Genomic DNA, 57,671 nt, shown 5'->3' with positions numbered 1-57,671 from the left:
AAACCGCCCCGCACGATCCGAACAGAGAGCTCTGTCGATCACCTGAACCAGCCCGTCCCCAATGTCCAGGTGCAGAGGCTGCAGACGCGGAGCCTCCCCCTCTGCCACACGCATCAGCAGGCCCGTGAGCTCGTCGTCGTCGAAAGGAAAACGGCCACACGCCGCGCGATACAGAATCACACCCACGCTGTAGAGATCCGCGCGTCCATCGAGATCGCGTACGCCCCGGACTTGCTCGCGTGACATGTAGTGGGGAGTGCCCACCGTGTTTCCGGCGGCCGTGAGCCCCGCGTCGCCGGCCCATCCACTCGAGCGCGAAATGCCGAAGTCGAGAAGCTTGGGGATGATCGTATCGCCCTCGCGGGCCAAAAAGATGTTCTCGGGCTTGAGGTCGCGGTGAACGATGCCTCTTTCGTGAACGGCTGCCAGACCCGAGAGCACATCCGACAGGATCGAGACCAGCTCGCGCATGCCCATCAACGGAGGACGCGCCAGCCGCTCTGCGAGCGACTCGCCTTCGAGCCACTCCATGACCATGAAGAACTCGCCACCTTCAGTCTCGCCGAAGTCGAAGAGGTCCACCACGTTGGCGTGACGAACCGAGGCCGCGATCTTCGCCTCGCGCACGAACCGCTCCCGCTTGGCGGTGAGCGGGCCCGCTCCGGCACCGAGCAGCTTCACGGCGCAGGCGCGATCGAGGAGCAGGTGGCGGCCAAGCCATACGCTTCCCATACCGCCTTCGCCCACGAGCTGACACAGGCGGTATTTTCCGCCCAGGATCTCCCCCACTGAAAACCCTCTCGAGGACATGGGACGCGTCCGGCGTCTGCGTTATTATCGGCCCTCGACAGGTCACTCTTGAAGAAAAAAGTGATTGTTTCCGCGGGGAAAACTCGCAACGACGCCTCACCTCGGTCGCTCAAGGTCCCCCCCACGACGTCCGAAGCCCTTCTGCGACTCATGCTCGCCCGGCGCGCCTTCCGTCCGCGTCCTTGCGCCGCCCTGGCAACAGGTGCGCTGTGCTTGCTCCAGGCCTCGTCGGCCCGTGCCGCGTCCGGCGCGCCCGCGGCCCTGCCCTCTTTGGACGAGCTGTGGGTGCTCTTCGCCGCTGTCCTCGTGTTCTTCATGCAGGCCGGCTTCAAGTGCCTCGAGGTGGGGCTCACACAAAGAAAAAGCGGCACCTCGGTGGCGATGAAAAACCTCATCGACTGGGTGCTGACCACCCTTTTCTTTTTCCTCTTCGGCTTTGGCTTTCTCTTCGGCCGATCTCTGTCGGGCCTGCTCGGGACAGACCTCTTCGCGCTTGAAGGGTTCGAACGGCATCATCACGCCCTGGGCCTGACGTTCTTCTTGTTTCAAGCCGCCTTCGCAGGAACGTCGACCACGATCGTCTCAGGGGCCATGGCCGAGCGCACCAGCTTCATGGCGTACCTGGTCGGGTGTATTTGGCTCGCGGGGTTCGTTTACCCGGTGTTTGGTCATTGGGTCTGGAGTGGTGCTTTCGATCCGAATAACCCTGGGTGGCTCGAACAGCTGGGCTTCATGGATTTCGCGGGGTCGTCGGTGGTCCACTCCACGGGCGCGTGGTTCGCGCTCGTCGGCATGACCTTGGTGGGGCCTCGCCGTGGACGTTTCGACGCCCACGGTGCCCCGCGCCCCTTGCGCTCCCACAGCATCGCATATGCCGGACTGGGGGTGTTCATCCTGTGGATGGGCTGGTGGGGATTCAATGGAGGCAGCACCCTCGCGTTCAATGCCAGCGTGGCGCGGATCATCCTGAACACCAACCTGGCGGGCGCCATGGGGGGCTTCGTGGCCTTTGCGCATGCGCAAGCCTTTCCGGGTCGCAAGGACGTCGCCGAGAAGTTCCTGGGCGGCATCCTGGGCGGGCTCGTGGCGATCACCGCCGGTTGCCACGTCGTCACGCCGCTGGCCGCACTGGCGGTGGGAGCGGCCGCGGGCCTGGTGCATAATCTCAGTTACGACTGGATGCTTTACCGGCTGAGGATCGATGATCCCGTTGCGGCGGTTCCGGTACACGGGTTCTGCGGAGTCTGGGGCGTCTTGGCCGTGGCGCTCTTCGGACGGCCTGAACGCCTCAACCACCCGTGGCTGTATCAGCTCGGCATTCAGGCCTTGGGCGCGGCCGTCTGTCTGGTGTGGGCCGCGTTGAACGCCGCCTTCGTCTTTACGCTGGTGGGAAAGACCATTGGGTTGAGGGTCACGGCCACCGAGGAGGAGCTGGGCGTCGAGCTCACGCCGGACCTCATGGGCCGGGGCCCCTCCCCCCGTCCGCCTTCCTGACCGACCAACAGGGGCGTTGGAACCTGCCGGTGCGCCAGCCACGCTCGCCTCGCAAAATGGCGTGTGGGCGCTCTTGTTGTGCCTCGTAACAAACGTAACGAGCCCGCAACCATGACCTCCGCTCTGCCCGCTCGGGGTGGGGCCCATCGCGCGCAGCGGGCCTCGGAGCGGCTTCGGCAATTCGGCCGACCTTTGTCGGTTCGGCGGTTCCTTTCAAGCGGTTGGGTCGAGGCACGCGCCGTGTAGGGTCCGAAACGTTCGAACGACGCGCCCGTGCCGCAGGAGGTTGGCACGCCTCGTGCGTGAGGAGCACAGCAACGCCAACTCGAACCTCAGGAGACGAGCATGAAGACTTTCGCGATGATGAGTGCATCTGCAGGCCTGTTCTTTGCGAGCGCCGTCGCGTTCGCACAAGCCCAAGAGGGGCAGGGCTTGCAAGGAGCAGAAGACGACGACACGAACACCGCAAAGACCGGCTCGGCAGAAGACCAAGCCGAGGCCATCGACTCCTACCCTGCCGAAGAGGGTAAGCCCGATTTGGATCCACGCCCAGAGCCTCCGCGACCCGTGGGCGGTGAAGAGTCTCCAGGCATCATCAGGCAAGCGGGCATTGGCGGCCCCGTCGCCTATGCTCGTGCGGGCGTACTCGAGCTCGGTGGCTCGGTAGGCTTCACTGTGGCGAACGACGTTCAGAGCATCGACGTGTCACCTAGCATCGGGTGGTTCATCGCCGACAACCTGGAGCTGTCGGCCATCCTGGGCATCACTTACGTGAACGCCGATGATTCGGATGCCACGTTCGCCAAGCTGCTCTTCGAGCCCAGCTACCACCTGCCCTTCAACGACATGCTCTTTGGCTTCCTGGGCATCGGCTTGGGTGGCACATACTCGAGTGACGTCGACCTGGGCTTTGCCGTGGCGCCGCGCCTCGGAGTCAACGTCATGGTGGGCAGGTCAGGCATTTTGACGCCTGCGATTAGCTGGATCTACTCGACGAACGATGTGACGGACTCGGGTCAGGGTCAGCTGGTTCAAGTGAGCAACGCCTTGACGATGAACGTCGGCTACACGGTCATGTGGTAGCCGAGGCGCCGCTGGCACGAAGACCCGCCGCGGACGCGAACAACGGGCGTTGGCACCAACCTGGTGGCCAACGCCTTCTCTGAAGGTCGATGGGAGGAGGGGAGAGATGAAAACACTCGCATTCGCAACACTCGCCGTACTGGCAATCACGCCTGCCGTGGCACAGGCCCAAACCCAAGGGGGTGGCATGGACACTCAGGCTCCCACAGGGGGGCCCAGCGTCGAAGGGACAAGCGGCACAGGAACGATGCAAGCGCCGCCGAAGGCCAAGCCTGGGCGCTCATCCCGTGGGGCTGGCATGAAAACCGAGGCGTCCACGATCACCTTCGCGGCGGGCTCAGCGACGCTGGACGACGCCGCGAAGGACAAACTGAAGGACGTCGCGACGTGGCTCGAGGGCAATAGCCAAAGACAGGTTTACATCACCGCGAGCGGAACATCGCCCGAGGCCGAGTCCGAGGGAAGCGCTCTGGCAGCTCGTCGCGCCCAGGCCGCCGAGTCGTTCCTTGAAGGCCAACTCACCAACGGCAACGACGATCAGGTGAAGGTGGCCGGACCGGGAGAGGCCGTGCCCCGCAGTGGCGGTATGAACCAAAAGGTCCTCAAGGTCGCCACGGAGACCCAAGGCCTGAACCCCGGTGCCCCGAGGCGAAGCGGAGAGGCCCCTGATGTCATCGGCGTGTACAGAGAGACCGTGGTGATCCCTCTCGACCAAAGCGGCGCAGGCGCCCCGGCAACGAACGTCAGTCGCCAAACACAAGGCACCGGTGAGGTGGGACAGGTCTCTTCGCCTGGCAGCGAAGGGGAGCAAGCGGACGAGGAAGGCCCCCGGACCAGCGACACCGGCACACGTAGCCTGGCGGCCAGCACGACCCCCATGGACGGAGCCGACACCAGCGACAGCGACGGTGCGAGCGCCCTCGCCGAAGAGTCCTCCTCATCGGGCTACGGCCCCACCGCCCAGGCGGACACGGGCACGACGGGTGACCCCGACGTCACGGTACGCGTATACGACCCCTACGACTACGAAGGGTCTTCAGGCGAGACCATGCTGTGGAGGGAACGTCCCTCTCACCTCCTCACGCCTGCCGGTCTTGGAATCAGCGTGGGAGGGGGCATCACCAACTTCATCAACACCGACACGAGCGACGTAGCGGGCCTTGGGGGCCTGTGGGAGGCCCGTCTGACTTACGGCACCCGCTCCTTCGTGGCCGTCGAGGCGGCTTACGTGGGCTCAGCTCAACCCACTGACGTAACCGGCTTGTCGAGTGATGCGAATTTGATTGGCAACGGGGGCGAGGCCAACCTGCGCATCAACTTCACCCGCACCACCGTCCAGCCCTACATTTTCGGGGGCGGGGGGTGGACCCACTACCAACTCGTCAACGACGACGTGAACTTGTCCGGGGTCGACAGCCGTGACGACGTCTTCTTCGTCCCCGCAGGCGTCGGCCTCGGCATCCACGCAGGAGGCTTTCTGTTCGACATCCGGGGAACCGCTCGCTTCGCCTTCGACGAGCAATTGGTCGACAGCGCGGTCTCGGGCAACGGAGATCTCGACAGCTGGTCCGCCTCCGCGCGGCTCGGCTGGGAGCTATGAGCCCCGGCTCTCGATGACAGGAGCGTTCGCGGAGCCCTGTGGCTCCGCGTTTCGCTTTTCGGGTCCTGTCCGCCTACGGGCCCGAGGCTTCGGCGCCAAGCCGGTTCAAGGCCGCTGCGGCCCTCACCAATGAGACCAGACGCTCGATGAAATCCGAGTCATCGAGCGGGGTGGTCTCGGTGAGGCGCACATGCCTCATCTCCTGACCGCCCCCCACCAGCAAGCCCTCGCCTGGAAGCTCGGCGCCCCGCCAGAACCCGAAGTTCACGGTGCTTTTGAAGACCGCGATGTAGGAGAACGGGCCACCAAGCTCGTAGGTCGGTTGGCCCCACTTGATGGACTCGCGGGCTTCAGGAGCGGCCTCTGCGATGATGGCGCGCAAACGATTGACGGCCTTCGCCTTCCAGCCCACGAGAGCGGCGGCGTAGTCGGCAACTGTCAGGCCCCCATGGCGGGCAGGCCGTCTCCGGGTGCGTTCAAGGGGGCGTTCTGGGTCAGGCTCCGCGTCGCCGTCGGCAGCACCACCTGCATCGCCGCTGGACTCGGCGCCCTGCGGAGAGGAGGACTCGCCCGTCGGCTCGATCACTGGGGCAGATGCCACCGGCTTCGCAGCCCGCTTCGCCTTGCTGGCCTTCGGGGCGACCTTCTTGGCTGCCTTCTTGGCAGCGCGCTTGGACGCCTTCTTGGCGCCCCGGGGGCTTGCCGTTTTGGCCGCTTTTTTCCCGCCTTTTTTCCCGGCTTTTTTGGCCGTTTTCCTGCTCGCTTTTTTGGCGGCCTTTTTGCCTGCCCTCTTGCTTGTCTTTTTGGCCGCCTTTTTCGTGGCCTTTTTAGCCGCCTTTTTGGACTTCTTTGCGGCCTTCTTCACAGCCGAGCCCTTGGCCTTTTTCGAGGACTTTTTCGGGCGCCTCGATGGTCCACCAGCCTTCCGCTTCATCGCCATGGAAGCCGATGGTACCAGAAGTGCTGCGAAAACAAGAGTTTTTCGCAACATCGCTTACCTCGCACAGTGCCTTTCGGCGTGAACGTATGTGCGGTCTGCACGCGAACGAAGAACCGCCCGCATGACGAGACGATCGCGATTCCCTGCGTTCACGTCTCCGTTACACCTGAGTCGTCGGCCGTGACGCGTGCTGTGATATAGTCGCGACCCCCATGTTTACGGCCTTCGTCGCGGCTGCACTCGCCTACCCCACGGTCCTCTGGACGGTCGCCCTTGGCTTCGTCCTGCTCTACTGGCTGTTGGTGGCGGGCGGCTCGCTCGACGTGGAAGCGCTCGGGGGCGCGGACGGCGTGGGAGACGCGGCGGGCACACCGGCGGACGCAGGCCTCGGCGCAGCGGCGGGGCTGTTCAACTTCCTCGGCCTTCGCCACGTGCCCCTTACCGTTTACGGCACGGCCGTGGCGCTCTTCAACTTCGTCGCGTGCCACTTCACCCTCGCACTGACAGGGCCCGTCGCCCTCCTGCCGGGAGCGATCATCGCCTTTGGCCTGCTCGTGGTCTCGCTGCCTCTTTGTGGTGTCCTGGTACGACCGCTGCGGCCGCTCTTCAAGGTGCACGAAGCGCCCCGGCGTGCGCACCTCGTAGGCAAGTTGGGTGAGGTGGCCACGGGCCGTGTCGACGCGCGTTTCGGTCAGGCCCGCGTGGACGACGGCGGGGCTGGACTCATCGTGGAGATCCGATCCACGCCGGCCACCGCGCTCGCACGAGGTGAGCGGGTGGTGCTCGTCGCGTGGGATGTGAAGCGGGAGGCTTTCGAGGTCGAGCGCTTCGACGACGTACTCCCTGCCCGCGACTCCCCTGCGCCCCAGGGCGGGGAACCTCCCAACACCTGACGTTTCGGAAAACCATGTTCGAGGACCGGGCGTGACCCGCCTGGCAAACCTTCAGCCGGTCAGAACAGAACAACTCGAGGGCTCCGATGAGCGACATTCTAGACAATCAGACCTTGCAAATGGCCCTGCTGCTGGGCGGCGCGATGGCCGCGCTGCTCCTGGTCGTGGGCGTATTCATCTCTCGCTTCTACCGCAAGGTGGATCAGGGCCGCGCCTTGATCGTCAACACCCTGCGTACCGAGCCCACGGTTACGTTCACGGGCGCCGTGGTGATCCCGGTCATCCATCGCGCCGAGGTGATGGACATCTCCGTCCGCACGATCGAGATCGATCGGCGGGGCAAGGAGGGCCTCATCTGCAAGGACAATATCCGCGCCGACATCCGCGTGAACTTCTTCGTACGCGTCAACAAAACCGCCGAAGACGTTTTGAAGGTCGCTCAGGCGATCGGCTGCGCCCGTGCCTCCGATGCGGAGACGCTCGAACAGCTCTTCGTGGCGAAGTTCTCCGAAGCGCTCAAGACCGTGGGCAAGCGCCTCGAATTCGAGGAGCTCTACACGAAGCGCGACGATTTTCGCGACCAGATCATCGACGTCATCGGGAAAGACCTCAACGGCTACGTGCTCGACGATGCGGCGATTGACTTTCTCGAGCAGACCCCTCTCGAGATCCTCGATCCCAGCAACATCCTCGATGCGCAGGGGATCCGAAAAATCACCGAGATCACAGCGGGACAAAACGTCAGCACGAATGATCTCAAGCAAGAAGAGCTCAAGGCGATCACGAAGAAGAACGTCGAGGCCGCCGAGGCCATCATGGAGCTCGAGAAGCAGCGTGCGGACGCGGAGGCCCGCCAGCGGCGCGAGATCGCCAGCATCCAAGCGCGCGAGGGCGCCGAGACGTTGCGCGTTCAGGCCGAAGAGAAGCAGAAAGCCGAAGTGGCCCGCATCCGCCAAGAAGAAGAGGTTGCGATCGCCGACGAAAACCGCCGGCGGCAGGTCGAAGTGGCCCAGAAGAACCGCGAGCGTGTGGTGGCAGTCGAGAACGAACGGGTGTCGAAAGACCGCGACCTCGAGGCCATCTCGCGCGAACGTGAGGTCGAGCTGCAACGGATCGAGAAGGAAAAGGCCCTCGAGCTCGAACGCAAGCTCATCGCAGACGCGGTGGCGGGACGCATTGCGGTGGAAAAGCAGGTGGCAGAGGAAGAGGAGCGCATTCGCGACCTGCGCGTACTCGCTGAGGCCAAGAGACAAAAAGACGCTCACCTCATCACTGCCGAGGGCAAAGCTCAAGAGCAGGTCATCGCAAAGCTGAAGAACGCCGAAGCCGAAGCCGAGGTGGCCAAGTTCGTGGCGAAGCAAGCGGTGGTCAAGGCCGATGCGGATCTAGAAGCCGCCGACCGCGTGGCCCGGAGCAAGCTGCGGATCGCCGAGGGTGTTCAAGCCGAAGCCGCGGCCGACGGCCTGGCCCGCGTGCGGGTCAAGGAGGCCGATGCCCTGGCCACGGAGAAGGTGGGGCTGGCGCAAGCCCGCATCACCTTCGAGCAGCTCCAGGCCGAAGCCAAGGGCAAAGAGGTGCAAGCCAGCGCCATCGCAAAGGTGGGCCAGGCCGAGGCGCACGCCAAACAGCAGATGCTGCAAGCCGAGGCCGCGGGCGTGGAGGCGCAGGGCCTGGCCGAGATCAAGGTGAAGGAGGCGGACGCGGCGGCCATCGAGAAGGTCGGCGTGGCGCAGGCCACGGCCATTCGCGAGCGCATGGCCGCCGAGGCGCAGGGCCTTTCGCAGAAGGCAGAGGCCATGCAGCAGCTCAAGGGCGACGCGCGCGAACACGAGGAGTTCAGGATGCGCCTCGAAAAGCAGACCGAAGTCGCCCTCGAGTCGCTCAAGGCGCGGGTCTCGATCGCCGAGGAGCAGGCCACCGTCATGGGTAAGGCCGTATCCGAGGCGAAGATCAACATCGTGGGCGGCGACGGTGCGTTCCTCGACAAGTTCTTCAAGGCCGTTTCGCTCGGGCACGCGCTCGACGGCGCCGTGGGCAACAGCCAGCTGCTGGGCCAAATGGCAGATGAGTACACGAGCGGCGAAGCGAGCCTCCGCGAGGACCTCAAAGAGGTGCTGAGCCGGCCCGCGCTCACCACGGAGGCCCTGAAGAACCTGAGCGTGGTGGCGGCCTTGAATCACGTCATGAAGGCCGCGGACGGCACCAAGCGCATGGCGCTCGAGCGCCTGCTTGCGCAGGCCCAGGACCTGGGTCTCGAATAAACCGCGAGACCGCGGGGGGCGAAAGGTCGCCTTCCCGCGGCAGGTGCCGGCCATGGCTGAAACAATCGAAACGCAACGGCCCACGAGCGGCGTGGGTGATGGATACGAGGTCATTCGGGCGCGGCTCATCGAGCAGGCTCGGGCCCTGGCCGAGCGCGCCCAGGCGCTCAACGAAGCCCGCAAGGCTGCCTTCGGCAGCACGGAATGGGCGGTGTTATCGAGCCATCGCGCGCGCACCGAGAACAACTGCGTCCCGGCCGACATCCTGATGGTCCGAGGCGACCTGCTGTTCGGCTACAACGTGTTTCTCGGCCTCAAGACGGAAACCGCTGTGGGCGACGTCTTCGGGCTTCACCGGTTCGAGTCCGTGGATGGCGACATGGATCTCGTGCCGGTGCAGACCGGCGATCCGACCCTGTCCCTGCTGTCCGAGCCACGCTTCGTTGCCGATTTTCAAGAGCTCTACAGATACTACAAGCACGCACGTCTCACGAAGCTGTCGCGCACGGACACCAAGGTCCTGGCCATCTTTCGCATGGGGCCCAACCCGGGCGACCTGCGGGTGTTTCGGTGGGGTTTGGGTCGCGACGGAGCGCCCTCGTACATCGACAACCGGGGTGAGCGCGACTTCGTTTTTCCCCCGCAACACACCTTCGAGTGGATCGAAGCCACGCGCGACATGCACGTGGGCGGACGCTTTCCCCACGTCAACGTGCTCGACACGATCTTCGTCGAGACCACGGGCGGCACCCTCACGATCAAGGTCGAAAACAACACCGAAGACGGGCAAGGCATCTACAACGAGCCCGTCGATGATCCCCGGCAGGCACTCGACGACGCTGCCATCGCGTTCGCCCGGGTGGGCGCTCTCGTTCTGCTACGCATCCGCCCCTTCAACGAAAAGGTCACACGCTACCTGGTCTACGCAACACGGGCCCGTCACGTCAGCCGTATCGACGCCATCGGGCATGCGTGCGTCGAGCTTCCGGAAGACCACGGCATCATCTTTCCGGGCGGGTACTGCCTTCAGGATGGCCAGCACAAAGTCTTCGAGGGAGACTTTCAGGGCCTGGAATTCGAACGCAGCGTGCGCGCCCCGAACGGCGAGGACGTGCTTTACGTCTTTCACCGCAGATCCGACGGGCTGTACACCTTGCTCGTCTACAACCTCATCGAAAAACGTGTCTCGACGCCCTTGCGCTGCCATGGCTACAGCCTCTTCGAGGACGGACGCATGGTGGTGTTCCGCTCCGAGTCCGACGAGCCGACGCGCGTCCACCCCATGCAAGTCTGGCGAACGCCCTTTCTGAGCGACGAGCACGCCGCGCGGGCGCCGAAGGTCACTGGCCCCCTTGGCAAGGTGGGCAACTCACAGCTCGTGCGCGGCATCTCGGACGCGTTCGCGATCCGGCGCTTGGCGGAAGACACCTCGCCAAGCCGGCAGGTCTACGAAGACCTCATCGCACAGATTGGGCGCACCTTGGACCTTCATCACTGGTTGGGTGAGGCCTTGGCACCGGGGGGCAACCTGCTCGAGCCCCTGTCGGCGATCCGCCACACGGCGGAGCTGGTCGTCGACGAATTCGAGAAGGTCGAGGCGCTGCGGGCCCAGGCCGACAAGCAGCTGGCTGCCGCCAAGAGCACCCAGGCCGAGCTGCACAAGACCCTGAGACCAGACAGCTGGTCGGCCATCTCGCCGTACATGGAGGCCTTGAGCGCGCTGCGGGCCGAGCGAGGCCACCTGATTGGTCTCAAGGAGGTGCGCTACGTCGACGGCGCCACCGTCGACGCCCTCGAGGCGAAGACAGTCAAAGCGTTCGAGACGGTGAGCCAGGCTGCGGTGCAGTTCTTGCTCCGAGACGACGCCTTTGGGCCTGTCATGGGCGAACTCGCGGACCTGACGGCGCGGGTGGGCCAGATCGAGAAGACCCGTGAGCTTGCGCCCCTGGCCGGCAAGGTCGAGGCGCTCAATCAGGGGCTCAACGTTCTGTCGGAGGTGACGAGCGGCCTGGCCGTCGACGATCCCACGGTGCGCACCACGATCCTGGAGCGCATCGCGGAGGCGTACGGCCAGTGGGGGCGCCTGCGGGCCACCCTGGAGGCGCGACGGAAGACCCTGCTCCGCGCCGAGGGCGAGTCCGAGTTCGCGGCCCAATTCAAGCTCTTCGATCAGACCGTCACGAGCGCCGTGGGCTTCGCAGAGTCCCCGGAGTCGTGCGACGAGCAGCTGTCACGGCTCATGGTTCAGATGGAGGAGCTCGAGTCTCGCTTCTCCGAGTTCGACGAGTATCTCAGCACCCTGGCCGCCAAGCGCGAAGAGGTGTACGAGGCCTTCAGCCAAAAAAAACAGCGCCTGCTCGACGAGCGTCAGCGCCGCGCAACGCACCTGGTGGCGGCCGCCGAACGCATCCTCGAGGGGGTCAAGCGACGCACCCAGGGGCTGAAGAGCGTCGACGAGCTCAACGGCTACTTCGCCGCCGATCCGATGATCCTGAAAGTGCGGGAGTTGGCAGCTCGCCTCGCCGACCTCGGCGAAGGCCCCCGGGGCGACGAGCTGCTTGCCAAGGTCAAGAGCGCACAGCAGGACGCCCTGCGGAGCCTCAAGGACAAGCTCGACCTTTTCGAGGATGGCGACAATGTCCTTCGCCTCGGCAAACACCGCTTCACCGTCAACACGCAGCCTCTCGAGCTCACCCTCGTGCCCGACGCCACCCAAGAGACGATGGAGCTCGCCATCACGGGTACGGACTTTCGCGAGGCCGTGGCCGACGAGGCGTTCCTGGCAACCAAGCCCTATTGGTCGCAAACGCTCATCTCCGAGACCTCCGACGTCTACAGAGCCGAGCACCTGGCGGCGTGTCTGCTGTTGGACGCCGAAGCAGGCACGGACGGCGCCACGCTCGCTGCGCTCCACGAAGCCCGACGCAGCCCCGAAGGGCTCACGACGCTGGTGCGAAAAGCGGCGGCGGCACGCTACGAAGAGGGCTACGAACGGGGCGTGCACGACGCGGATGCAGCCCTGCTGCTGGATCGCCTGCTCGAGCTGCGTGACAGCGCGGGCCTTCTGCGCTTTGCCCCCTCGGCCCGCGCCTTGGCGGTCTTGTTTTGGGTCGAGGCCCCTTCCGACAGCCCACGCACATCCTGGCACCGACGCGCCGCCAGCCTCGCCCGGCTGCGCACGAGCCTCGGGCCGACGGGGGCGCACGAAGAGCTGGCCGCCGAGCTCGACGGGGCGCTGCGCGTCTTCGCCGAGGGGCTTGGCTTTGCGGGCCAGGGACTGACCGCGCAGGCAGCCCGTTATCTGGTTGAAGAACTGGGCACGGACGCCCCCCGCTTCGTGTGCAGCCATGAAGCCGTCGCCGTGCACACGGCCTTCGTGGCCCAGCTCGATCGGGACGGCCACCGTGTGGCGTTCGAGGAAGATCTGCGCCAGCTGCGAGGCGAGCTGCCCGCCCGTCTCGCCGTGGCGCGCGCCTGGGTGCAGGCGTTCGTCGGGCGGCCCGCGGCGGCGGACGCGGCGGCAGATCCCCGGTCCGGGCACTTCACGGACGAAGTGGTGGTGAGACTCCTCACCGAGGGCCGCGTCGACAGAAGCGAGACCGCGGCACGCACCGTGCTCGTCGTCGAGGGTCTCGTGGGGAGCCACGGGCGCATCGAAGGTGGCCGCTGTGAGCTGCGTCTCGACACCTTCCTGCCCCGCCTCGAACGCTTCCGTAGTGAACGCGTGCCTGGATTTCGTGCGTTTCGCGTGGCCCGGCAAGCGCTCGTCGAGCGGGAGCGTGCGCGGCTGCGCCTCGATGAGTACAAGCCCAAGGTGCTGACGTCCTTCGTACGCAACCGCCTGGTCAACGAGGTCTACTTACCTCTCGTGGGCGACAACCTCGCCAAACAAATGGGCGCGGCGGGCGAGAAAAAACGCACGGACCTCATGGGTCTTTTGCTGGTGATCTCCCCACCGGGATACGGCAAAACCACGTTGATGGAATACGTGGCCAGCCGGCTGGGTCTCGTGTTCATGAAGGTCAACGGCCCCTCTCTCGGGCACGACGTGCGTTCGCTCGATCCCGCGGAGGCGCCGAACGCCACGGCCCGGCAAGAGGTGGAGAAGATCAACCTCGCGCTCGAGATGGGTAACAACGTGATGCTCTATCTCGACGACATCCAGCACACCCACCCCGAGTTGTTGCAGAAGTTCATCTCGCTCTGCGATGCCCAACGACGCATCGAGGGCGTGTGGAAGGGGAAAACCCGCACCTACGACCTGCGCGGCAAGCGCTTCTGCGTGGTCATGGCCGGCAACCCCTACACCGAATCGGGAGATCGCTTTCAGATCCCCGATATGCTGGCGAACCGGGCGGACACCTACAACCTGGGCGACATCCTCTCGGGCAAGGACGACGTCTTCGCGCTCAGCTACATCGAAAACGCCATCACATCGAATCCGGTGCTGCAACCGCTCGGCACCAGGGATCCCGGTGACATCCACAAGCTCGTACGCATGGCCCAGGGTGAGGCCGTGCCCACGACGGGCTTGGCCCACGACTACGCCGCCGTTGAACTTGGCGAGATCGTCGCCGTGTTCAAGCACCTCTTTGCGGTGCAAAAGACCTTGCTGGAGGTCAACCGGACGTACATCACCTCGGCGTCCACAGACGACCGCTTTCGCACCGAGCCTCCGTTCAAGCTGCAAGGCAGCTACCGCAACATGAACAAGCTTGCCGAGAAGGTGGTGGCCGCCATGACCTCCGACGAGCTCGATCGGCTCATCGAGGATCACTACGTGGGCGAGGCCCAGACGCTCACCACGGGCGCTGAACACAATCTGCTCAAACTGGCGGAGCTCCGTGGCCGCCTGACTCCCGTCCAGGCGGCACGCTGGGCGGAGATCAAACGCGAGTACCTGCGGGTCAAGAAGCTGGGCGGCGCCGAAGACGATCCGGTCACGCGCGTGACAGGTCAGCTCTCGGACCTCGGCAGCCACCTGCAGGGCATCCGCGGTGCGCTCGAGAAGGTGAGCCCGAGCGGCGCCACGCCCAAGCCCGAAGGGGATGGCCTGCCTCCGTGGTTGGCCGACCACCTCGGCCGGCTCGACGCGATCTTGCACGCCATCGAGAAACGCCCGGTCAATCTGGCGATCCACCAGGAACCTCCGCGCGGCATAGAGGAGCTGCTCGGCCAGCAGGTGGCCATCGTCGAACGCACGCTCATCCCGCTCGTACGCGCGGCGGCCCGCAACATGGAAGACCGCCAGGCGCTCGAGCGCAAGGTGGAACAGCTTCTCGGCGCTCTACGCGGCACCGTGGGCTCGGCCGGTTAGGCGCACCCCTCGAGGCCTTGGCCTCGCTGGCGTGCGCCTTCGGGTGGGGTCAGCGGAAGTAGTAGACCAGCCCCGCGCTGGAAACGAACTGGGCCCCGAAACCAAAACGGTTGTCTTCCTCGCCGTCGTTGAAGGCCACGCCGAAGCCAAAGGACGTGCTCACGGCTACGTTGTCCGTGAGAAAAGCCCGCACCTGGGCGATCGCATCCACGTGAAGGTCGGTGGTGGAGTCGGCCGGGCCGTCGGGATCGCTGTTGATGAATCCAAGGCCCCCTCCGAGGGAAAAGTCCGAGTTTGCCCCTTTGTGCACCACCCACAACGCCCGGCCCCCCAGACCGATGTTCGTGCCGTTGGCGGAAACGAAGCTCAAGATGCCGTCGATGCGCAGCTGCCCCATGTCGTAGACGAGCGCCGCGCCGCCAGGTCCCGTGAGCATGGCCTCGGCCCCAAGCCCCAAAGAGGCTCCGCCCGCGCCGTCTTGTGCGTAGGCCGGCGCCGAAGCCGCGCCGGAGAGCATGATTGCCGTAAGGAGGGATTTTGTCTTCATGCGGCCCAGGGTGCCCTGGCCGGCCGGGAAAGGGCAAATAACTGGCCGCTCAGCGCGGCGGCGCCCGCACCTCGAGTTCGACCCCCTCGAGGTCCTTGGAATTCGGCCCCACGAGGACGTCAAAGCGCCCAGGCTCGATGGCCCGCTTCACGTCGCGCCCGAAAAACGCGAGCGCGCGGGCGGGCAAGCGAAAGGTGACGGTCTGGGTCTCGCCCGGCTCCAGGTGAACCCGTGCGAAGTCCTCGAGTTCCTTGACGGGCCGCGTGACCGAGGCCACCTGATCGCGGACGTAGAGCTGAACCACTTCGTCACCCGGCCGGCTGCCCGTGTTGGTGACCTCGACGGTGACGACCGCGGTTTCGGACGTGGTAATCGAAGCCGCCCCCAAGAGGGGCGCGCCCACCGCGAAGGTCGTGTAGCTCAGGCCATGGCCGAAGGGATAAAGAGGGCCTTCGTCGGCGCCAAGGTAGCGGCGTACGCGCGAGGGCTTGTGGTCGTAGGTTGCGGGAAGCTGCCCCACGCCGCGCGGAAAGGTGATGGGGGTCTTGCCTCCTGGGTTCACGTCGCCAAACAAGACCCGCGCCACGGCGAGACCTGTGTTTTGGCCCAGATACCAACCCTGCAGCACCGCATCCACGCGCTTGTGAAGAGGAGAGAGATCGAGGGGCCGTCCGCCCAGGACCAGCGCCACCACGGGTTTCCTCGTGGCCACGATGGCTTCGGCGAGCTGCACCTGATCCCCCAGCAAGGTCAGGCTGTCTCGATCGCCCAGATGGTCGTCCTCCCACGCCTCACGGCTCGTGGTCTCGTTGTCCCCCAGGACCAGAACCACGGCGTCGCTCCGCCGTGCCACACGAACCGCTTCCTGAATGCGCCGCAGGTTTTTCTGCGGGTCCGCCGCCGTCACCTCCCCGTCCTTCCAGAAGGTGGCCTCGGATTCCACGATGCGAACGCCTTCGGCATATGTGACCTGGAACCGACCTCGCGCATAGCGCTCGAGCCCCTCCCTCACGCCCATGCCCTCCCTGGGTTCAGCTGAGTAGGCCCCGAGGTGGATGTCTGCCGCGTTCGGCCCGATCACGGCAAGCCGGCGCACGCGGTGCACGTCGAGCGGCAGAGCCTGGTGTTCGTTCTTCAGCAGGATGAGGGCACGCTCGGCGGCGTCTTGCGCGAGCGCGAGGTGAGCCGGTGCGCCCACGACCTCCGGAGCCTCGTCTTCGGGAACCAGGGGATCTTCGAAAAGCCCCAGGAGAAACTTGGCGCGCAGCACCCTCGCCACGGCCTGGTCCAGCATGTGAACCGAGACCCTCCCCTGTTCGACCTGCGCTGCGAGCGTGGGATAGGCGAAGTCACGGTTCGCCAACTCGAGATCCACACCCGCCCACAGCGCCATGCGTGCTGCGTCCTCGACGGTTTCGGCCACACCGTGAAAGTCGCGCAGCTGGGCGATGCCTTTCGAGTCGGCCAGCACGAAACCCGAAAAGCCCCACTCGCCCCGCAGGACATCGGTCAAAAGCCAGCGGTTCGCATGTGAGGGGATGCCGTCGACCTCGTTGTACGAGGCCATGATCCCCATGACGGCGCTTCCCTTGACGAGGGTCTCGAAGGGCCCAAGGTGCACCTCCCGGAAGTGACGAAGCCCGAGGTTCGCAGGGGCCGCGTTGCGCCCTCCCTCGGGCGCGCCATGCCCCGCGAAGTGTTTCAAGACCGAAGCCACGTGCTGCTTATCGATCCCGCTCCCTGGCAGCAAAGCCTCGCCCTGCAGCCCCTGCACGGCCGCCAAACCCATGCGTCCCACCAGGTAAGGATCTTCTCCAAACGTTTCCTCGGTGCGCCCCCAGCGAGGCTCACGCCCCACGTCCACCACGGGGGCCAACACCACGTTGCGGCCGAGGGCCCGCATCTCCCGCCCCACCACCTCGTATACGCGGCGTACGAAGGCAGGGTCCCAGGTGCTGGCCAGCGCGAGGGCCTGTGGGAAATGGGTGCCCCCTTTGACCAAGGCGCCATGAAGCCCTTCCCCCACCAGCAAGGCCGGGATGCCGAGGCGGGTATGGGAGCGCAGGTAGCTTTGGATCTCGTTCGCCATCCGCGCGTGTACAGAGGGCGGAAACTTGTCTGCGGGAAGCCCGGTGATGCCGAGCCCCTCGGCCAAGACTTCGCGGGCCCGGACGGGGTCGAGCCGCCCCTCTGGGTCGATATACGCTGGCCACGGCTTGATACAGACCTGCGCCACCTTTTCTGCAAGAGTCATCTGCGCAAGGAGCGAGGCCACGCGCTCATCGATGGAGCGCGCGGGGTCCCTGAACGCCTCCTGCGCGGCGGGCACAAGGGGGCGGTGGGCGGGGGCCGCTTTGGGCGCCTGTGCGTAGGAGGGTGAACGCTCTCGCTTGATCGCTCCGCCATGGCATCCGAAGCCGAAAAGGACGGCACAAGCTCCCCCCATGAGGGCGCCCCGGTTGTGACCGAGGCCTACTCTTTTTCTCAGGACATGCGAAAGCCCCATGCCAGTTCAATCTAGCCAATCGGTTCGCGCCCGTGTTCGACTTCGTGGCAAGAAAGCGCGACGTGGGGTCAGCCCGGGAGGGTCGGGGGCGTCGACGGCCGTGGCGTCATCGACTATGACCCCCTCTCTCGAATCCCTTTCAAGCAAGCACCATCCATGTCACTACGATACGAAGTCCGAAAGAGCCGCATCCATGGCCGCGGGGTGTTCGCCACCCGCGTTTTCAAAAAAGGAGACCTCATCGGCATCTACGAGGGTCCCCTGACCAAAAAAGAAGGCGCCTACGTCCTCTACACCTACGACGATGACGGAAACGAAGTGCGCATCGCCGGCAAAGGAACCTTGCGTTTCGTCAATCATTCGAGCAAGCCGAACGCAGACTTCTGGGGCGATGAGCTGTGGGCCAAAAAGCGCATCAACCCCGGCGACGAGATCACCTTCAACTACGGGCCAGACTGGGATCAGGGTAAGTAGCGATCGCAGAGCCCCTAGGCGCGCACCTTCGTCCTGTGTAAACTTCGTTCATGACGACGAAACACAGGGGAAGCTGCCATTGTGGCAAGGTCCAGTACGAGGTGGAGGTCGACCTCGAGAGCCCCGTAGTGGCCTGCAACTGCTCGATGTGTGGGCGAAGCGGAACGCTTCTGTCTTTCGTGCCCGGACCCGCGTTCTCGCTGCTGAGCGGAGACGATGTGCTGACCGACTATCGGTTCAACAAACACGTCATCGACCACCTCTTCTGCTCGATATGCGGCATCAAACCGTTTGCGCGGGGCACACGCCCCGATGGCACTCCCACGGTGGCGATCAACGTGCGGTGCCTCGAAGGCGTGGACCTCGAGACCCTGAAGGTTCAGAAGTTCGACGGCCGCTCCTATTGATTGTCGCAAGGCGAACGCCCCGAAACCCAGGCGCCGGAGCCCACGTCCCCGGCGCCTGGCGCTTCAGCCCCGCCGCCTCAAACACCAAAGCCCTGCCAGCGTCACCGCCCCCACACCCGAGAACACCAGGGGCAACCCCACCTGCTCGGCCACGAACCCCAGCGCCACCACCAGCAGGCTGCCGGCGCTGAAGGCCACGTTCACGGTGGTCATCAGCAAGGGCCGCTCGTCCGCGCTCACACGTGCGAGCGAGAGGGCCATGAACGACGGGTAAAACGTACCGTGGGCGATCCCGAACACGGCGCCCAGCACCGCGATCGTACCCGGCGCCATCAGCTGTGTGCCTGCCACCACCACACCATAGAGCGCCAACGACGCCCGACAGGCCCGCTCGTATCCCACCCGATCCAGCCAGCGCCCCGCCACCACCCGCACCGCCAGCGCCGTTACCGTGTACCCAAGCAGGAAATCCGACACGCGCAGCACGCCCCGTTGCAGCGCCAGTGGTTGATGAAACGAGAACATCGTGGCGCAGGAAAACCCCAACACCGCCCACAGCGCCCACAGCTGCACAGGCAACACACGCCCCGCCGCGGGCGTCACCTGGGCCGTCTCGAGCGTGGGCCCATCAGCCGGCAAGCGCCCCGCCAGCACGAACGCCAGCAGCGCCGCCGCCACAGCAATGCCGAACACCACGATCGGGCCGCCCTCGGCCAGCAGCGGCTCGGCGAGCGGAGGGCCCACGGCGTTCATCGCCAACACCGCACTGGCGAACACACCCATCGCCTGCGCCATGCGCCCCGGAGGGGCCAGGTCGGCAGCCAAGGCGCTGCCCGCCGTGAAGATCATCGCCCAGGCGATGCCCTGCACGAAGCGCCCGAAGCCCGCCAAGAGCCCCGCGTGATCCACGAACATGAACACCGCGCCCCCCACGGCCGTGCACAACGCCCCCAAGCGCATGAACCGCCTGCGTCCCACCCGCCGCAGCAGCCGCGCCAACGGCTTTGCCAGCAGGATGTTCGCAGCACCGTAGAGCGCCATGATCCAGCCTATCTCGAAAGGTCCTGCGCCCAGCCCCACCGTGAGGTGCTTCGGCAAGATCAGAAACACCGAAAAAGACAAGCCCAGCGCTGATTGCACGAAGAGCAGGCGCACGAACGCGGGGTGCAGCAAGACCTTGGGCGCTGCGGCCGAAGCGAGGGAGGCAACCTGAGGCGGTGTAGAAATCGGTAACGTGGACATGACTCGTCTTCCGGGTCCCGCGGCCCTGGGGAAAGCGACGAAGGGGCGAAGCGATGAGGAAGAAGCCACAACGAAAAAACCCCTCCGGCGTCGGCGGGAGGGGTTTGGGTAAGTTCGATGCGAACGTTCGCTCACACGCGTCCCAGGTCCCCTCCGGTCTCGTGAACGAGACGGATGGCTACGGCTTTACGGCCGCACCAATACGTAAGGGTGGGAAGCATGGGCTTCGTCGACATCGAGCCCTCATGATGCGAGATCGGCGCGCGGCGGTCAAGCACGCGCGCCCGACGACCTCACAACGCCCCGAGATCGTTTCACCCTTTGCGCACGAGCCCTTGGGCCCACGCCACCGCCACCGCATCGGTGCGCCGCTGCACGCCGAGCTTGAGCAGCACGAGGCTCACGTGAATACGCACGGTGGCTTCGTCAATGCCCAGGGACCGCGCGAGCGCGCCATCACTCGGGTTTTCACACAACTGTTCCAGCACCTCGCGCTCCCGCGGGGAAAGCGCGTCAGACTCCGCCATACCCTCCTGCCGCGAGAGCCACGCGGCGACAGGCTCACGGACCCTTCGTCGAAGGGCCTCGCTGAAGGCCTCGCGCTCCACGCCCGCCGCGCTTGCGAACTCAGCCGCCGCAGGTGCCGGGAAACACACACCCACCTCCGTGCCCACGCCGCGTGCCGCATGCACCATGAGGGTTCCGTCCCCGCGTTCCGCACGGGCGCGCAGGCTCGCCTCGAAGCCAGGCGCGAAGTCCTCGCCGTCGCTGCGCAGCCATAACGAGACCTGCGCCGGCAAGGCCTGAAGCTCGAGGCTCACGAAGCGCGCATGTCCGTGATCCACGGCGTTCCGCACCATGCTTTGGGCCGCGTGCACGAGTTCGTACGCCAGTTCGGGCGGCAGCGCGAGCGCCTCGCCCGCGGCGCTCACCTCGATGAGCACGCCCTCGTAAAGCCGCGATTCGGCCTGGAGGGCCTCGATCACGGGACCGAGCCCGGTGGCCCGCGCTCTGAGCCGCAAAGCCGCCTGACGGGTGAGCGCGGCCCCTTGAACGAGCGCGCGTTGGGGGCCGGCCGGTCCCGCGCGGTCCCGCTGCGGCTCGGCGGCCAAGAATACCGGCGCCAGATCGTCGAGCAGATCGTGCGCGAGGCGCTCGCAGCGGCTCTGTGCCTCTGCACGCGCAAGGGCCAGGGACTTGCGCTGTTCACGCAGGCGCTGCCCGTGCCACACCCAAGCGCCGAGGCCCACCACCCCGAGCCCGAGCGCCAGGGCCCAGGAGCGTTTCTGCCAGGGTGCCGGGACGTGCAGGGTGAGCGCCACCCGGGCAGCTTGCGCGCGTTGGCCCTGGCGGTAGGCCTGCAGCTCGAAACGATGCGTTCCCGAAGCCACGCCCGCAAAGTGCACCGATCGCTGCCCTCCCTCGGCCTCGATGAAGCCCGCTTCGCGGGTGGGTTCATCGCGCCCCACCAGGCGGTAGCGAAAGCGGAGCCGCTCGGGCTCAGCAAAAAGAGGCGCGGTGAAAGACAGAGTCAGGGAACGCAGGTTCGCGGGAACAACGACCTTGCTACCCCCGCCGACGGAGACGGGATGCCCATCCACCCACACCTGGTCGATCACGGGTTGCGGGGGCGGTGCGGGCCGTACGCTCTCGGGAGCCTCGAAGACCAGGGCGCCGGCGAGGGTCGGGAACCAAAGGCGCCCGTCGCGGCCGCGCGTGGCACCCCCCGCGCGCGTGAGCTCGGTGGGCAGCCCGTCGTCGAGGCCGAACGCTTCGGGATCGAGCTGCCCCTGGCCCGTGCGCGCAACCTGGGCGGCCTGGCGCTCCGATACGGTGAAGAGGCCGCTTTCGCCGGCCAGCCACAGCCTGCCGCGGCTGTCCTCGAGCACATCGGTGAGCGTCGTGCTCGCAAGGCCGTGTGCCCCCTTGAGCAAACAGGTCACGCGCCCGTCGTGATGAAGCAGGCCGTGGGCCGTGGCGCCCCACAACACACCCAGGCGGCTTTCATGAAGGGCTCGCACCTCTTCCCCGCCCTGCGCGGGCCACACCACCACGCGGGCGTCGGCGTCCTGCACGGCAAGCACACCAGCGCCGCGTGTCCCCACCCACACGCCCCCAGCGCTCCGATCGGCGATCGCGGAGATCGCCCGCACACAAGGCGTGCCTGGCGAGCTGCATACGGGCGCGGGCGGCATCACCGCCACGAAGCGCCCCTGTCGGTACGAAAGCAGGCGCCCATCGGCGAACCCCAGCCAAACACCCTCGTCATCGGCCAAGAGCGCAGTAGGACGCGCGGCTGCGGGCACCTCGGGCACACGCAAGGTCTCGAAGGTGCGCCCATCAAAGCGGACCAAGAGCGGGTCGAGACCGGTCAGCCACAGATCGCCCGTGGGTGAGGCTGAGAGGCGCTGTGGCGCGGGGAGCGGCAGCACGGAGCCGTCGCCGGGGACCGCACGGCCCTGACTCGGCCACACCGTGAGCGCGGCGGGCGCGTCAGTTTTCACGAGCACCAAGCCCGCGGGCGAGAGCAACCACACCCCGCCCTCCCGCGCCGTTGCGGCCGCCCACACATCGTTGCTCGGCAGCCCCTGGGCCTGGCCCAACACCTGCCAGCGCCGCGGGCGGATCGCGGTGACGCCCCCCCCGAAAGTGCCCGCCCACAGGCCTCCCTCGCCATCAGTCGATAGCGACGTGACCAGGTTGGCGCCGAGGCCGTCGCGTGTGGTGTACGTCTGGCGGCCGGTGGAACTGGCGTGCATGAGTCCGCCCGCGCCCGGCAGCGAGAACCACAGATCACCCCTGCGGTCGCGCAAGGCGGCCACCACGGAACGGCCCCGCAGGTACGCCCAGCTGCCAGGAGGCTCCGGAAAAAGCGCATCGAGGGCGAGGGGCAGCGGAGACAGCTGCGGCCCCTGCCCCGTTGGCGCGGGCCCAAAGCGGCCGTGCGCAAAGGCCACGCGTCCGAGGCGGGTCTCGGCCCACAGCACCCCGCGCCCGTCCCTGGCCAAAGCCAAAATGTCCCGCGCAGGAAGACCGTCTTCGGTGCCAAACGCCACGAAGCCTTCAGCCACCCGCCGATAAAGCGCCGTCTCGGTTCCCACCCACAGCTCGTGCTCGGGCCCGAGCGCCATGGCGGTGACGCGGCCTTTGCCGGGACCTCCCTCAGCCGCCGCCGAAGCGAAACCGGCCCCCGTGCGATAGGCCAGGCCGCCCTGTTCGGTTCCCACCCACAGGGTGCCGCGTGCGTCGACCAACAACGCCGTCACGGCGCCTGCGGGTAGGCCAGGTGTGCGGGCGCCGTCGAAAAGCACCATCCGATGCCCGTCGAAGCGGACCAGCCCCCGCTGGGTTCCGATCCAAAGGAACCGGTCGGGCGTCTGTGCCACCGCATGGACGAAGCTTGCCGGCCGGTGCGTCGTAAAACCGAGCGCGGGAAAGCGCAGCTCGGCGTGGGCCGGCGCACAGCCGCCGCTCCGAAGCCCGGCCCAAAGCCCAAGGGCCATGGCAAGGAATGTGACGAATGAAGACCTGAAACCGCGGATGCGGCAAATGCTAACACGCACGACACGCCCCCTTGAACTCCGGGGGTCATCGCAGCCCTTGCGCCCACGCCCCCGCGAGGCGCATCATCTGCGGCTCTCAGGGTGAGCCCCACCGCCGGCGGCGCACGCGCCCCAGCGGCACACGCTTTGCGAGCCCTGGTTTCGAGGTTCATTTGCCATGAAGACTTTCCTTGCAGCCCTCGGGCTGGCCGTGGTCACGGGGTGTGGTGCCAGCAACCCCCATCGTGTGGATCCCGAAGAGATGAGCGCCGAGGCGCACCGGGTCGAGGCCGAGCGGGAGGCCGAGCAGGCCCGTGCGGAAAAGGCCCGCTACAATCCCGCGAAGACCGAGCCCAGCCCCTTTCGCGATCGCGCCGCCGAGGGCGATCTGGGCGAGGCGGTGGCGCTTCACAACCCCTCCGAAGAGCACCTCCGCAAGGCGCAATGGCATGATGCGCACGCCAGCGCGCACGAAAAGGCCGCGCGTAAGTTGGAGACGTTCGAGGACGAGGCCTGCGCGGGCGTCCCCGCCCGTGAGCGCGGTGCGTGCCCGCTGCTCGGACCCGTGGAACAGATCCGCGACGTCGCAGGCGGCGTGGCCATCGATCTGTCTCAGAAGGTGAACGCGGCCGCAGCCGTGGCTTCGATGCGCTGCCACTACGCCTATGCCCGGGCCCGCGGCTTCGCGAAAGAGGCAGCCGCATGCCCGCTTTACGTGCGGGGACTCGAGATCGAACAGGCGGGGGCCCACACGATCGAAATCACCGCCAAGGATCCGGCTACCACTGCCCACGTCCGCCAAGCCGCCCGCGAAGACGCGGGGGGCGCCCACTGACCGGCAATCGGCGGGTGCTGTCAGCGCGGGGCGCGATCACCCCACGCGGGTGCTTCGATGAGGGGCCTTTGCTGCACGAGTGACTTCACATACGCCGCAAGCGCCCACAACTCCGGCACCGAGAGTACGTCGTAGGGGCCCATGGGCGTGCCATCCAACCCGGTCTGCAGCGTGAGGAAGATGTCTTCCATGCGCTCGCCGCGCAGGAACTGGCCCTTTTTGAAGTCACGGATGCGCACGGGGCGTTCGGTCCCGGTCTGCTGGTACAGCGCAGCCGCGGGCCCATCCGCACCGCCCTCGGGTCCGTGGCAAGCGCCGCAGCGATGCCGCGCATAGAGCGACTGGCCCTTGGCCACGAGGGCCTCCGTGACGGGCGGCGTCTCCGCGGGCATCCCGAAGGGTTTGCCCGGCTCTTCGCTGCGGAAACGGGGCGAAAAGCTCATGATGCGATAGACCAGCGCCCACCGCTCATCTTCCGAAAACCTCGCCCACGGGAACATCTCGGTGCCATGCATGCCGCGTGAGATCGTGACGTAGAGATCTGCGGGCGTGGGCAAGGTTCCCGAAGGCGTGGAGCGCAGCTTGAAAATCCCCTTCGTGAAGTCGGGCGTGGGCACGGTCAGGGTTGCCGCCGCGGGCCCGCGCCCATCTCCCCACGTTCCATGACAGCTAGCGCAGTTGCGCTTGAACAGCGCCACACCCCGCTTCCGCAGGGCCGCCGTGTTGTCTGGCGCAGGTCCCTTCGGCGCGGCGTCAGAGGGTGGCCCCACCATCCACACGAGGTCCACCGGCGCCTTTCTGTGCCTTGGCACCTCCGCCGCTTCGGTGGGGGCCGCACCGCGCATCGAGGCGTCCGCTCCAGGTCCTGCACCCGTTGCTGAAGGCAAGCTGATCCCAAGCAGCGCGGCGACACGAGCCGCAATGAACACATTCATCACTTCCCCCCTGATGCTTCGAGGACAGTCCGCTCGCGGGCGGGCCTATTGGCTACACGCAGGCCCTGCAGGTATCTCATGACATCGGCCTCATCTTCATCACACGATGCAAAATCGAAGCCCAGACACAGCGCGCGGGGCCGCCCGCAGACGCAACTCCGCCCGTGTCGTCCGCGCCCAGATCGTGATACACCTCGCAAACCATGGGTGATTTCACCTTCTTCGAGCGGCTGAAAGACTACGTACGCTTCGGCCCGGACGATAGCCGACACCTCAAGGAAGCCTTCCCCTTCGTCGAGGCTCACTTCAAGCCCATCATCGACGACTTCTACGACGCCATCTTGACCCACGAGGACGCCAGCAAAGCGATCACGGGTGGGGACGAGCAAGTGGAGCGCTTGAAGAACACGCTCATGAGCTGGCTGGCCGAGATGTTCGAGGGGCCCCATGACGAAGCCTACTTCGACAAGCGCGCACGCATCGGACGTATGCACGTTCGCATCGGGCTGCCTCAGGATTACATGTTCACGGCCATGAACCGCATCCGGGTCCGGCTGCTCAAGGTGGTGTACGACAACCTGCACCCCGACAAAGAACGTTGCCTCCTCACGGCCACTGCGCTCGAGAAGATACTTGACCTCGAGCTTGCGATCATGCTCGAGACGTACAGGGAGTCGCTGCTCTCCGCGAACCGCGCCGCCGAGCGCTTGGCCACCATCGGGCAGTTCGCCACCGGCATCGGCCACGAGTTGCGCAACCCCCTGGGCGTGGTGGAGTCATCCATCTTCCTGCTGCGCCAGAGGCTTGGCCCCGAGGTGGCGGCCGACCCGCGCGTGGCCAAGCACATCGACCGCATTCAAAGTGAGCTCCGGCGCGCCAACAAGACCATCACCGACCTGCTCGAGCTTGCGCGCAACCGCCCACCGTCCCGCCAGACCACCTCGGCCCGCGGGCTGATCGCGCAAGCCGTCACGGCCAGCAACCTGCCCGACACCGTTCACGTGGTGGTGGAAGTTCCCGAAGATCTCTCGGTCGAGGTGGATCCCGGCCAGATGTCTCAAGTCTTTGCCAACTTGTTTCTCAACGCGGCGCAAGCCATGGGAAACGTGGGTCGCATCATGGTCAGCGCCAGCGCCCGCAACGGCCGTGTCGAATTCCGGGTCTCCGACGACGGGCCCGGTGTGCCCGTGGACGTGGCCCACCGTATCTTCGAGCCGCTCTTCACCACGAAAGCCAAGGGGACAGGCATCGGACTGTCGCTCTGCCGGCGGATTCTCGAAGCGCACGGCGGAACCATCACCCTCGCGCATCGCAGCACCGCTGACGCGGCGGCAGAGCGCGGAGCGACGTTCGTTGTGTTATTGTCTTGAGTCTCTCCCCCACCGCCCAAAGCCCATGCGTGCCCAACTCATGCCGCGCCGAATCCTCGTGGTCGACGACCATGTGGAGTTGGCTGAGAACATCGCCGAGATTCTCGACGGTGAGGGCTACACCACCGCGGTGGCAGAGTCGGCCGAAGCCGCTTTGGCCTGCGTGCCCGCCGCACGCTTCGATGCGCTCATCACCGACTACCGCTTGCCGGGCTTGAGTGGGGCCGACTTGATCAGCACGCTGATGCAGCAAGGACGCAGCCTCCCGGCCGTGGTCATGAGCGCCTACACCGACCCGCACACCATAGCGCTTGCGCGCTCGGCGGGCGCGCGCTTGGTGCTGCCCAAGCCCGTGGACATCGAGAGCTTGCTTACCGCCTTGCGCGACATCCTCCGCACCGGCGCGGACGCCGCTCCTCTCGAGGCGCGCTGAGAGCGCTCAGCGAACGCTCAGCGAACGCTTAGCGAACGATGGTGACGGTTCGGGTCGCCAGCGAGGCCACCCGATCCCCCACCGAGCCCAGCATGATGCGCGGCACGGGGCCGTGACCGTGCGCGCCCAGAACGATCATCTCGGCGTCGGCATCTTCAGCTTCGCCGCAAATGGTCTCAGGCACAGGGCCCGCCAACAAGATGCGATCGGCGCTCTCGAGACGAAGGTCGCGACAAAGCTCTTCCAGCACCAACTGCCCCTCGCGCAAGCGTGATTCGATCCAATCCTGCTCGGACAGCTGAAGGCGGCTGGCCATGGGCTCGGTGAGAGGCTCCACCACGTGCAGCAGCGCCAAGCGCAGATTGAACGCATCGGCGATCCGACTTGCGACCTCCGCCACCTTTCGTGAAAACGACGATCCGTCCACGGCGGCCAACACGGGACGCGCAGACGAAGGGTGTTTCGAGCTCGAGGACGAGGACAGTGTCGACATGGGTCGGCGGCGATGGGGCTTTCGGCCCCGGCTCGGGGCCATTTGATGCAAACTGCATACCTGCAAAGGAACCCCTTGCCGCCAAGGCTCTCCGCAACCACTGCGTCGCGCCTAAAAATAGGCGCAGGATTTTCGCGATTTCGCCTTTGTGAATCACTCCCGACGGAGCACGGCGATCACGTCGGCGCGATCCTCCCCGAAGCGGGCATGGTGGTCGGGGTCGTAGTCGAAATCGTGGGTGTCGACGTGCCTGAGCGAAGGCACTTTGGCGATCAACGTCAGGAACTGAGCGCGGCTGTAGGTGCGAAAGTGCCAGTTCGTCTCGAAACGCTTGGCCGACCCCTTCCCCCGGACAGGTCGTACCACCAGCCGCGAACGCGCCCGTTCGAGCCGGGTCCGGCGCTCCGGCGGCCAGATCTGGATGTTGCACGTGACATGGTCATCACCCCGGCTTTGCACCCAGCGTTCGCGCTCGGCGTTGGTGCGATCGTAATCGGTGAGGTGAAATCCCAGCAGATAAACACCGCCCGGGCGCAGGCAGGCCGCCACACGCTCGAGATGCGCCTGGGCGTCGGTCTCGGTCAGCAGGTATTTGAAGGTGCTGACCAAACAAAACGCCATGTCGAAGCGGCTCTTGTAGGAAAACCCCTGCATCGTCTGTGTCGACAAATGAACCCGCGCCCCGTAGGCCCGCGTCCGGGCCCTCGCGAACGCGATCATGCCCTCGCTGGCATCGAAGCCACTGACCGAAAACCCTCGTTTGGCCATGGCGGCCACCAAACGCCCCGAGCCGCACGCGGGCTCGAGCAAACGCCCCGTGGGACGCCTGACGTGCCGCGCGTGGAGGGCCTGCAAGAACGCAGCTTCTTTCTGGGTGTCCTCGTCGAAGACGATGTCGTAGTAAAGAGGGGTCTCGTACCAGTCGAAGGGCGCGTAGGTCTCAGCCATTCGAGGGGCATCCTGCCCGCAGGCGTACCGCTTCAGCAAGCCCGCATCGTGAGCGGGGGCCGATTAGCCGCTGGCAAGCCTTGCCGTCACCGCCGCGAGCGCGTCCGCCAGCGGCTGCTCGGTGTCCACGCGTAGGTGCACGGCCGCTGGCAGTTCGCTCAGGGGCTCGAAGGTACGCAGCAGGTCGTCGAGCTGGGCCTCGCGCGCGTCCGAGACCCCTGGCCGCGCCTGCCGCGCCCGCAGCCGGGCGCGCAGCACGCTCTCCTGGCACGTCGCTTCGACGAAGAGAAAAGGTACACCCTGCGCCGTGGCCAGGGCCCGGGCCTCGTCCCGCCAGGCGCGGCTGCGAAACGTGGCATCGAGCACGACGGGGCGGTGGCTCTCGAGCACCAACGTGGCATGCGCCCGCATCGCCTGCAGGGTGGCGTCCGAAAACGCCGCGGTGTAGTGGGCCGGCGCCGCTTGCTGGTCGGGCGACACACCCGCCAGGGCCTTGCGGGTATGGTCAGAGGAGATCACGGGCCCCACGATCGCCCGCGCAAGCGCTTCGGCCACGACACTCTTACCGGCCCCCACCAAACCGCCCACGCAGATCACGGCCGGGCGGCCCGTGTGGTGATCGTGACCGGCGCGTTCGGCCAGCGCGAAGAGCCGCCGCGCCTCGTCCCGCTTGCGCCTGCGCACGTGAGCAGGCGCTCCCACCGCCGTCAGCGCGGCCACCTTCGCCCGCACGGCGGCCCTGTACATCACGAACGTATCGATGAGCGGGTAAAACCCATAGTCCTGCAACGCCCGCGCAAAACACGACCACAACCACGCGGCAAGATCAGCCCGCCCCGCATCCTCGAGCTCCATCGCGAAGAACGCCACATCGAGCGCCATGTCGGACCCGCGGAACGCCGGCTCGAACTCCACGGCGTCGATCACGACGGGCACGAGCGCATCGCCCTCGAAATACACGTGCTCGAGGCGCAGATCCCCGTGGCCGTCTCGCACCGCGCCCCCGTCATGACGGGCGTCGAGCCGTGGCAGCAGCTTTTCGAGGTGGGACGCGGCGTGGGCACGCAACCGCGCAATGGACCGCGCAGGTGCAGGGAATTCCGGCACGCGCGCGATCTCGTCGAAGTTGTCGAGCACCAGCGCCCGCAACCGCTCGGGCGTCCCGAAAGCAGATGCCAGCGGGGCGCACCGATAAAACGCTGCCAGACGTTGCGCCAGCGCGGCGAGGTGTTCCGGCGAAAGGGCGTTGCGCGCCAGGCGTTCACGGCACGAGTCAGCATCGTTCAGGCGACGCATGCGCACCGCGTGCTCCACGACCTCGCCCGGACCCACGAAGGAGAGCTTGCCCTGCGCTCGATACACGGGCACGACGCCGCCATAAACATCGGGAGCAAGCCGCGTGTTCAAGCGCACTTCCTCTTCGCAGGCATGCCGCCGTTGCTCTGGCGAAGAGAAGTCGACGAAAGCGTAGCGCACGGGGCGCTTCAGCTTGAAGACGTCCCTTCGGCCCCTGAGCACCCATGAGATGTGCGTGGTGATGAGCTCGACATCACCTCCCCCTTGCGCGGGAAAGGCGGCCGGCGAGCAGAGCTGCTCGACCTCGTGCGCGAAGGCCTCGTCCGTCTCCATGTGCCAACCCTCCTCGCTTCATAGCACCCTCCCCCCGGCTCTTGGGCCCGGCGTGCACAGGGCATGGTTATTGCTTTGTGCCTCTGCGGGTCATGGGACGCGAGAGCCTTCCCGGCGACGACGAGGAAGACCTGCGCGAACAGGAAAGGGCACGGGCCAATGAATTCCGGTGAGGTGTGCGAAGACATAATGCCCGTCGTGGGGGTGGCCAGCACGGTGCTGTTTCCGGGGATGACCTGCACGCTTCTGCTCGGAACCCTGAGGGCTTACGGGGCCGTTCGCGAAGCCCACCGTACGATCGGCCCGGCTCACGTCGCCGTGTGTTCCGTGCCCGACCGTGAGGCCGACCCCACGCACGAAGGGCCGGCCCCCTTGTGTCCCACCGGCGTGCTCGCGCGGGTCTTTCGCCTGCGCCAGCACGAGACCGGGCTGTGGATCGCCGACTTTCGTGCGCAGGCCCGGGTGCATGTGACGCAGTTTCTGCGGGAACACCCCTTCCGCTTGGCCCGCGTGAAGGAGGCGTTCGACGAAAGCGAAGAGACGGCCTCGCTGGAGGCGCTCGTCGACTTGGCACGCGAGCGCCTGTGCCAACTCAAGCGCCAAAGTCCCGCGTGCAGCATGGCTGCCGAGGTGTTGGCGGCCCTCGTGGCGGCGCAGCACCTTCACGCCCGCATCGCCGCCCTCATGGGCTGCCTGACGCTCTTGCCCCTTGCAGAACGGCAAGCGGCGCTCGAGTCGAACCGGGTCTCCGCCCGGCTCGAATGCGTGCTGAACACCCTCGAAGCGCGCTTGGACCCGCTCGCCCGCCCCGCGGGCCCCCGCCCCTCCTGACGCGTCGTGCGCGCGGCGGCCGCCCCGCAGGACTTTCGGAGGGAGTGACGCAGCGGCGCAGGAGCTGCCACACGCACCCGGTCAAACGCAGCCTTTGCGTGTTTGGGGGTCAAAACAGGCTCAAAATCGCGGCCTCGTTTTCGCATAATGGCCCTGCGAAAGCCGAAACAAATGCAGCGAGCCAGAATTCTCATCGTCGACGACGAAGCCAACGCCCGCAACGCTCTGTCGGAGCTCCTCAAGGAAGAGGGGTACGCGGTGGAGACCGCCGCCGATGGGTTCAAGGCCCTCGGCAAGATGGCCGAGTTCGGCCCCGACCTCGTGCTGACGGACCTGAAGATGCCCGGCATGGACGGGCTCGAGCTTTTGCGCCGCACACACGAGATGCGCGAAGACGTCGTGGTGGTCGTGATGACGGCCTTCGGCGCGGTGGAGACCGCGGTGACGGCGATGCGCAACGGCGCCGCCGACTACCTCACCAAGCCCATCAACATGAACGAGCTTCTGTTGGTGTTGAATCGTGAGCTCGAGCATTTGCGCCTGCGGCGCGAGGCCGGCAACCTCAAGCAACGCCTGGCCGAGCGCTACAGCTACGAAAACATCATCGGCAACGCGCCCGTGATGCAGGAGATCTTCAAGATGGTCACGCAGGTGGCGTCCTCGCGGGCTTCCGTGTTGATCACCGGCGAATCCGGCACAGGCAAGGAGCTCATCGCCGCCGCCATTCACCAGCGCAGCCCGCGGGCCGCAGGGCCGTTCGTAAAACTGCATTGCGCGGCGCTGGCCGAGACGCTGCTCGAAAGCGAGCTCTTTGGTCACGAACGGGGGGCCTTCACGGGCGCGCTGGGGCGGCGCGACGGGCGTTTCATGCAAGCCAACAAGGGCACCTTGTTCCTGGATGAAATCGGCGAGATCTCCCCCTCGACACAGGTCAAGCTGCTGCGCTTTCTGCAGGAGCACGAGTTCGAGCGGGTCGGGGGCAACGAGACCATCCGCGTGGACGTAAGGGTCATCGCTGCCACCAACCGGGATCTCAAGGCGGAGGTGGCGGGCGGGCGATTCCGCGAGGATCTGTACTACCGGCTGAACGTCATCAACCTGGAGATGCCTCCGCTTCGGGCCCGCACATCGGACATTCCGCTGCTCTCCACATACTTTCTGCGCAAGTACGCCGCAGAGAACGAGCGCGTAGCAGACCGGGCCATCGAGGGGTTCACCGACGAGGCGCTCGAATACCTGGTGAACTATCCGTGGCCGGGCAACGTGCGCGAGCTCGAAAACACGATCGAACGCGCGGTCGTGATGTGCAACGGCCGCCGCATCGGCGTGGGCGAGCTGCCGCCCCACCTGCGGCCCAAGGAGGGCCGCGGCATCCAGATCCCAGGGTCGACCCTCGAGGAGATCGAGAACTACGCCATTCGCAAGACGCTCGAGATCACCGCGGGTTCGACGAGCAAGGCGGCCGAGATCCTGGGCATCTCCGTGCGCAAGGTGCAGTACAAGCTCCATGAGTACCAGGAAGCCCCAAAAAGCGGGGCTCCGGCCGTCATCTCGACGAGCAAGCCGGACTGAGGCCAGGGCCCGCGGCCTTTCGCGAGGGGCGGGCGCGGGCGTCAGCGCCGTGTGGCCGCAGGCAGCCAGATCGAGAAGCGAGTGCAGCCGGGGTGCGACTTCACCTCGATGGCGCCCCCGTGATCGCCCACGATCCGATGGACCAAAGACAGCCCCAGGCCGGTGCCCTGGGGCTTGGTGGTGAAAAAGGCATCGAAGATCTCGGCCTCGTTCTCGATGCCCACGCCCGTGTCCTCGACCTCGAGCTCGATCCCCTCGCCCACGCTCCGTGTGCGCAGGGTCAAGCGCCCCCCGTCCGGCATGGCCTCGATCGCATTGCGCGCCAGGTTGAGCAGCACCTGGCGGAGGCGCTCCCGATCACCTTCCACAGGCGGAAGTCCCTTGGCCAGCTCCCGCACCACGTGCACATGGTTCTGTTCGGCCTCGGGTTCGAGGAACGAAAGCACGCCCTCGATGACGACGTTGAGCTCGGTCGGTGCCACTTGCAGGGGATGAGGCCGCGCGAACGCGAGGAAGTCGTTCACCAGGCGTTCGAGCCGCTGAATTTCGCTCGTCACCACCTCGGCCACGGGACGTACGGCGGCGTCGCCGCTCTCGCCCCGATCGAGCCGCCGCATGAGCAACGTCAACTGCAGCATGGCGGCGTTGAGCGGGTTGCGGATCTCGTGCGCCAAACCTGCCGCCATCGTCCCCACGGCGGCCAAGCGCTCTGCACGCAGCGTGCGTCGCGCCATCTCTTGTTCGCGGGTCACGTCGATCCCCACGGCGTAGGTCACGGGATCGTTCGACGTGCTCGCCGCCGTCTCCCAGCGCACGAGGATCTCACCATCGTTCGCGGTGGGGATGGCCGAGGGCCCCTCGCCGTGAATGAACGTTCGGCCATCTCGGCCCAGCATGCGCTCTCTGCCAAGCCCGGTCACTTTTTCGAGCCAGCGGTTCCACAGCATGATGCGGCCCTCGGCGTCGAGGCCCAGCACGAAGGCCGGAACGGCTTCGACCACCTCACGGTGGCGACGCTCGCTGCGCTCGAGCTCCAGCCTCAGCCTTTCGCGTTCGGACACCAGCGAGGCGCGCGCCAGCGCCTGGTTCACCGTATCGATGAGCCGCGCGGGATCGAAGGGCTTGACGACGAACGCGAAGGCGCCGTCGCCCACGGCGGCGATGGCGCTTTCGACCGTGGCATCGCCCGTGATCATGATGACCTGAACGAAAGGCTGTAGATCCCGGAGCCGGCGGGCAAGCTCGCTGCCGCTGCCGTCGGGAAGGCGCACGTCGACCAGCGCAACGGCCCAGGCCCCTCGCCGTGCGGCGGACAGAGCCTCCCCGGCCGTCGACACGGTGGTGCCGCGGGCGCCGAGGGTCTCCACGATCTCGAGCAGATTGTCGGCGAGGGCTTCGTCGTCGTCGACGATGAGAACGCTGGGCTCCATGGCCCCCACGATCGGGCAAGCGACGCCGGCTGTAAAGCCGCGCCGCACCCGATGGCCGCGCTCAACCTCGTTTTCCGCGCACCACGAAAACGGGCTTGTCCGAGCCCTCGAGGATCGCCTGCGTCACGGAGCCCATGAGCGCGCGCCCCAGGCCCGTACGGCCATGAGACGCGACCACCAAGGCGTCAATACCGAGGCGCGTGGCCACCTGCAGCACGATCGTGGGAGGCCGCCCCCCATCGATGACGTGCACCTCGGTCTTCACGTGACGGCCCGCAACGCCCGCTGGCACGAGGCTCTGCAACGTCTTCTGCAGCTCAGCCTCGCGCGGCGAGCCGGCGAGTGCGCCCCGTGCCGTGTCGGGCGCCGACAAGGGGGTTGGCACGTGCCGTTCATGCACGTGAACCAGGTGCACCGTGCCGCCGTCGTCGACCAGGCTGTAGGCGTAGGGCACCGCCGCGTTGCCAAGCGGCGAGAGATCGGTGGCCACGAGGACCTCGCGCAGACGGGGCACGATGGCCTCGGCAGGCGCCGGCTCCGCGCCCGGCACGCACAGCACGGGCACGCTGGCCGCATGCAACGTGGGCTGGAGGGTGGCGCCCAGCCACATGCGTTTGAGGCCGCGTCGCTGATGGGTGCCAAGCACGAGCACGTCGGCGTTGAGGTCCGAGGCCGCGAAAGCCAGGTGCCCGCCCAACTCACCCCAGTTGGCGGCAATCTCGTAGTCCACGCGTCCTTGACCGGGCAGCTCGCCCACGAAGGCCTCGAGGTCGCGCCGGATGACGGCCACCGTGGTCGGGTCGGCGTCGTCGAGCGCTTCGGCCGTCGTGATGCCCAGCCGCGAGAGCTGCTCGGGTGGCCAATAAAAGTGTACGAAAGTGAGATCACACGGGGTCGCAGCCCGTAGCCGCTTGACCCAGGCCAAGCCATGCGCGGAGGCGTTGCTCATGTCGAGCGCCACGGCCACGTGCAAGGGCCGCTCACCCTTGGCCCACGCGATCAGGTTCTCGTCTCCGTGGCGCCGCGCCACCAGCACGGGCCGGTCGGCCTCGCGTACCAGCCGTTCGGCCACACTCCCCACGAAGAACCGCGACACCGCGTTGCGCCCGTGGGTCCCCACCACGATGAAGCGCGCGTCCAGCTCGTGTCCCAGTTTGGCGATCGCGTCGGCCGCCACGCCCCGTACCAAGCGAAGCTCCGCCGCGTGCCCTTGCTCCCGCAGGCGGGCGCCCAGGTGGTCCAGGCTGGCTTGAGCCTTCTGCGCGAGGGAGCGCTCGAGCGCGTCCACGTCCACGGCAAAGTCGGGCGATGTGACGACAGGCGGCTCCTGGGCGAAGGCCACGACCAGCTGATCTCCCAGCCGATGAGCCAACGCGGCAGCAAGTTCCACGGCGTGTTCGGCGGGCTTCGAAAAATCAGTGGCGACAAGGATGTTCATGGCACCACGGAGAGGAGCATGTGGCGTGCCAAGGCGTTGTGTAAGTCCTGGCCGGGCGGCCCCGGGCGAAGGGCGAAACCTGTGCGTTACACGCACACGGGACCGCAAAGCTTGCGCGTGGTCCCGTCGAGGCCCGGGCGCCTCGCAAAACCTTTGACGCAAAGGCTGCACCGAAACGGTGGGCATTCGCAGAGGCTGCGGCCGAAAAGGCCGGAAAGGCCCGGAAATCCCAGGCGTTTGCGTCAGCCTGCGTTGGCACGGATGTCGCAAAACTCCAAAGCGGAGGTTCCGATGACAGAGGCAATCCAGATCGTATTTCGCGACATTCCCCCTTCTGCCACCCTGGAGGCCAACATCCGTCGGAAAGTCGAGCGTTTGTTTCGGCTGCACGAGGGTCTTACCGCTTGTCGGGTGACGGTTGAACGGCCGCACCTTCACCACCACAAGGGCAGCCACTACCAGTTCCGCGTCGAGATGCACCTTCCGGGCGCCGAGCTGGTGGCGGGCAAGGACCACGACGTGGACAACACCCACGACAACCCTTACGTGGCGGCGCGTGACACCTTCCGCACGGCACGCCGGCTCCTGCAAGAGCACGTGCGCAAGCACCGGGCGGCAGGGCGCCAACACGAGCGTGTGGGTGAGATCTTGGCCAAAGACGAAGCGCTAGCTGCAGCGGTCGCCTGACCCCTGCACGAGCTCCTCGCAAGACGCAGGCCCCGGTGGCTCGTTCCCCGGGGCCTCGTCGTTTCTGTCATGCTCCCCGGTATGCGAGGGGCGCATCATGAATCCTGAGATGTCGTTGGGAACGCCGGCGCTCTTGTTTCCGGCCATCTCGCTCTTGCTGCTCGCGTATACGAACCGCTTTCTCGCTCTGGCCAGCGTGGTGCGCGGCCTTCACGCGCGCTACCGCGAAAACGGCGATCGGGCGTTGCTGGGGCAGATTCACAACCTGCGCACACGCCTCGACCTCATTCGCCGCATGCAGGCCACCGGCGTCTTCAGCCTGCTCATCTGTGTGGTCTGTATGTTCGCGCTGTTCGCCGGGTTCCCGCACCTTGGTCAGGGACTCTTCGCGCTCAGCTTGGTGACGATGATGGTCTCGTTGGCCATATCGGTGCGCGAGATTCAAATCTCCACGGTGGCTCTGAAGATCCAGCTAAGCGATCTCGAACACGAGACCCCGGTCACCGCCCCCGACCCTCGCGAGACCTCCGAGGTGCGACCTCTACCGTGAGGGCGGGGGGCGGAACAGGCCCTGCACCGTCCGTCCTTGCCCAACGGGCCACAGAAGAACTTCCCCGCCTGGGAGACGCGTGGACTCCAGGCGGGGTGCTCGAAGTACGCCCGGTCGTTACTCGCCGGCCCTCCAGTCGAGCAGGCTTTGGTGCTTGGGTGCAAAGTCCTGGTCGAGGAACTCTAGGCCCCCCCATGCGCCGTATTTCCCTGGAGCCGCGACGAACGAGAACTGCATGGCCATACTCACCCCGTACTGGTCGAGCAGTGTGAGGTATCGGTCATAAAGATCGCCCATGCGCTGATCCCTGTTGGCGGCGATCATGTTGGCCACGAATGTGGCGTCGTTCTGCACACTGGCGTCCACCCCCTTGACTGACTGGCCTGCTTCGATCGCCCAGATCTGCACGCCGTACGCCTTCCCCAAACTCTGAAGCTGCACCAGTCGGTTCACCACCGTGCCCTCGAGGTGCGTGCGCGCGTCTTCGAGGATCTGATCCACGCCGGGCGCGCCTGCGCCGAGGTCAGTACCACGGTAGAACTTCCCGAAATACGGGGCAATGGACAGGCCCTGCGCGCGGAGGCCCCGAGGGTTGATCTCCGCGTCCGCGAGCTCGGCAAGACGCCGATCGTTGACGTAATTGTTGGCAGCCTGTCCGCCGAGTGGCAAACGCACCCGCGTCTCGAAAGCAGCACCAAAGACGTCCGCGAAAAGTTCCCACACACGGACCTGCTGACGAACGGCAAAGCGCTGAAGGGCGTCCGTGGGCGTAAGCCAGGGATAGAGTGCGGCGCCGGCAGCGGCAACGTGTTTTCCTTGAGCAAACTGGGTGTTCCAGGTCTCATTCGAGTACTCCACGTAGGCCAGCAGGCCCGGAGCGAGCTCGTCGCGGATCATCGCGGCCATCTCCAGCACGAAATCATCGGAGGCGAGGTGAGGCACGTTGAACCAACAGTCGCTTTGCAGCTCGTTGCACAGCGCGATCATGTACTCGAGCGCCACGCCGTGATCGGTCTGCGTGTACCATTCGGTTCCTGGCCGATCTTGCCAGTGCACGAGATCGCTTCCGTTCGTCTCGGCCCAGTCCATGAAGCGCACCGGCGAAAAGCCACGTAGCCTCTCTACGAAGAGGGGCTCGAACACCGGTACGCTGCTTGCCCCCAAATGACGGCTGTGAAGAACGCGAAGGTTCCGAAGCGGGTTGCTGGCGGAGGTTTCGTAAATCTCGAGGTACGTTTGAATCGGGTTGCCGTAGTCGACGTTGCTGGCCACCGCCTCCAGGGTGCGGCTTCCCGGACCCGAGGCATTCACCAAGTGATTGAACCCGGCCCCTCGCACCCGAAAACGGCCACTGCCCTCGAAGAACAGCACGTAGGTCCCAGACTCGGGCAAGCGAAACGTGGTGTGCACCATCTGGGACTTGGCAGCTCCCGGAGGTGTGAAGGGCACTGCAAGGGGCCATCCGTTTGCGTCGATTGGCAAAGCGCCGCCAAGCTTCGTATCCCACGCGCCGGTTCCGTCGCTGTTGCGCGTGCTCCAGGCGCGGGCATGCTTGAACTTGTCTACGAAGGGGAGGTCCGTGCTGTAGTCCACGACGCCGCTCAAGTTCATTCCCACTTGAAGACGCGTTTTGGGCGTTTGTCCCAACCTGCCACCCAACGAAAACGACGTGAGCGACGTGGGTTTGTTTCGGTACTGGCTTCCGAATGCATAGATGCGGATCTCGAGGGGCTCGGTCAGAGCATTCCAGGCCGCCGTCGCCGGTAACTGGAACGCGAAGGATCGAGGCGCGCCCTCGGACTTCTTCATTGTCGGAGATACGAACACAGCCGCGTCTGCGGAGAAGCCGGTGTGGCTGGTGAAGACGGCGTAGGAAACGGGTGCGTTCCATTCGAGCCGGTCGACACCGAACGACACCGGGGCGCCGGACAGGTCGAGCCACCCAGAGGCCGCAGGTGCCACAGTCACACTCACATAGTGCCCAAGCGACACGGCCTCGGCCAAAGTCGTGGGCGTGGCGTTGGCGTTGATCAGGAACGCAAAGAGGTTGTCGTGTCCGAGTGCTGCCGGCACCTGAGGCGACCTCGTCCATCCGGTGTTCGAAACGCCCTCAGCCAACTGCGTCGTTTTCGACCAAGGCGTGTTGACCGCCGGCTGCGTGCCCACGAAATCGGACACCATGAGTGGCTCCGCAGCGCGGGCGCTCGAGAGGGTTCCGCCTTCGAGTGCGAGCAGGGCCGCTGCCACAACGGCGACCTGCGTTCGTCCGAGACTGCGAGTTATCCGGGTCCGTCCCAATTCCCTATTCATCGATTTACCTGCCGTTCGTTCTTAGCTGGCTGTCCGTCGAGACAACCACGGTTCCATCACGGGCATCTCGGGATGCCCACCACCGCGGCCTGTGCGAAACAACGGGGCCACTGGAACGAACGGGATCCTTCGAACGTCGCGGGGGTGCGTCACGATAAAGCGCGTCATCCCGCACGTCCACTGATCCCGGCGAAGTCGCCAGATCGCTAGCCACCCCGCCCGCTCTCACGCCCTCATTCGACCCGCAGGCCGGGCGTACCATCACGGTTGCCGGGGATCGAGCCCACGTCGAGTCCCGAGGGGTCTTCCTCCTCGCACCCACCGCCCGTCGCGGCGCCCGAGGCACACCGCCTTTGCGCCTCGCCCTTGCGGCTGAGCAGCCACACCCCGGCAAGACAGAGCAGCCCCGCAAAGCAGAGAAGCAACCAGCGTTGCCGGCGGGGCGCAAGGACCATCGGGACACGCGCGCAGGAACGCCGACCCCGCTACTGTCCGCCGCCGTCCTTGACCGGGTGAAGCCCACATTCCTTGCTCGCCGGGTCCTCCCACCACCAACGGCCCGCACGGGGGTGGTCTCCTGCGGCCACGGCGCGTGTGCACGGTGCGCAGCCGATGGAGGGGTAGCCGCGATCGTGCAAGGGATGTAGGGGCACCCGGTTCGTTTTGGCGTAGGCCCGCGTTTCGGCTTCCGACCACGAGATGATGGGGTTCAACTTGGCGATGCCACCGTGCCCTTCGTCAAACTCCACCTCGGGGGTTTCGCCGCGGGTCACGGATTGTTCGCGCCGGAGCCCCGTCACCCAGGCGTCGAGCGCCCCCAGGGCGCGCCCGAGGGGCTCGACCTTGCGCAGGCCACAGCATTCATGCCGGTTGTCGAGTGACTCCATGAAACTGAACAGCCCCTTGCGACGCTCGAGGGTCTCGACGGCCTCACGGGCGGGAAAATACCACTCGATCTCCAGCCGATACTTGTCCCGGACCCGCTCGGCGGTTTGGTAGGTCTCTTCAGGCAAGCGCCCCGTGTCGAGCGCAAATACGCGGACCTTCGGCGCCAGCTTGGCGGCCATGTCGATCACCACACAGTCCTCGATCGAGAAGCTGGACGCGATCGCCAAGGTGTCTGCGAAGCGTTCGAGAGCCCACGCCAGCACCTCTTGAGGGGGGCGGCCGGAAAGCCGCTCCTGGGCGGCGCCGATTTCTTGAGCCGAGGGTTTCATGGGGGACCGTTTATAGCGCAGATCACCGCCGAAGCCCCGCTCGCGCACGGAGTCGTTCGGCTTTTCATGCTACGTTTTTTCTCCCCCCACCGGCCCCCCTCGGGCCCCGCTCTCCCCATGAAAATCACTCTACCGTACGGAAACACTGACCTCGCCGTCGAGGTGCCGGGCCGGAACGTTCGCGTCATCGAGCCCACGTTCACCGCCGGCCTTCCGGACGAAGCCGCGGCGTTCCAGCAGGCCGCGCGGACCCCCATCGGGCGACCGCCGCTGCGCGAGGTGGTCAAGCCCGGCGAGCGTCTGGCGGTGGTGATTCCCGACGGCACCCGCCCCCTGCCCTCCGACCGCTTGTTGCCCTGGCTTTTCGCCGAGCTCTCGCACGTGCCGGACGACCACATCACGATCATCAACGGCACGGGCTCACACCGGGCCAACACGCCCGAGGAGCTGGCGAAGATGGTGGGGGCGGACGTTCTGCGGCGCTATCGCGTGGTGAACCACGACGCCTTCGAGCCCAAGAGCCTCGCCGAGGCGGGGCGGGGCCCGAACGGCCAGCCCGTTTACATGAACCGCCACTACGTGGACGCCGAGCGCCGCATCGTGCTGGGCTTCATCGAGCCTCACTTCATGGCGGGCTTTTCGGGCGGCTACAAGGGCGTGTTCCCGGCGGTGGCCGACCTGGCCACCATCATGCACTACCACCGGGCGCAGGTGATTGGCGATCCCCGCAGCACCTGGGGCCAGCTCCACGACAACCCCACCCAGGACCAGATCCGCACTTATGGCAGCCTGCTGCCCGTCGACTTCTTGCTCAACGTCACGTTGAACCGCAAGCGTGAGATCACGCAGTTCTTCTGTGGCGATCCCATAGCTGCACACGAAGCCGGCTGTGCCTACGTCAAGCGTACGGCCATGGCCGCCTGCGACCGGGCCTACCCGATCGTGCTCACCAGCAACGCCGGGTTTCCGTTGGATCAGAACCTCTACCAGACCGTCAAAGGCATGTCGGCCGCCGCACAAATCGTGGAGCCGGGTGGCTTGATTCTGGCGGCTGCCCGGTGCAACGACGGCTTCCCCTCCCACGGCAACTTCCGTGCGTTCCTCACCGAGCACGCCTCCCCCCAGGACCTTCTCGACACCATCAACGCCCCCGGCTTCTCGCGCTTCGATCAATGGCAAGCGCAGCTCTTTGCGCTGATAGCCCTCAAGGCACGCGTGGGCGTCTTCAGTGAAATGCCGGAAGCCGAGCTTCGCGCCGCTCACCTCGAGCCGGTCGCCGACATCGGAGCGCGCCTGAAGCAAGAGCTGGACGCGCGCGGCCCCGATGCGGCCATCGCCGTACTGCCCGAGGGCCCCCTGACCATTCCCTACCTCACCTCGCCGCCGGCGGTTTGAACCATGTCACGCACCTTCACACCCAGCCCCTTGCCTTTTCCCTTGCCGCGCGAGCGGGTCGCCCGCTCCTCCGGCTACACACCGGGCGAGCAGCCGCGCGCTCACCAGAAAATCATCAAGCTCAACACCAACGAAAACCCCTATCCGCCCAGCCCCCGCGTGGCCGAGGCCATCGCCTCGTTCCCCTGCGAGGTGCTGCGCCGGTATCCCTCACCGATGGCCGATCGCTTCCGCGAAGCGGCCGCCGCGCTTTATGGCCTGAGCCCCGCGCAGGTGCTGGCAGGCAACGGCAGCGACGACATCCTGAACATCATCATTCGGGCCTACTTGGATCCGGGCGACGTACTCGCCTACCCAGACCCGAGCTATTCGCTTTACCCTGTTTTGGCCGACATCCACGGCGTGCGCGTGGCCCCCGTGGCCTGGGAGGACGGCTGGACCCTGCCAACCGAAGGGCTGCTGCGCAGCGGGGCCCGCGTGGTGTTCATCACGAACCCGAACGCCCCGAGCGGCACCGTGGTGCCTCTTCGCACGCTCGAGTCGTTCGCTCGGGCCTTTTCGGGCTTGGTGCTGCTCGACGAGGCCTACGTCGAGTTCGCCGAACAAAGCGGACTGCCCCTGCTCGCGTCGTGCCCCAACGTGGTGCTGTCGCGGACCCTCAGCAAGTCCTACAGCCTCGCCGGCCTTCGTTTTGGTTACGCGCTGGGGGCAGCGGAGGTGATGGCGGAGCTTGCCAAGGTGAAAGACAGCTACAACGTGGACGCCCTGTCGATCGCAGCGGCCACGGCGGCGCTTTCCGACCAAGAGTACGCCCGGGGCACGTGGGAAGGGGTCAAAGGCGAACGCAGCCGGTTGGTGGCCGAACTCACAGCGAGGGGCTTCGATGTCATCCCCAGCCAGACGAACTTCGTTTTTGCGCGGCCTCCCCGCGGGGACGGTGGCAGCCTTTATGCGCACCTCAAGCAACAAGGCATCCTCGTGCGCCACTTCGACAAACCTGGGCTGTCGGATCGCATCCGCATCAGCGTCGGAACGCCCGAAGAGAACACCGCACTTCTGGCCGCGTTACCTGATCCCGCATGAGCTGGCGTTTATCCCGTCTGCGAAGCACGCGGCCGTGGGCCGCCTTTCTGTTCGTCGCCGTTGCGCCGGCGGTTCTCACCGCCGCGCGGGTGCCCGCGGGCGCGGCGGATCTGCTGGTCGACGAGCAAGAGCACGATCTCGACGCGCTTCCGCCGGTGCCCGCGCCCTTCCGCATGGCGTTCTTCGCCCGCGAGCCGCTGATCTCGCACCCGGCGGCCCTGGCCTTCGACGCGAAGGGACGGCTCTACGTGGGCGGCGGGCCGCAGTTCCGCAAGCCCACCCCGCAAACACCGCCCGATAGCGTCGTCCTGCTCGAGGACTGCGACGGTGATGGGGTGGCCGAGCGAGCCACCACTTTTGCCAGCGGGTTCAACAGCATCCAGGGGCTGGCGTTCAAGGGAGGCGATCTCTACGTGGCGAACGCCCCCGATTTGACCGTGGTGCGTGACCTCGACGGCGACGACGTGGCCGACGAATACGTGCGCCTTTACGAAGGCTTGAGCCACAACAGACACGGTCTGCACGGGTTGGTCTTCGGGCCCGACGGCTTTTTGTACATGAGCCAGGGGAACAGCCAGGTGCAAAAGCACGCCCCCAAGGCCTTTCGCGACCTGATGGGCATCAGGTCGAACGCTCCCGCGACACAGAAACCCCGGCGGTTTTCCGGCGGCGACTATGCACACACCTTCGTGCCCACCTGGCCCGAAGCCGAAGGCGGGATCTTGCGCGCCCGCCCCGACGGAACGGGACTCGAGATCTTCGCGCGAGGTCTGCGCAATCCGTTCGACATGGACTTCGACGCCAACTTCGATTGGCTCGCCACCGACAACGACGATGGCCCCGAGCACGATCGGGTGATCACGCCCTTTCGGGGCGCTCACTTCGGCAAGCGGCACCCGTGGTACGGGTCATGGACGGGCGAGGACAGCCCGGCCACCGTGCCTCTGTCAGGCCTGTTCCCGAATGCCAACGGGTCCGGGGTGGGCGTCGTCTTCTACACGGCCCCCCAGTGGCCAGAGGCCTTCCGGAACGCCTTCCTCGTTGGCGACTGGATTCGCAAGTCTCTTTACGTCTACCGCCCACAGTGGCAGGGCGCCCAGCGCACGGGTGAGCTTCACGAGCTGTTTTCTGCCCGCGGCACACCGGCCCTGTTTCGTCCCACCGACATGGTCACCGGGCCCGACGGCGCGCTCTACATCGCCGGGTGGGGCTCGCATTACGGCTCGAAGTCTGCGCCCTACCAAAACGGCGACGATACGGCCGCCCTCAACGAGGGCCGCGTGTTCAAGATGTGGAACGGCGCCTCGCCGCTCATCGAGGAAAGCACCTCCGTTCGCCTGCGGCGGGCCCGCCCGCTTGCCTCCTGGACCCTGCACGAGCTCATCGACGATCTCGGCCACTTTCTGCCGGCGCGCGCGGTGCAAGCCCAGGATGAGCTCCTGCGCCGGGGGCAGACCCCCTTCGCGCCGCTGAGGGCTGCCCTGCAAGACGAACGACGGTCCCCCCTCCAAAGGCTGTGGCTGTCCTGGACCCTGGGTCGGCTGCCCCGTGCCGGCAAGGTGGGCAGGCAAGTCGACCACCTCTTCTTGACCACGGCCGCCAACGACCAGGCACCGCTCGAAGGCCGCATACAAGCGCTGCGCATCGTGAGCGCGCGCAGATCACCCCGGCTGCAGGCGTTGGCGCTCGACCTGCTCGACCACGGCGACGCCCGTCTGCGCAGGGAGGCGGCCGAGGCGTTGCGTTTTGGGCCCCGCCCCCCGCGTGCGCGGATCCTCGAGGCCTTGGCGGCCGAGACGGACAGGCTGGTGCGCTACGCCCTGTGGAAGACGCTGGCCGAGCAACACGCCCCCGCGCTTTCGGCGCTGCTGCGTCACCGGGAGCCGCGCGTGGCGGAGGCGGCCTTGCTGGCGCTGCTGGAACGTGATCGCCTGACGATCCCCCAGGTCGAGCGGCTCGTCCGCAACCCCGTGGCGCCCGTGGCCACCCTGGCCCAAAAGTGGCTCGAACGCACGGGCGTAACCACTCCCCCCTTGCCCCCACCGGCCACCCCGCTGGTGCACGAAGCGCTCGACCACGAAACCACGCTCGACGAGGTCCGTGCGCGCTTCGCGCACGCAAACCCCGACAACGGACGGGCGCTGTTCTTCCACCGTAGTGGCCCGGGCTGCTACCTCTGCCACAAGATGGGCAACGATGGCCGCGCCGTGGGCCCCGATCTTTCGGACCTGGCCTCTCGGGCCTCTTACGACTACGTGGCCGAATCGATCCTGGATCCCAACGCCACCCTCATCGAAGGCTTCATGCAAGCACTGGTCACCACGAAGGACGGGCGAGAGTACGCGGGCATGATTCGTGAGGACACGGCCAAGCTGCTGCGGCTTTACCAGGCAGATGGCACCACCGCAGTGATTCCGAAAACGGAGATCGCCCAACGCGAGCTGCTCGACGTCTCGGCCATGCCCTCGGGGTACGGCACCTTCCTGTCGCCGCAAGATGTGGCCGATCTGGTGTCCTGGCTCATGCGGCCCCCGGCGCTGGGCGTCGAACGGCGCTGAGCGCGCGGCCCGCGCACGACCGCATCAAAGCCGCTGCATCAGCCACCAAAGCCCCGCCACCACCAGCGCCGCCGAGCCGAGCGGCAACAGGCCACGCTCGTAAAGCCGGGGCCGGCGATGAGCCAAGGTCACAAGGGCCGGGAGCACCACCGCCACCACCACCAGCTGCCCACTTTCCACCCCCACGTTGAACGCAACGAGGGCGGCCAGGAAACCCTCTCGCGGCAGGCCGACCTCCTGCAGCACGGACGCAAAGCCAAAGCCGTGGATGAGCCCAAAGGCGAAGGCCAACACCGCCCGGTGCCGGGGCAGCCGCGGCAGCAGGTTCTCGAGCCCCACGATCGCGACGGATAGCGCAATGATCGGCTCCACGAAGCGGGTGGGTACGAGCGGGGGCCACAGCGCGGCCACGACCAGCGTGAGCGAATGCGCCAGGGTAAACGCGGTGACGATCTTCGCCGTCGCGAGCAAAGCGCTCCGCAGGGGCATCACCACCGCGGGGCTGGCCCCCCGGCTGCGCGCCGCCAGCGCCGTCACCAGCAGCAGGCCCCCCAAAAAAGCCAGGTGGTCGTAGCCCGTGAAGATGTGCTCGACCCCCAAGATCCAGAAGCGAAAGACCTGCCCAGGTAGACGGCGCGCCGGCCCACTTTGCGCCACCCGCAGCTCCTGGTGATCGGCGCGAAACACCTCGGCCAGGGAGGATGCGCCCGCGAGGTTCACCTGAGCGAAGCCCGTGTGGAGCGGGTCCAGGTCGAAAAACAGCGTCTGCCTTAGCGTGAGCGGCCCTGGATCGGGACAGCGGAAAACGAAGCCCAAGATGACCTCCGTTGCCGCCTCTGTCTCCGCGGGCGCAAGCCGTGGGGCGTCTGCCGACACCATCGGACAACGCTTCGGCCCGGAAGACACGAACACCCGCGCGCGGACGTACGTGCGGGCGTCCGGGAGGAGGGGGGCGAGACGTTGCGCGATCTCCCGTTGCCCCCCCGCCTCGGGAAGGCCCAGCGGGGCGAGCAGGTCCACGGCGCGGACGCGCAGCCGCCAGCGGACGTCGGTTGAAGCGATGTCGATGGTCGAAAAGCTGGAGGTGCGGCTATGCGCCTGCACCGGGCGCACGCCCAGCAGCAATACCCAAAGGCCCAGCGCTGCCACCGCCGCGCGAACGCGGCGTGAACCACCTCGCGCCCCCGGCGCCAACCCGGTTCGGTCGTGAATCCTCATGAGGAAGGGCCGCATCCTAGATCATGCGCAGCACATGCGCCGGCCGCGGCAGCCCCGCGAGCTGCCATTACGCTAGAGGCACCTGGGCGGCCGCAGGAGACGAGCAAACGTTGTATACAACACATCGACTGACCCGCTCGGAGACTCGGATGGCCGACCGCAAGAGCCCCTCGCCCAAAGCCAGCGTGCCCCAGAGGAAGGGTGTGCGTTCTCCGGCCGCACAACCCCGGGGCCCGGGCCGTACCCCAAAGAACAGCACGACGGGCGCACTCGTGCGGGTCAAACCCAATCGAGCGCGAGACCAGAACGACGAGGACGAAGCGCGCGACGAGCTCGAGGCGCCCGTGGCCCCCGAGGTCCTGGTGGGCGACGTCGTGAGCGACGAGGACGATGAGACGCTGGCGTTGTCCGACGAAGACGACGAGGACAGCGCAACGGGCGAGGGAACCTTCGACGATCCGCTCTCCGAGTTCGAGTTGGTCGTGCCCGGCGAGCGTCCGGCGCCGCTCGCGCCCATTCGCGACCCGTTGCAACGTTTTCTCAGCGAAGCGCGCAGCTACCGACGCCTCACCGATGCGGAAGAGCGCGAGCTGGTGGCCGCGGCCCGTGGACAAGGCGACATCGGCGCCGCGCGCCGCCTCGTGGTCCACAACCTTCGCTTGGTGGTCACGATTGCGTATCAGTACCGCCGTGCGTGGACCAACATCCTGGACCTGTTCCAGGAAGGCAGCGTGGGCCTGATGGAGGCCGTCAGCCGCTGGGATCCCGAGCTCGGCACGCGCTTTGGTACCTACGCGGCCTACTGGATCCGCGCGTACATTCTGAAGTTCTTGATGACCAACGCCCGGCTCATCCACGTGGGCAACACGCGGGCGGGACGCAAGCTGTTCTTTCGCCTCGAAAAAGAGCGGGCCAAGCTCCGTGCGGCGGGCTTCGAGCCCACTCCGAAGCTGCTCGCAGCCAACCTGAACGTCGATGAAAAGGACGTGCTCGAGGTCTCTCAACACCTGGCGTCGCGCGAGGTTTCGCTCGAACCACGCCCCGACGACGAGGGGGTCTCGCTCTCCGAGCGCATCTCCTCGCCCGATCAAGCGTCGCCCGAGCAACAAACCTCACGCAACCTGCTGGCCGAGGGGGTGCGCCGCGCGATGGAGAGCTTCGCCGCCGCGCTCGACGACGAGCGGGAGCAGGCCGTGTGGTCCGAGCACCTCGCGGCCCCCGATGATCCCGTGCCGCTGTCCGAGCTGGGCGCGCGTTACGGCGTGTCGAAGCAGCGCATGGGGCAGATCGCGGATCGGCTGAAAAAGCGCTTTCGGGACACCCTGGTCGCGCAGCTCGGGCCGGAGATCCAGATGAGCTGGCAGCCTGGGCAAGACGAGTAGCCACGGTTGTCCACAGGCGTGCTAGGGCCCGCAGCGCCCCGCCGCTATCATGGGGGCGTGCCGCCAACGGACACCCCTTCGGATGCCGTTTTCCCCCACGCGGGCGGAAAACGGGGGCTTCGTCGCTGGCTGCTGTGTGCCACGCTCGCCCGCAGCGAGGCTCCGCGTTCGTGCTGGGGCGCGGGTGTGCTGTGGCTCAACTGGCAGCGGCGGGGCGACTTTCAGCATCTGGTGCGCGACACCCGTGAGAACGAGACCCGCTTGGGGTGGGCTCACGTGCAGGCCGATACGCTGGCCGCCCACGAAAGCCTCGTGGACGCCTTTTTTGCCACCCCCTGGCTGAGCTTCGATGCGTTCATCGCCGAGCCCAACTTCCCCGAGGACTCCGGGTCCGACGGCGCTACCCAGCGGCGCGCCTTCGAGGACTTCCTGCACGCCCAGATCGCAGAGCGGCTCCGCGCCGAGCCCGACGAGCCGCAGCCGGTACGGATCTGGCTCGACGCTCAGCACAGCGGCTACGAAAGCCGAAAACAGGCCACGACCGCGATGGAAGATCACGTGTTGCGCCCGGTGTTCGGGCGCCTGCGCCCCTGCGACAAGGCCATCCCTCATCGTCTCGAGCGCACGCAAGGGCTCGAGCTCGCCAACCTCTTGCTCGAGGCCCTGCGGGCGGCTTGGACCCGGACCACGCTCGGAGGCCCCCGTCGGGCCGTGCAGGCGCGCCTGGCAAACCACCTGGGTTGGGCGGATCTTTGCACCACCAGCCGTCCGGGCGAAACGAAGTTCAACGTGCGCCTGGGCGCGCCCCAAGAGCGGAGCCGGCGCGCCACCCAGCTTCCGCTCTTCGCCCTGCCCCCCTCCTCACGCCGTCCGGTGCTCTCACCCTGAGCGGCTCGTGCCGACGCGGGTGGCCTACCCCCGCCGCCAAAAGTGGGGAACGACCAACACCAGTACGGTGTAGATCTCCAGCCGACCGAGCAGCATGCCGAAGCTCAAGAGGTAAAGCCCGAGATCCGGCACGTCGGCAAACGGCTCTACCGCCCCCACGGTACCTAGCCCTGGGCCCACGGAGTTCATCGCCGAGATTGACGCCGTAAACCCGCTGACCAGGTCGAGGCCAAGCGCGGTCATGATGAGCCCTCCCGCGGTGATCGCCACGATGTAAAGCAGGTAAAAGCCCAAAATGCCCTCGGTGGTCTCGCGAGGCACGTCGCGATCCCCGATGTGCAGCGGGCGTACCAAGCGGGGGCGGATGAGCTTCTGCAGCTGCACGCCGGCGTGCTTCATGACGACGTAGAGCCTCACCACCTTCGAGCCGCCGGCCGTCGAGCCTGCGCAGCCCCCCACCAGCATCAAGATCACCAGCAAAGCCCGAGAAAAATCCGGCCACAGATCGAAGTCTCGCGTTCCAAAGCCCGTGGTGGTCATGACCGAAACGGTCTGAAAGGCCCCGTGGCGCAAAGAGCCCCCAAAGCTCTCGAAGCGCCCCTGCAAGTGCAGGTTCACCGTCACGAGCAGGATGCCGACCAACATGATGAGGGCGTAGAGGCGCACCTCCGGCGCCCGGAGCATCACGCGCACCTGGCCCCGGATGAACGCGCGGTACTGAAGCGTGAAGCTCAGGCCTGAAAGAAACATGAAGACCATCACGATGAGCTCGATCCACACGCTGTCGAACGCGGCAATGGAATCGTTGCGGGTCGAAAAGCCTCCCGTGGCGATGGTGGACATGGCATGCGTCACCGCATCGAAGGGCCCCATACCCGCTAGCCAGAGCAAAACCGCCTCCGTGCCCGTCACCAGCACATAGAGCCCCCACAGGCGCCGCGCCGTCGCCGCGATGCGGGGGGCAAGCTTGTCCGAGTCGATGCCACTCGACTCCGCGGCGAAGAGCTGCATGCCGCCCACCTGAAGTTCCGGCAGGATGGCCACCGACAACACGACGATGCCAATGCCGCCGATCCAGTGAGAAAAGGCGCGCTGGAACAACACGGACACGGGCAGCGCCTCGATGTCGCGTGCCACCGTGGCCCCCGTTGTGGTGTATCCGGACATCGACTCGAAGAACGCCCCGGCAAAGGTCTCGAACGCCCCCGTCAGCGCGAACGCCACGGCGGTGAGCAGGACCAGCAGCACCCAGCCCAACGTCACGGCCACGAAGCCCTCGCGGCGCCGCAGCGATTCAGCGGGGGCCCTTCGCGCTGCCGAGAGGCGGGAGATCCCCACCGCCCCCAGGGCCGCGGCCACGAGCGGCAGAGCAAACGCCCACCACACCTCGTCGCCGTAGAACCACGACACGACCAAAGGCACCAGCAAAGAAAAGCCGGCGAAGCCGAGCAAGCGGCTGGTGATTCTCAGGAGGACGCCGGCGCGCATGTGACGTCAGCCAAGGAGCTTTTCGACCGCCCCGATCGCATCCCTCACCGCCACCACCAGGACCTCGTCGCCGGGCTGAAGCTTCGTGTTGCCATCGGCGATCAGCACCTGGTCGCCGCGGCATACGGCGCCCAGAATGGCCCCCTGCGGGAAGTCCAGCTCGCGAAGGGGCTTATCGACGATCTCCTTGTTGCGTGGGTGTTCTGGAATCTTGAAGTCCATGATCTCCCCGTCGTGATCGCCCAGCATGTGCGAGCGCTGTACCTTGCCCCTGTGCACGAACTGCAAGATCGCATCGGCCACCGCCCGACGCGGGCTGATGAGCGCGTCGATGCCCATGTCGCGCCCCAACGGTTCATACGCGCGTTTGTCGCAGCGAACGATGATCTTCTTGGCGCCAAGATGCCGCGCCATCAGCCCCGCCACCAGGGCTTTTTCGTTGTCCTCGATCAACACCACCACGGCATCGGCGCGCTCTTCCAGCTGCTCGCGAAGCAGATCGGGATCGGTGCCGTCGCCCTGTAACACGATTGATTTGGCGAGGTTGCGGCTGACGAAGTCCGCCCGCTCGCGATCGAGCTCGATGATCGTGGGGAAGAGGTTGCGGCGCTCGAGTTCCTGCGCGAGATAAAACCCGATGTTGCCGCACCCGATGATGAGCACGTGGCGCACGTGGTGCCACGGCTTGCCCGATAGGATCAGGAACTCTTCGACGTTGCGAGGCACCGTGAGCACATACGCGCGTTCGCCTTGCTTGATGCGATCGTCGCCCCGCGGAATGCGGAGCCCGCCGCGGCCCGCCACGGCAGCGACCAGCGAGGGCGAGGGCATCACCTCCGAAAGCTGGGCGAGGCTCTCGTGGATGAACGGCGAGTCTTCGGCGAGCGGCAGCTCGATGAGCCGCAGGTTTTTTCCAAACAGATCCCAGAACTGCCCCGCGCCGTCGAAGTTGAGAAACTCCACGACCTGCTCCGCCACGGCCCGCTCGGGCCCCACGACCAACCCTATGCCCAGCTCGCGGGCGGTGAGGGAGCGGTCTCCGCCCAGGTAGCCCACTTCACGCACCCGGGCCACCGTGCGCGCCCGGCTCATCTTGGCAGCCGTCATGCAAGCCACCAAGTTGACCTCGTCGACCTGGGTCACCGCCAAGACCAGATCAGCCCTTTTTACACGCGCCTTCTCCAGGGTGCGGAAGTTCACCCCGCTGCCGTGGACCACGAGCGCGTCGAGCGACGACTCCAGTTCGCGCGCGAGCTTTTCGTCTTGCTCGACGATGGCCACGTCGTGCTGCTCTTCAACGAAGATGCGCGCCAGGTACTGGCCCACCTCGCCTGCGCCCACGATGACGATATACAAGTCCCGCCCTCTTCCGAAGGCTCGCGCCTCCGCCTTATCTATGCCACAGAAGCCCGCAGGCTTGGTGGCAAACCGACCCCGACGGTCGGCCACGACGTGGGGTCTTCCCGACGGCGGGCGCACACGCCTGGGGGGGCGTGAACGGCCCCCCCAGGCGCGGTGCTGCGTTCAGGGGGCTGCGGCCGGCACGCCCGAGGTCTTCCTCAGGCCCACGATGAACGCGGCCAGGTCACGGATCTGCTCCCCAGACAGTTTGCCCGCAAAACCCGGCATGTCGCTCTTTTCGCCGTACATGAGTTCGTGATCGGGGGCCTCGATGAGGCGCGCGACGTACTCCACCGTGCCGCGCTGGAACAGGTTGGGTCCACTGTTGCCAAGCTCCTTGTCGTCTTCTTCGATGTAGTGGCAGGAATCGCAGTCTTTTTCGCTGAAGAGCTCGGCCTCCTTGGCCTTGGCCACCACATCGGCTTTGACGTCGGGCGCGCCCGTCTCGGCGTAGACGAGCTCAGTGAGGAGGGCCAGCTCCTCTTCTGTGCCCTCGACCGGCTTCATGCCCTTGTCACCTTTTTTGGCCGGTCCCATGAACAGGGGGCCCTGCGGATCCTTCAGGAACGCGTTGATCCAGGCGCGCGAGTTGTAGTCGGCAAAGTCCGGCCCTTCGTCCCCCCCCTGGCCCGTAAGGCCGTGGCAACTGCCGCACTTTTCTTTGTACAAGGTCAAAACGGCGTACTGAGGATCGTTTTTGAACACGTCGATGCCTCCCGAGGGCAACACCCCGCGCGCGGCCAGGCGCCGGGCGCGCAGCCCTTCGGCTTCCACCTCGGCGCGGTGACGCTGGAAGCTCTCGTCCGCAGCGTCTTTGCGAAGCGACAGGGTGGTCAGAACCGACGTGGCGAAGAGCCCGAACATCACGGCGCCCATGACCACGGGGCGCTTGGCAGGCGACAGGTGCGGCGAACGATCGAGGAAGGGCAGACCGAACACCAGGGCGCCCACGATTCCCGGGATCACCATCGTGGCCACGATCTCGAGGGGACCCTCGAAGTACATGCGCAGCTGATAGAGCGGTAGGGCGTACCACTCGGGCCTGGCCATGTAATTACTGGCCGCATCGGCGGGCGGTTCCAGCGCGGCCCCTCCCTTGACGACGACGAAGCCGATCACCACCGCCAAGGCCGCAGCGAAGAGCAAAAGGTCACGAAGCGCTTGACCTGGAAAGTAGGGCTCGGTGCGCGCGACGATGGTGTGCGGGTCCATCCAGAAGGCCGGCGTGGGCCGGTGCCGGCGGGCCAAGTATACGTGCAGGCCCATGAGGCCCATGAGCAGCGCCGGCAGCACGAAGACGTGAGCGGCGTAAAAGTGCAGCACCGTATAGTTGCCGTACTGCGAGCCCCCCTGGACCAAGCGCTCGAGCAAAGGTCCCACCACCGGTGTGGTGCTGAGGATGCTGGTCTCCACCAGCTTGGCCCAGTAGCCCGCTTGATCCCAGGGCAAGCCATAGCCCGAAAGCGCAAAGCCAAGCAGCAAGAGCATGAGCGCAAGGCCCACGAGCCAGTTCACTTCGCGCGGCCGCTTGTAGGCGCCGAACAAAACGACCTGCAAGAGGTGAAGCCCCGCAAGCACGATGAGCGCGATCGAGCCAAAGCTGTGCACACCGCGCACGAACCAGCCCATGGTGAGCTCGTCCTGGATGAAGGCTGTGGAAGCCCAGGCGCTGGCGGCTGAAGGTGCGTAGTAGAACGCCAACAGCAAGCCGGTGAGGAACTCCACACCCACGAAGAACGCCGTGGCCATGCCCAACGTTCGCCAAAGGCTGGCGCCGCCGGGGATCGGCTCGTTCATCGCGCGGTGGAAGGCCGTGATGAGACCCGTGCGGTCGTCGATCCAGGCCTTGGCCTGCTCGAGCCGCGAGGGAGGAGGTAGCTGGATCACACTTCTTCCTTGTTCGACGTGCCCAGGCGAAACCGCCGGTAAGCCACCTTCAGCCGCCCGCCATCCTCGAGCTTGACGTCGAGTTCATCCATGCCCCGCGGGGATGGACCCGTCACGACCTTGCCTTGCAGATCGAAGAACGTGTCGTGGCAGGGGCAGATGAACTGCTGCTTGTCGGCTTCCCAATCGATGCCGCAGCCCAGGTGAGGACAGACCGTCGAGAAGGCCTTCACGGGGTCCCCGTCTTTCTCACGCACCAGCCAGCACGCACCCAACTTCACGTCGGGTGTCCGCATCCAGGCGTCGCGCAGCTCCCCGCGCACATCCACCATCACCGGCTGCCCGGGCTTTACCTGGGACGCCGAAGCGCCCACATCCAGAGGTTCTTTTCCGCCGTCGACCGTGTCTTTCCTCAAGGGGTGGGCCAAAAAGGCCAACCCCGGCAACGTGACCACAGCGCCAAGCAATCCGCCTAGCCAGCCGGTCACGGTGCGAAGAAAACCACGGCGTTCGTCGGCTTTGGCCGCCGCGTCGTACAACATTCGCTAAACATGCCGCGCGGCCCCCAAATCCGTCAACCGAAGCTTTTGCGGCTCGTGCGACACCCTGAACTCCGCCAGCGTTTGCTAAAGCCCCAGGTATGGCCGATTACGTCGAAGAGCGTGAGTTCACCTTGAGGTTACAGGTGCGGTGCACCTTCCCTGCGGAGTACGAAGGAGACGAAGACGGTTATCAGTGGGCGGCGACCCTGCCCAGCCTCACGGCCGAGGTGGTCCAGGCGGCGCTAAAGGCCCTCAAGAGCCACTCCGAATGGGCAATCCGGCCCGCGAACCGGGGTCGATCGGCCGAGGACGAGGTGACTTTGGTGCTCGAACGGGTGATGCAGGACTGAACCGGCGCGTTGCCCACTTAGTTCAGCGACTCCCTTCGGGCGCAAGCACACCCTTGAGAAACGCGCGCACGTCCTTGACGCCCGCCACCCGAAACTCGGCCCGGCTGGCCCCGGGTCCCACGTGCAGGGCCACGTGCCCGGGCGGCAGGGCCGCGAACATATCCTCATCCGTACGATCGTCACCGATCGCCACCAGCAACGCGCCCGGATGCGCTTCGGCCAGGGGGCCGACCACACGCCCTTTGTTCACGCCGTGCGGCCGGAGCTCCACGACTCTTTCTCCCGAAAGGATCTCGACGGGCGCGTTGGCGAAGCGCTCGAGCAGATGGAGCCGCAGCTCGTTGGCCTGACGCGCCCCGAAGTCGGGCTCGGCCATGCGGTAGTGCCAGGCCACACCGACGACCTTCTCCTCGACCAACGACCCGGGGGTGTGTGCGGCGAAGTCGCGCAGGATCTCGAGAGCGGGCTCCCGCCAATCGAGCACCCCCGTGATCAGGTTCTCCCGGCCCTCGCCGCCTACCGGTCGCGACCAGCTGCCGTGCTCGGCGTGAAGCGCAAGCGGCAAGGGCCCCAGCCAGCGCGCCAGGGTGGTGCGGTCGCGGCCACTCACCACGTTGACGAAGGTGTTGGGCCGCGCGGCCAGGCCCCGCAGCAGGGACAAGAGCTCCTCGTCGGGTTTGGCCAGGTCGGGGGTGGGCGCAAACGGCACGAGGGAGCCGTCGTAGTCGAGGAACAACACCAGCGACGACGCGTCCCGCACGCGGGCGAGCAGACGGGCGAGCTCGTCGGAGCGCGTGGGCTTGGTGGCGGGATGCAGATGAGCCTGGTTGCGCAGGGTCGAAACGAAGCGGTCGGCCCAGGCCTGTACGGAGGCCCCAAGCACGCGCTTGCGCAAGCCCACCATGCGGGTGTGGCGATCGTCCTTGGGCATCGTCAGGGCGCGGTACAGCACCTCGGCCGTGCCTTCGACGTCGTAGGGATTGATCGAGAGCGCCTCGGGCAGATCGCTCGAGGCCCCTGCGAACTCACTCAGCACGAGCACGCCGTCTTCGTCGTCACGCGCGGCCACGAACTCCTTGGCCACCAGATTCATACCGTCGCGGATGGGCGTCACCAACATGACGTCCGCGGCCTTGTAGAGCGCAAGGTTTTCCTCGAAGGGCAATCCACGCAGAATGTAGTTCACGGGCACCCAGTCGGGCGTGGCATAGGTGCCCAGGATGCGTCCCACGAGGCCTTCCACTTGAGAGCGAAACTCTTGGTACGCTTCGACGTTCGTCCGCGAGGCGGTCCCGCATTGCACCAGCTGGACTTTGCCATGCAGTTCGGGATGTCTTTGAAGCAACCGCTCGAACGCCAGCAGCCGCCGGGGGATGCCCTTGGTGTAGTCGAGCCGATCGAGTCCAAAGACGAGCTTGTTGCCGTCGCGTGCCCGCAGCTCTTCGGCGCGCGCGTTCACCTCGGGTTTGGCCGAGGCATTGCGGTAGCCTTCGACGTCGATGCCCATCGGAAACACACCCGTGTGCACCTGGCGGTGGCCCCATTGCAACGAGGTCACGTCCGACGTGGCGCCCAGGACCCGCAGCGCGGACGAGGTGAAGTGGCGGGCGTACGCGGCGGTGTGAAAGCCCACGAGATCCGCGCCAAGCAGGCCCTCGAGCAAGCGCTCACGGAACGGCAAAGTCCGAAACACTTCGGACGAGGGAAAGGGGATGTGCAGAAAGTAGCCGATCGTGGCGTCGGGCAAGCGCTCCCTCACCATCTGCGGCACGAGCATGAGGTGATAGTCGTGGACCCAGACGACGTCACCGGGCTGGTGGTTAGCCACGATGGCGTCGGCGAATCGCTGGTTCACGGTCTCGTAAAGGTCGAAGCCATCGAACTCGAGGGGCAACTTGCCCATGAGGTAGTGGAACAGAGGCCAGAGGATGCCGTTGCAGAAGTCCTCGTAGTAGCGGTGAATCTCGGCCTCGGCGAGGGGCACGGGCACGACCCGCAGCTCTTCGAAGCGGGGGCCAAGCTGCTGACGGTCAGCGTCGCTCAAGGCGTCGTCGGCCACGCCCGGCCAGCCGATCCAGCGCCCTCCCGAAGCTTCATGCACGCCCGAAAGGCCCGTGGCCAAACCGCCCGTGCTCCGGCTCACCTCGATTCCCTCTTCGCGCTTCGAGACGGAGATGGGCAACCGGTTCGAGACGATGAGCACGCGAGACATCCCTTTCGTATACAAATCACCGGGGGGGCTCGTAACCCTTGACAGGGCGTTTGTTTCTGCCGCTGCGCAGGAGAGCGGGTCGATGCCGCAGCGTGACGCCGATTGACTTCAGGGGCCGTCTTTTTTCATGTCACGATGAATCGTATCGGGCATTGCATGAGCTAAGATGTGTTTTCATGTGTGCTCAGCTCAGAAACGCGGTCTTTTGGGCAGTTGCCTTCGGGCTGGGAAGCGGGGGATGCGCCAGCCAGCCGCCGCTCGCGGGTCCGCCCCCGCGGCCCGAGCCTTCCGTGCCCGCCTCCGCTTCGCCGCACCCGCGGCCCCCCTTGCCAGCGATTGACCTCGCAGGCCCGGCGGGCCTTCGGAACTTGTGCGATGCGCTCCGCGCCGCTGACGACGTGGCGTTCAAGGGCAGTGACGAAGAGCAGGAACGGCAGAGGGACGCCTTCGAGGCGCGTCGGGACGAGGCGGAGCAAGCCCGCTACGTGGTCGAGCTTCCGTCGGCGGGTTTCGACCTTGCCGGCTACGCACCCGATGAGGGTCGCCTGCGTCTGTCCGATCGTCGCTTCTCAGTGGGGGACGACGCCTCGATCGACCGGCCCAGCCCTGACGAGCCGATCGACTTTCTGCTGAGCGCCCCGGCTGCGGACCGGCTTCTGCAACTTCACACCGAGGGGCAACTGGGTCTCCGCCTGGTGTTTCAGCCTCAGCCTTCTCAGATGCGGCCCAACGCCTGTCTACGACAAAGCGGCGGGCGCATCGTAAAGTTGGGCGCTCACATCCTTGCTGCCTACCTGGTCGGCAGCGTGGGGGCGCCGCTCGCTCGTTTCGAGACCGACGGGTTTGCCCAAGAGGTGGCCCGTCTGACGCCGGTCGTGAACCCCAAGGTGACGCTCGGCAAACCGTTGTCCATGGACGCCACCCCCGTGCCCCCGTCGCTGGAAGCGGCCCTCACGAAGCTCGAGGGACCCCTCCTCTCGTGTTACCGGAAGGCGCTGGCGCAGAGTCCGGTGACCCAGGGAACGGTGGTGATCACGGCCGCCCTGCTCCGCGACGGCCGCCTGCAGAGGGCCCACGTGGAGATGAGCACCACGAGGGATCAGGGCCTCATCGATTGCGCCTTGGCCGCCACCAGCGCGCGACTCGTAGAGAGCAGCCCCGGCCCTTGGCCTTCCGGGATCTCGCTGCCGGTGACGTTCGGCCCAGGGGCGGGGTGAAAACGAGAAGACCGCCCCGAGGCGCGGCTAATTCACCCAAAGATGCGCACCGTTTCGGATCCAGGTGCGAATCAACTCGACTTCCGCCTTCGTGAGCTCCGTCCCTTTGGAGAGAGAGGGCGGCCAGGGCATAAGGAACCCATGACAGCGAGGCACATCGCCATCCCTACCTCGGTCCACTGTGATCTGGGAAATGTCCTTTCCGATGTACTCAGCAGCCACCTGACGCAACTTCATGACGAGGTAACTGTTCTTC

45 protein-coding genes (2 of these 45 only partly in view) are annotated in these 57,671 nt (G+C 66.3%); 23 read left to right on the top strand and 22 right to left on the bottom strand.

Annotation, left to right across the window (positions count from 1 at the left end):
- Positions 1–810, bottom strand: partial view of a serine/threonine protein kinase gene (locus tag KA712_03360; GenBank protein MCG5051976.1) — the 5' portion only. The gene continues 255 nt to the left of window position 1, outside the view; 810 of the gene's 1,065 nt are visible here — the first part of the coding sequence; the start codon lies at positions 808–810; its stop codon lies beyond the left edge, outside the window.
- A gap of 150 nt (positions 811–960) precedes the next feature.
- Between KA712_03360 and amt the strand changes: the two genes are divergently transcribed.
- The 3 genes from amt (at position 961) to KA712_03345 (ending at position 4,987) form a co-directional block, all read left to right on the top strand.
- On the top strand, positions 961–2,304 hold the full coding sequence (gene amt / locus KA712_03355) for an ammonium transporter (protein ID MCG5051975.1): 1,344 nt from the start codon (positions 961–963) through the stop codon (positions 2,302–2,304).
- 345 nt (positions 2,305–2,649) lie between these two features.
- Positions 2,650–3,387 carry a hypothetical protein gene (locus KA712_03350; GenBank protein MCG5051974.1) on the top strand — a complete coding sequence of 246 codons (738 nt, stop codon included), beginning with the start codon at positions 2,650–2,652 and terminating at the stop codon, positions 3,385–3,387.
- A gap of 106 nt (positions 3,388–3,493) precedes the next feature.
- Complete coding sequence (locus KA712_03345; protein ID MCG5051973.1) at positions 3,494–4,987, top strand: OmpA family protein; 1,494 nt, start codon at positions 3,494–3,496, stop codon at positions 4,985–4,987.
- A gap of 73 nt (positions 4,988–5,060) precedes the next feature.
- Here KA712_03345 and KA712_03340 read toward each other — a convergent pair whose 3' ends face one another.
- Positions 5,061–5,588, bottom strand: a complete 528-nt coding sequence (locus KA712_03340; GenBank protein MCG5051972.1) for a DUF1801 domain-containing protein — start codon at positions 5,586–5,588, stop codon at positions 5,061–5,063.
- 58 nt (positions 5,589–5,646) lie between these two features.
- On the opposite strand from KA712_03340, the gene KA712_03335 reads away from it, so the two are divergent.
- From KA712_03335 to KA712_03320, 4 genes are all read left to right on the top strand, one after another.
- Positions 5,647–6,009, top strand: coding sequence for a hypothetical protein (locus KA712_03335; protein MCG5051971.1), 363 nt, complete (start codon positions 5,647–5,649; stop codon positions 6,007–6,009).
- A 130-nt stretch (positions 6,010–6,139) separates the two neighbouring features.
- Complete coding sequence (locus tag KA712_03330) at positions 6,140–6,820, top strand: YqiJ family protein (GenBank protein ID MCG5051970.1); 681 nt, start codon at positions 6,140–6,142, stop codon at positions 6,818–6,820.
- A gap of 86 nt (positions 6,821–6,906) precedes the next feature.
- Positions 6,907–9,081 (top strand): hypothetical protein, encoded by a 2,175-nt coding sequence (locus tag KA712_03325; GenBank protein ID MCG5051969.1) that lies wholly within the window; start codon positions 6,907–6,909, stop codon positions 9,079–9,081.
- A gap of 52 nt (positions 9,082–9,133) precedes the next feature.
- Complete coding sequence (locus tag KA712_03320) at positions 9,134–14,398, top strand: DNA repair ATPase (protein ID MCG5051968.1); 5,265 nt, start codon at positions 9,134–9,136, stop codon at positions 14,396–14,398.
- 49 nt (positions 14,399–14,447) lie between these two features.
- Here the strand turns inward: KA712_03320 and KA712_03315 are convergent, their stop codons facing one another.
- Positions 14,448–14,945: a hypothetical protein gene (locus KA712_03315; protein ID MCG5051967.1), complete on the bottom strand. Its 498-nt coding sequence runs from the start codon at positions 14,943–14,945 to the stop codon at positions 14,448–14,450.
- Positions 14,946–14,994: 49 nt separating this feature from the next.
- Entirely contained in the window at positions 14,995–17,391 is a 2,397-nt protein-coding gene (locus KA712_03310) for a glycoside hydrolase family 3 C-terminal domain-containing protein (GenBank protein MCG5051966.1), read from the bottom strand.
- A 216-nt stretch (positions 17,392–17,607) separates the two neighbouring features.
- On the opposite strand from KA712_03310, the gene KA712_03305 reads away from it, so the two are divergent.
- Positions 17,608–17,925 (top strand): SET domain-containing protein-lysine N-methyltransferase, encoded by a 318-nt coding sequence (locus KA712_03305; protein MCG5051965.1) that lies wholly within the window; start codon positions 17,608–17,610, stop codon positions 17,923–17,925.
- A 50-nt stretch (positions 17,926–17,975) separates the two neighbouring features.
- Entirely contained in the window at positions 17,976–18,332 is a 357-nt protein-coding gene (locus tag KA712_03300) for a GFA family protein (GenBank protein MCG5051964.1), read from the top strand.
- A gap of 63 nt (positions 18,333–18,395) precedes the next feature.
- Here the strand turns inward: KA712_03300 and KA712_03295 are convergent, their stop codons facing one another.
- Both KA712_03295 and KA712_03290 read right to left on the bottom strand, forming a co-directional pair.
- Positions 18,396–19,574, bottom strand: coding sequence for an MFS transporter (locus KA712_03295; protein MCG5051963.1), 1,179 nt, complete (start codon positions 19,572–19,574; stop codon positions 18,396–18,398).
- A 314-nt stretch (positions 19,575–19,888) separates the two neighbouring features.
- Positions 19,889–23,077 (bottom strand): LuxR C-terminal-related transcriptional regulator, encoded by a 3,189-nt coding sequence (locus tag KA712_03290; protein ID MCG5051962.1) that lies wholly within the window; start codon positions 23,075–23,077, stop codon positions 19,889–19,891.
- A gap of 217 nt (positions 23,078–23,294) precedes the next feature.
- On the opposite strand from KA712_03290, the gene KA712_03285 reads away from it, so the two are divergent.
- Positions 23,295–23,951 (top strand): hypothetical protein, encoded by a 657-nt coding sequence (locus KA712_03285; GenBank protein MCG5051961.1) that lies wholly within the window; start codon positions 23,295–23,297, stop codon positions 23,949–23,951.
- Positions 23,952–23,971: 20 nt separating this feature from the next.
- On the opposite strand, the gene KA712_03280 is transcribed toward KA712_03285, so the two are convergent.
- Positions 23,972–24,886, bottom strand: coding sequence for a cytochrome c (locus tag KA712_03280; GenBank protein MCG5051960.1), 915 nt, complete (start codon positions 24,884–24,886; stop codon positions 23,972–23,974).
- Between the two features lie 203 nt (positions 24,887–25,089).
- Here KA712_03280 and KA712_03275 point away from each other — a divergent pair, with 203 nt between their 5' ends.
- Together KA712_03275 and KA712_03270 are read left to right on the top strand one after the other, a co-directional pair.
- Entirely contained in the window at positions 25,090–26,256 is a 1,167-nt protein-coding gene (locus KA712_03275) for a histidine kinase (protein MCG5051959.1), read from the top strand.
- A 40-nt stretch (positions 26,257–26,296) separates the two neighbouring features.
- Positions 26,297–26,689: a response regulator gene (locus KA712_03270; protein ID MCG5051958.1), complete on the top strand. Its 393-nt coding sequence runs from the start codon at positions 26,297–26,299 to the stop codon at positions 26,687–26,689.
- 28 nt (positions 26,690–26,717) lie between these two features.
- Here the strand turns inward: KA712_03270 and KA712_03265 are convergent, their stop codons facing one another.
- The 3 genes from KA712_03265 to KA712_03255 all read right to left on the bottom strand — a co-directional run bounded on the left by KA712_03265 (position 26,718) and on the right by KA712_03255 (position 29,759).
- Complete coding sequence (locus KA712_03265) at positions 26,718–27,182, bottom strand: universal stress protein (GenBank protein ID MCG5051957.1); 465 nt, start codon at positions 27,180–27,182, stop codon at positions 26,718–26,720.
- A 153-nt stretch (positions 27,183–27,335) separates the two neighbouring features.
- On the bottom strand, positions 27,336–28,130 hold the full coding sequence (locus KA712_03260; protein MCG5051956.1) for a class I SAM-dependent methyltransferase: 795 nt from the start codon (positions 28,128–28,130) through the stop codon (positions 27,336–27,338).
- A gap of 63 nt (positions 28,131–28,193) precedes the next feature.
- Positions 28,194–29,759 (bottom strand): AAA family ATPase, encoded by a 1,566-nt coding sequence (locus KA712_03255; protein MCG5051955.1) that lies wholly within the window; start codon positions 29,757–29,759, stop codon positions 28,194–28,196.
- A gap of 159 nt (positions 29,760–29,918) precedes the next feature.
- On the opposite strand from KA712_03255, the gene KA712_03250 reads away from it, so the two are divergent.
- Together KA712_03250 and KA712_03245 are read left to right on the top strand one after the other, a co-directional pair.
- Positions 29,919–30,590, top strand: coding sequence for an LON peptidase substrate-binding domain-containing protein (locus KA712_03250; GenBank protein ID MCG5051954.1), 672 nt, complete (start codon positions 29,919–29,921; stop codon positions 30,588–30,590).
- Between the two features lie 171 nt (positions 30,591–30,761).
- On the top strand, positions 30,762–32,162 hold the full coding sequence (locus KA712_03245) for a sigma-54 dependent transcriptional regulator (GenBank protein MCG5051953.1): 1,401 nt from the start codon (positions 30,762–30,764) through the stop codon (positions 32,160–32,162).
- A gap of 41 nt (positions 32,163–32,203) precedes the next feature.
- Here the strand turns inward: KA712_03245 and KA712_03240 are convergent, their stop codons facing one another.
- A complete protein-coding gene (locus KA712_03240) occupies positions 32,204–33,592 on the bottom strand; it encodes a response regulator (protein MCG5051952.1) in 1,389 nt (462 codons plus the stop codon).
- A 61-nt stretch (positions 33,593–33,653) separates the two neighbouring features.
- Positions 33,654–35,030: a universal stress protein gene (locus KA712_03235; GenBank protein ID MCG5051951.1), complete on the bottom strand. Its 1,377-nt coding sequence runs from the start codon at positions 35,028–35,030 to the stop codon at positions 33,654–33,656.
- Between the two features lie 291 nt (positions 35,031–35,321).
- Here KA712_03235 and KA712_03230 point away from each other — a divergent pair, with 291 nt between their 5' ends.
- Together KA712_03230 and KA712_03225 are read left to right on the top strand one after the other, a co-directional pair.
- A complete protein-coding gene (locus KA712_03230) occupies positions 35,322–35,717 on the top strand; it encodes an HPF/RaiA family ribosome-associated protein (GenBank protein ID MCG5051950.1) in 396 nt (131 codons plus the stop codon).
- A gap of 97 nt (positions 35,718–35,814) precedes the next feature.
- On the top strand, positions 35,815–36,267 hold the full coding sequence (locus KA712_03225) for a DUF2721 domain-containing protein (GenBank protein MCG5051949.1): 453 nt from the start codon (positions 35,815–35,817) through the stop codon (positions 36,265–36,267).
- Positions 36,268–36,384: 117 nt separating this feature from the next.
- Here KA712_03225 and KA712_03220 read toward each other — a convergent pair whose 3' ends face one another.
- The 3 genes from KA712_03220 to KA712_03210 all read right to left on the bottom strand — a co-directional run bounded on the left by KA712_03220 (position 36,385) and on the right by KA712_03210 (position 39,794).
- Positions 36,385–38,514 (bottom strand): hypothetical protein, encoded by a 2,130-nt coding sequence (locus KA712_03220; protein ID MCG5051948.1) that lies wholly within the window; start codon positions 38,512–38,514, stop codon positions 36,385–36,387.
- A gap of 296 nt (positions 38,515–38,810) precedes the next feature.
- Entirely contained in the window at positions 38,811–39,032 is a 222-nt protein-coding gene (locus KA712_03215) for a hypothetical protein (GenBank protein ID MCG5051947.1), read from the bottom strand.
- Between the two features lie 30 nt (positions 39,033–39,062).
- Positions 39,063–39,794: a phosphoadenylyl-sulfate reductase gene (locus KA712_03210; GenBank protein ID MCG5051946.1), complete on the bottom strand. Its 732-nt coding sequence runs from the start codon at positions 39,792–39,794 to the stop codon at positions 39,063–39,065.
- 117 nt (positions 39,795–39,911) lie between these two features.
- Here KA712_03210 and larA point away from each other — a divergent pair, with 117 nt between their 5' ends.
- From larA to KA712_03195, 3 genes are read left to right on the top strand one after another with little or no spacing between them, the layout of a single operon-like run.
- Positions 39,912–41,189: a nickel-dependent lactate racemase gene (gene larA / locus KA712_03205; GenBank protein MCG5051945.1), complete on the top strand. Its 1,278-nt coding sequence runs from the start codon at positions 39,912–39,914 to the stop codon at positions 41,187–41,189.
- Between the two features lie 3 nt (positions 41,190–41,192).
- The gene (gene hisC, locus KA712_03200; GenBank protein MCG5051944.1) at positions 41,193–42,272 is read left to right on the top strand and encodes a histidinol-phosphate transaminase; all 1,080 of its coding nucleotides are present in this window, start codon (positions 41,193–41,195) and stop codon (positions 42,270–42,272) included.
- On the top strand, positions 42,269–44,830 hold the full coding sequence (locus tag KA712_03195) for a c-type cytochrome (protein ID MCG5051943.1): 2,562 nt from the start codon (positions 42,269–42,271) through the stop codon (positions 44,828–44,830). The genes hisC and KA712_03195 overlap by 4 nt, the downstream gene beginning before the upstream one ends.
- A gap of 24 nt (positions 44,831–44,854) precedes the next feature.
- Here the strand turns inward: KA712_03195 and KA712_03190 are convergent, their stop codons facing one another.
- Positions 44,855–46,048 (bottom strand): HupE/UreJ family protein, encoded by a 1,194-nt coding sequence (locus tag KA712_03190; protein MCG5051942.1) that lies wholly within the window; start codon positions 46,046–46,048, stop codon positions 44,855–44,857.
- A 149-nt stretch (positions 46,049–46,197) separates the two neighbouring features.
- Between KA712_03190 and KA712_03185 the strand changes: the two genes are divergently transcribed.
- Positions 46,198–47,430, top strand: coding sequence for a sigma-70 family RNA polymerase sigma factor (locus tag KA712_03185; GenBank protein MCG5051941.1), 1,233 nt, complete (start codon positions 46,198–46,200; stop codon positions 47,428–47,430).
- A 57-nt stretch (positions 47,431–47,487) separates the two neighbouring features.
- The gene (locus KA712_03180) at positions 47,488–48,318 is read left to right on the top strand and encodes a hypothetical protein (GenBank protein MCG5051940.1); all 831 of its coding nucleotides are present in this window, start codon (positions 47,488–47,490) and stop codon (positions 48,316–48,318) included.
- A gap of 24 nt (positions 48,319–48,342) precedes the next feature.
- Here KA712_03180 and KA712_03175 read toward each other — a convergent pair whose 3' ends face one another.
- From KA712_03175 to KA712_03160, 4 genes are all read right to left on the bottom strand, one after another.
- Positions 48,343–49,806 carry a TrkH family potassium uptake protein gene (locus KA712_03175; GenBank protein MCG5051939.1) on the bottom strand — a complete coding sequence of 488 codons (1,464 nt, stop codon included), beginning with the start codon at positions 49,804–49,806 and terminating at the stop codon, positions 48,343–48,345.
- Positions 49,807–49,812: 6 nt separating this feature from the next.
- Positions 49,813–51,162, bottom strand: a complete 1,350-nt coding sequence (trkA, locus tag KA712_03170) for a Trk system potassium transporter TrkA (protein MCG5051938.1) — start codon at positions 51,160–51,162, stop codon at positions 49,813–49,815.
- 168 nt (positions 51,163–51,330) lie between these two features.
- Positions 51,331–53,094, bottom strand: a complete 1,764-nt coding sequence (locus tag KA712_03165) for a cytochrome b N-terminal domain-containing protein (protein MCG5051937.1) — start codon at positions 53,092–53,094, stop codon at positions 51,331–51,333.
- On the bottom strand, positions 53,091–53,636 hold the full coding sequence (locus tag KA712_03160) for a ubiquinol-cytochrome c reductase iron-sulfur subunit (protein ID MCG5051936.1): 546 nt from the start codon (positions 53,634–53,636) through the stop codon (positions 53,091–53,093). The genes KA712_03165 and KA712_03160 overlap by 4 nt, the downstream gene beginning before the upstream one ends.
- A gap of 98 nt (positions 53,637–53,734) precedes the next feature.
- On the opposite strand from KA712_03160, the gene KA712_03155 reads away from it, so the two are divergent.
- Complete coding sequence (locus KA712_03155) at positions 53,735–53,986, top strand: hypothetical protein (protein ID MCG5051935.1); 252 nt, start codon at positions 53,735–53,737, stop codon at positions 53,984–53,986.
- Positions 53,987–54,008: 22 nt separating this feature from the next.
- Here the strand turns inward: KA712_03155 and KA712_03150 are convergent, their stop codons facing one another.
- A complete protein-coding gene (locus KA712_03150; GenBank protein MCG5051934.1) occupies positions 54,009–56,198 on the bottom strand; it encodes a bifunctional alpha,alpha-trehalose-phosphate synthase (UDP-forming)/trehalose-phosphatase in 2,190 nt (729 codons plus the stop codon).
- 176 nt (positions 56,199–56,374) lie between these two features.
- On the opposite strand from KA712_03150, the gene KA712_03145 reads away from it, so the two are divergent.
- Positions 56,375–57,415 carry a hypothetical protein gene (locus KA712_03145; protein MCG5051933.1) on the top strand — a complete coding sequence of 347 codons (1,041 nt, stop codon included), beginning with the start codon at positions 56,375–56,377 and terminating at the stop codon, positions 57,413–57,415.
- A gap of 27 nt (positions 57,416–57,442) precedes the next feature.
- On the opposite strand, the gene KA712_03140 is transcribed toward KA712_03145, so the two are convergent.
- Positions 57,443–57,671 carry the final stretch of a hypothetical protein gene (locus tag KA712_03140; protein ID MCG5051932.1) on the bottom strand. The gene runs 770 nt beyond the window's last position, so the window shows 229 of its 999 coding nt (coding positions 771–999); its start codon lies beyond the right edge, outside the window — the gene reads right to left on this strand; it ends in the stop codon at positions 57,443–57,445.

It is taken from the genome of Myxococcales bacterium (genome assembly GCA_022184915.1).
GTDB lineage: Bacteria > Myxococcota_A > Polyangia > Fen-1088 > Fen-1088 > JAGTJU01.
The sequence above is the reverse complement of the archived record's forward strand: the minus strand, read 5'-3'. Positions and strand labels throughout refer to the sequence as shown.

Coding starts and splice junctions, on each gene's coding strand:
- KA712_03305 (MCG5051965.1), top strand. CDS start 17,608: ATGTCACTACGATACGAAGTCCGAAAGAGCCGCATCCATGGCCGCGGG.
- KA712_03275 (MCG5051959.1), top strand. CDS start 25,090: ATGGGTGATTTCACCTTCTTCGAGCGGCTGAAAGACTACGTACGCTTC.
- KA712_03145 (MCG5051933.1), top strand. CDS start 56,375: ATGTGTGCTCAGCTCAGAAACGCGGTCTTTTGGGCAGTTGCCTTCGGG.
- KA712_03290 (MCG5051962.1), bottom strand. CDS start 23,077: ATGGCCCTTGGGCTTTGGGCCGGGCTTCGGAGCGGCGGCTGTGCGCCG.
- KA712_03210 (MCG5051946.1), bottom strand. CDS start 39,794: ATGAAACCCTCGGCTCAAGAAATCGGCGCCGCCCAGGAGCGGCTTTCC.
- KA712_03230 (MCG5051950.1), top strand. CDS start 35,322: ATGACAGAGGCAATCCAGATCGTATTTCGCGACATTCCCCCTTCTGCC.
- KA712_03300 (MCG5051964.1), top strand. CDS start 17,976: ATGACGACGAAACACAGGGGAAGCTGCCATTGTGGCAAGGTCCAGTAC.
- KA712_03195 (MCG5051943.1), top strand. CDS start 42,269: ATGAGCTGGCGTTTATCCCGTCTGCGAAGCACGCGGCCGTGGGCCGCC.
- KA712_03345 (MCG5051973.1), top strand. CDS start 3,494: ATGAAAACACTCGCATTCGCAACACTCGCCGTACTGGCAATCACGCCT.
- amt (MCG5051975.1), top strand. CDS start 961: ATGCTCGCCCGGCGCGCCTTCCGTCCGCGTCCTTGCGCCGCCCTGGCA.
- KA712_03215 (MCG5051947.1), bottom strand. CDS start 39,032: ATGGTCCTTGCGCCCCGCCGGCAACGCTGGTTGCTTCTCTGCTTTGCG.
- KA712_03185 (MCG5051941.1), top strand. CDS start 46,198: ATGGCCGACCGCAAGAGCCCCTCGCCCAAAGCCAGCGTGCCCCAGAGG.
- KA712_03225 (MCG5051949.1), top strand. CDS start 35,815: ATGAATCCTGAGATGTCGTTGGGAACGCCGGCGCTCTTGTTTCCGGCC.
- KA712_03320 (MCG5051968.1), top strand. CDS start 9,134: ATGGCTGAAACAATCGAAACGCAACGGCCCACGAGCGGCGTGGGTGAT.
- KA712_03310 (MCG5051966.1), bottom strand. CDS start 17,391: ATGGGGGGAGCTTGTGCCGTCCTTTTCGGCTTCGGATGCCATGGCGGA.
- KA712_03160 (MCG5051936.1), bottom strand. CDS start 53,636: ATGTTGTACGACGCGGCGGCCAAAGCCGACGAACGCCGTGGTTTTCTT.
- KA712_03190 (MCG5051942.1), bottom strand. CDS start 46,048: ATGAGGATTCACGACCGAACCGGGTTGGCGCCGGGGGCGCGAGGTGGT.
- KA712_03285 (MCG5051961.1), top strand. CDS start 23,295: ATGAAGACTTTCCTTGCAGCCCTCGGGCTGGCCGTGGTCACGGGGTGT.
- KA712_03245 (MCG5051953.1), top strand. CDS start 30,762: ATGCAGCGAGCCAGAATTCTCATCGTCGACGACGAAGCCAACGCCCGC.
- KA712_03150 (MCG5051934.1), bottom strand. CDS start 56,198: ATGTCTCGCGTGCTCATCGTCTCGAACCGGTTGCCCATCTCCGTCTCG.
- KA712_03240 (MCG5051952.1), bottom strand. CDS start 33,592: ATGGAGCCCAGCGTTCTCATCGTCGACGACGACGAAGCCCTCGCCGAC.
- KA712_03265 (MCG5051957.1), bottom strand. CDS start 27,182: ATGTCGACACTGTCCTCGTCCTCGAGCTCGAAACACCCTTCGTCTGCG.
- KA712_03350 (MCG5051974.1), top strand. CDS start 2,650: ATGAAGACTTTCGCGATGATGAGTGCATCTGCAGGCCTGTTCTTTGCG.
- larA (MCG5051945.1), top strand. CDS start 39,912: ATGAAAATCACTCTACCGTACGGAAACACTGACCTCGCCGTCGAGGTG.
- KA712_03315 (MCG5051967.1), bottom strand. CDS start 14,945: ATGAAGACAAAATCCCTCCTTACGGCAATCATGCTCTCCGGCGCGGCT.
- KA712_03330 (MCG5051970.1), top strand. CDS start 6,140: ATGTTTACGGCCTTCGTCGCGGCTGCACTCGCCTACCCCACGGTCCTC.
- KA712_03155 (MCG5051935.1), top strand. CDS start 53,735: ATGGCCGATTACGTCGAAGAGCGTGAGTTCACCTTGAGGTTACAGGTG.
- KA712_03295 (MCG5051963.1), bottom strand. CDS start 19,574: ATGTCCACGTTACCGATTTCTACACCGCCTCAGGTTGCCTCCCTCGCT.
- KA712_03325 (MCG5051969.1), top strand. CDS start 6,907: ATGAGCGACATTCTAGACAATCAGACCTTGCAAATGGCCCTGCTGCTG.
- hisC (MCG5051944.1), top strand. CDS start 41,193: ATGTCACGCACCTTCACACCCAGCCCCTTGCCTTTTCCCTTGCCGCGC.
- KA712_03270 (MCG5051958.1), top strand. CDS start 26,297: ATGCCGCGCCGAATCCTCGTGGTCGACGACCATGTGGAGTTGGCTGAG.
- KA712_03260 (MCG5051956.1), bottom strand. CDS start 28,130: ATGGCTGAGACCTACGCGCCCTTCGACTGGTACGAGACCCCTCTTTAC.
- KA712_03255 (MCG5051955.1), bottom strand. CDS start 29,759: ATGGAGACGGACGAGGCCTTCGCGCACGAGGTCGAGCAGCTCTGCTCG.
- KA712_03175 (MCG5051939.1), bottom strand. CDS start 49,806: ATGCGCGCCGGCGTCCTCCTGAGAATCACCAGCCGCTTGCTCGGCTTC.
- KA712_03280 (MCG5051960.1), bottom strand. CDS start 24,886: ATGAATGTGTTCATTGCGGCTCGTGTCGCCGCGCTGCTTGGGATCAGC.
- KA712_03235 (MCG5051951.1), bottom strand. CDS start 35,030: ATGAACATCCTTGTCGCCACTGATTTTTCGAAGCCCGCCGAACACGCC.
- KA712_03250 (MCG5051954.1), top strand. CDS start 29,919: ATGAATTCCGGTGAGGTGTGCGAAGACATAATGCCCGTCGTGGGGGTG.